The 57,468-nt window shown below is 68.0% G+C and carries 48 protein-coding genes, 2 tRNA genes and 1 pseudogene; 34 read left to right on the top strand and 17 right to left on the bottom strand.

Annotated features, from left to right (window positions below; translation table 11 throughout):
• Positions 1 to 184, top strand: a pseudogene (locus CV103_RS11305) (phosphogluconate dehydratase); the annotation flags it as partial.
• Positions 185 to 261: 77 nt separating this feature from the next.
• Positions 262 to 873: a bifunctional 4-hydroxy-2-oxoglutarate aldolase/2-dehydro-3-deoxy-phosphogluconate aldolase gene (gene eda, locus CV103_RS11310; protein ID WP_015458607.1), complete on the top strand. Its 612-nt coding sequence runs from the start codon at positions 262 to 264 to the stop codon at positions 871 to 873.
• An 8-nt stretch (positions 874 to 881) separates the two neighbouring features.
• On the opposite strand, the gene pbpC is transcribed toward eda, so the two are convergent.
• Positions 882 to 3,011, bottom strand: a complete 2,130-nt coding sequence (gene pbpC / locus CV103_RS11315) for a penicillin-binding protein 1C (RefSeq protein WP_107394997.1) — start codon at positions 3,009 to 3,011, stop codon at positions 882 to 884.
• Positions 3,012 to 3,015: 4 nt separating this feature from the next.
• Entirely contained in the window at positions 3,016 to 8,757 is a 5,742-nt protein-coding gene (locus CV103_RS11320; RefSeq protein WP_245896780.1) for an alpha-2-macroglobulin family protein, read from the bottom strand.
• A gap of 170 nt (positions 8,758 to 8,927) precedes the next feature.
• On the opposite strand from CV103_RS11320, the gene CV103_RS11325 reads away from it, so the two are divergent.
• Positions 8,928 to 10,328, top strand: coding sequence for a glycosyl transferase family protein (locus CV103_RS11325; protein ID WP_107394968.1), 1,401 nt, complete (start codon positions 8,928 to 8,930; stop codon positions 10,326 to 10,328).
• A complete protein-coding gene (locus tag CV103_RS11330; RefSeq protein WP_107394969.1) occupies positions 10,325 to 11,332 on the top strand; it encodes a hypothetical protein in 1,008 nt (335 codons plus the stop codon). Before CV103_RS11325 ends, CV103_RS11330 begins: the two co-directional genes overlap by 4 nt.
• A gap of 21 nt (positions 11,333 to 11,353) precedes the next feature.
• On the opposite strand, the gene CV103_RS22435 is transcribed toward CV103_RS11330, so the two are convergent.
• On the bottom strand, positions 11,354 to 11,524 hold the full coding sequence (locus CV103_RS22435; RefSeq protein WP_170112616.1) for a hypothetical protein: 171 nt from the start codon (positions 11,522 to 11,524) through the stop codon (positions 11,354 to 11,356).
• A gap of 274 nt (positions 11,525 to 11,798) precedes the next feature.
• On the opposite strand from CV103_RS22435, the gene CV103_RS11335 reads away from it, so the two are divergent.
• From CV103_RS11335 to CV103_RS22140, 7 genes are all read left to right on the top strand, one after another.
• Positions 11,799 to 14,336: a phage/plasmid primase, P4 family gene (locus CV103_RS11335; RefSeq protein WP_170112617.1), complete on the top strand. Its 2,538-nt coding sequence runs from the start codon at positions 11,799 to 11,801 to the stop codon at positions 14,334 to 14,336.
• 522 nt (positions 14,337 to 14,858) lie between these two features.
• Entirely contained in the window at positions 14,859 to 15,140 is a 282-nt protein-coding gene (locus CV103_RS11340) for a hypothetical protein (protein WP_146163413.1), read from the top strand.
• Entirely contained in the window at positions 15,137 to 15,367 is a 231-nt protein-coding gene (locus CV103_RS11345; protein WP_107394972.1) for a hypothetical protein, read from the top strand. The genes CV103_RS11340 and CV103_RS11345 overlap by 4 nt, the downstream gene beginning before the upstream one ends.
• A gap of 21 nt (positions 15,368 to 15,388) precedes the next feature.
• Positions 15,389 to 15,601, top strand: coding sequence for a MerR family transcriptional regulator (locus tag CV103_RS11350; protein WP_107394973.1), 213 nt, complete (start codon positions 15,389 to 15,391; stop codon positions 15,599 to 15,601).
• A 44-nt stretch (positions 15,602 to 15,645) separates the two neighbouring features.
• Entirely contained in the window at positions 15,646 to 17,544 is a 1,899-nt protein-coding gene (locus CV103_RS11355; protein ID WP_107394974.1) for a prohead protease/major capsid protein fusion protein, read from the top strand.
• A gap of 213 nt (positions 17,545 to 17,757) precedes the next feature.
• Positions 17,758 to 18,459, top strand: a complete 702-nt coding sequence (locus CV103_RS11360; RefSeq protein WP_107394975.1) for a DUF433 domain-containing protein — start codon at positions 17,758 to 17,760, stop codon at positions 18,457 to 18,459.
• The gene (locus tag CV103_RS22140; protein ID WP_146163414.1) at positions 18,456 to 18,851 is read left to right on the top strand and encodes a PIN-like domain-containing protein; all 396 of its coding nucleotides are present in this window, start codon (positions 18,456 to 18,458) and stop codon (positions 18,849 to 18,851) included. The genes CV103_RS11360 and CV103_RS22140 overlap by 4 nt, the downstream gene beginning before the upstream one ends.
• A 33-nt stretch (positions 18,852 to 18,884) precedes the next feature.
• Here CV103_RS22140 and CV103_RS11365 read toward each other — a convergent pair whose 3' ends face one another.
• Positions 18,885 to 19,106 (bottom strand): hypothetical protein, encoded by a 222-nt coding sequence (locus CV103_RS11365; protein ID WP_107394976.1) that lies wholly within the window; start codon positions 19,104 to 19,106, stop codon positions 18,885 to 18,887.
• Complete coding sequence (locus CV103_RS22145; RefSeq protein ID WP_146163415.1) at positions 19,103 to 19,399, bottom strand: hypothetical protein; 297 nt, start codon at positions 19,397 to 19,399, stop codon at positions 19,103 to 19,105. Before CV103_RS22145 ends, CV103_RS11365 begins: the two co-directional genes overlap by 4 nt.
• A 282-nt stretch (positions 19,400 to 19,681) precedes the next feature.
• Between CV103_RS22145 and CV103_RS11375 the strand changes: the two genes are divergently transcribed.
• From CV103_RS11375 to CV103_RS11400, 6 genes are all read left to right on the top strand, one after another.
• Positions 19,682 to 19,984 (top strand): hypothetical protein, encoded by a 303-nt coding sequence (locus CV103_RS11375; RefSeq protein WP_107394978.1) that lies wholly within the window; start codon positions 19,682 to 19,684, stop codon positions 19,982 to 19,984.
• A 146-nt stretch (positions 19,985 to 20,130) separates the two neighbouring features.
• Positions 20,131 to 20,577, top strand: a complete 447-nt coding sequence (locus CV103_RS11380; RefSeq protein ID WP_107394979.1) for a hypothetical protein — start codon at positions 20,131 to 20,133, stop codon at positions 20,575 to 20,577.
• A gap of 1 nt (position 20,578) precedes the next feature.
• Positions 20,579 to 20,923 (top strand): hypothetical protein, encoded by a 345-nt coding sequence (locus CV103_RS11385; protein ID WP_107394980.1) that lies wholly within the window; start codon positions 20,579 to 20,581, stop codon positions 20,921 to 20,923.
• Positions 20,924 to 21,008: 85 nt separating this feature from the next.
• Positions 21,009 to 21,536 carry a hypothetical protein gene (locus CV103_RS22150; RefSeq protein ID WP_146163416.1) on the top strand — a complete coding sequence of 176 codons (528 nt, stop codon included), beginning with the start codon at positions 21,009 to 21,011 and terminating at the stop codon, positions 21,534 to 21,536.
• Between the two features lies 1 nt (position 21,537).
• Positions 21,538 to 21,735: a hypothetical protein gene (locus tag CV103_RS11395; protein WP_107394982.1), complete on the top strand. Its 198-nt coding sequence runs from the start codon at positions 21,538 to 21,540 to the stop codon at positions 21,733 to 21,735.
• On the top strand, positions 21,732 to 22,814 hold the full coding sequence (locus CV103_RS11400; RefSeq protein WP_107394983.1) for a tyrosine-type recombinase/integrase: 1,083 nt from the start codon (positions 21,732 to 21,734) through the stop codon (positions 22,812 to 22,814). The genes CV103_RS11395 and CV103_RS11400 overlap by 4 nt, the downstream gene beginning before the upstream one ends.
• Before the next feature lie 3 nt (positions 22,815 to 22,817).
• Here CV103_RS11400 and CV103_RS11405 read toward each other — a convergent pair.
• Positions 22,818 to 22,891 (bottom strand) — tRNA-Gln (locus CV103_RS11405).
• Positions 22,892 to 23,048: 157 nt separating this feature from the next.
• Here CV103_RS11405 and CV103_RS11410 point away from each other — a divergent pair.
• Both CV103_RS11410 and CV103_RS11415 read left to right on the top strand, forming a co-directional pair.
• Complete coding sequence (locus CV103_RS11410) at positions 23,049 to 24,098, top strand: Ppx/GppA phosphatase family protein (RefSeq protein ID WP_070935162.1); 1,050 nt, start codon at positions 23,049 to 23,051, stop codon at positions 24,096 to 24,098.
• Positions 24,099 to 24,108: 10 nt separating this feature from the next.
• Complete coding sequence (locus tag CV103_RS11415; RefSeq protein ID WP_015458601.1) at positions 24,109 to 24,801, top strand: RlmE family RNA methyltransferase; 693 nt, start codon at positions 24,109 to 24,111, stop codon at positions 24,799 to 24,801.
• A 25-nt stretch (positions 24,802 to 24,826) separates the two neighbouring features.
• Here CV103_RS11415 and CV103_RS11420 read toward each other — a convergent pair whose 3' ends face one another.
• The 3 genes from CV103_RS11420 to CV103_RS11430 form a co-directional block, all read right to left on the bottom strand.
• Positions 24,827 to 25,555 (bottom strand): DsbA family protein, encoded by a 729-nt coding sequence (locus CV103_RS11420; RefSeq protein ID WP_107394999.1) that lies wholly within the window; start codon positions 25,553 to 25,555, stop codon positions 24,827 to 24,829.
• A gap of 49 nt (positions 25,556 to 25,604) precedes the next feature.
• The gene (locus CV103_RS11425) at positions 25,605 to 26,990 is read right to left on the bottom strand and encodes a M48 family metalloprotease (RefSeq protein ID WP_245896781.1); all 1,386 of its coding nucleotides are present in this window, start codon (positions 26,988 to 26,990) and stop codon (positions 25,605 to 25,607) included.
• 79 nt (positions 26,991 to 27,069) lie between these two features.
• Positions 27,070 to 29,709 carry an Rne/Rng family ribonuclease gene (locus tag CV103_RS11430; RefSeq protein ID WP_211314385.1) on the bottom strand — a complete coding sequence of 880 codons (2,640 nt, stop codon included), beginning with the start codon at positions 29,707 to 29,709 and terminating at the stop codon, positions 27,070 to 27,072.
• Between the two features lie 458 nt (positions 29,710 to 30,167).
• On the opposite strand from CV103_RS11430, the gene CV103_RS11435 reads away from it, so the two are divergent.
• The 4 genes from CV103_RS11435 to CV103_RS11450 all read left to right on the top strand — a co-directional run bounded on the left by CV103_RS11435 (position 30,168) and on the right by CV103_RS11450 (position 36,028).
• Positions 30,168 to 31,481: an N-acetylmuramoyl-L-alanine amidase gene (locus CV103_RS11435; protein ID WP_015458597.1), complete on the top strand. Its 1,314-nt coding sequence runs from the start codon at positions 30,168 to 30,170 to the stop codon at positions 31,479 to 31,481.
• A gap of 48 nt (positions 31,482 to 31,529) precedes the next feature.
• On the top strand, positions 31,530 to 34,028 hold the full coding sequence (locus CV103_RS11440; RefSeq protein WP_070935158.1) for a penicillin-binding protein 1A: 2,499 nt from the start codon (positions 31,530 to 31,532) through the stop codon (positions 34,026 to 34,028).
• A 117-nt stretch (positions 34,029 to 34,145) separates the two neighbouring features.
• Positions 34,146 to 35,273 (top strand): peptide chain release factor 2, encoded by a 1,128-nt coding sequence (gene prfB / locus CV103_RS11445; protein ID WP_107394984.1) that lies wholly within the window; start codon positions 34,146 to 34,148, stop codon positions 35,271 to 35,273.
• Positions 35,270 to 36,028 (top strand): class I SAM-dependent methyltransferase, encoded by a 759-nt coding sequence (locus CV103_RS11450; protein ID WP_107394985.1) that lies wholly within the window; start codon positions 35,270 to 35,272, stop codon positions 36,026 to 36,028. The genes prfB and CV103_RS11450 overlap by 4 nt, the downstream gene beginning before the upstream one ends.
• A gap of 337 nt (positions 36,029 to 36,365) precedes the next feature.
• Here the strand turns inward: CV103_RS11450 and CV103_RS11455 are convergent.
• Positions 36,366 to 36,442 (bottom strand) — tRNA-Pro (locus CV103_RS11455).
• 88 nt (positions 36,443 to 36,530) lie between these two features.
• Positions 36,531 to 37,838 (bottom strand): FAD-dependent oxidoreductase, encoded by a 1,308-nt coding sequence (locus tag CV103_RS11460; RefSeq protein WP_107394986.1) that lies wholly within the window; start codon positions 37,836 to 37,838, stop codon positions 36,531 to 36,533.
• A gap of 140 nt (positions 37,839 to 37,978) precedes the next feature.
• On the opposite strand from CV103_RS11460, the gene CV103_RS11465 reads away from it, so the two are divergent.
• Positions 37,979 to 39,091, top strand: a complete 1,113-nt coding sequence (locus tag CV103_RS11465; RefSeq protein ID WP_041864859.1) for a DUF47 family protein — start codon at positions 37,979 to 37,981, stop codon at positions 39,089 to 39,091.
• 18 nt (positions 39,092 to 39,109) lie between these two features.
• Positions 39,110 to 40,120, top strand: coding sequence for an inorganic phosphate transporter (locus tag CV103_RS11470; RefSeq protein WP_070935146.1), 1,011 nt, complete (start codon positions 39,110 to 39,112; stop codon positions 40,118 to 40,120).
• Between the two features lie 42 nt (positions 40,121 to 40,162).
• On the opposite strand, the gene CV103_RS11475 is transcribed toward CV103_RS11470, so the two are convergent.
• The gene (locus tag CV103_RS11475) at positions 40,163 to 40,912 is read right to left on the bottom strand and encodes a CsgG/HfaB family protein (protein ID WP_041865292.1); all 750 of its coding nucleotides are present in this window, start codon (positions 40,910 to 40,912) and stop codon (positions 40,163 to 40,165) included.
• Between the two features lie 188 nt (positions 40,913 to 41,100).
• Between CV103_RS11475 and lepA the strand changes: the two genes are divergently transcribed.
• Positions 41,101 to 42,924, top strand: coding sequence for a translation elongation factor 4 (gene lepA, locus CV103_RS11480; protein ID WP_015458573.1), 1,824 nt, complete (start codon positions 41,101 to 41,103; stop codon positions 42,922 to 42,924).
• A gap of 28 nt (positions 42,925 to 42,952) precedes the next feature.
• Here lepA and CV103_RS11485 read toward each other — a convergent pair whose 3' ends face one another.
• The 5 genes from CV103_RS11485 to hpnI are packed head-to-tail and all read right to left on the bottom strand — an operon-like array spanning position 42,953 to position 48,351.
• The gene (locus CV103_RS11485) at positions 42,953 to 43,936 is read right to left on the bottom strand and encodes a lysylphosphatidylglycerol synthase domain-containing protein (RefSeq protein WP_107394987.1); all 984 of its coding nucleotides are present in this window, start codon (positions 43,934 to 43,936) and stop codon (positions 42,953 to 42,955) included.
• Entirely contained in the window at positions 43,933 to 44,808 is an 876-nt protein-coding gene (locus CV103_RS11490; RefSeq protein WP_107394988.1) for an aminomethyltransferase, read from the bottom strand. Before CV103_RS11490 ends, CV103_RS11485 begins: the two co-directional genes overlap by 4 nt.
• Positions 44,808 to 45,782: a hopanoid biosynthesis-associated protein HpnK gene (gene hpnK, locus CV103_RS11495; protein ID WP_245896782.1), complete on the bottom strand. Its 975-nt coding sequence runs from the start codon at positions 45,780 to 45,782 to the stop codon at positions 44,808 to 44,810. The genes CV103_RS11490 and hpnK overlap by 1 nt, the downstream gene beginning before the upstream one ends.
• A 14-nt stretch (positions 45,783 to 45,796) precedes the next feature.
• A complete protein-coding gene (hpnJ, locus tag CV103_RS11500; RefSeq protein WP_015458569.1) occupies positions 45,797 to 47,224 on the bottom strand; it encodes a hopanoid biosynthesis associated radical SAM protein HpnJ in 1,428 nt (475 codons plus the stop codon).
• Positions 47,221 to 48,351, bottom strand: coding sequence for a bacteriohopanetetrol glucosamine biosynthesis glycosyltransferase HpnI (gene hpnI / locus CV103_RS11505; protein ID WP_107394989.1), 1,131 nt, complete (start codon positions 48,349 to 48,351; stop codon positions 47,221 to 47,223). Before hpnI ends, hpnJ begins: the two co-directional genes overlap by 4 nt.
• Positions 48,352 to 48,405: 54 nt before the next feature.
• On the opposite strand from hpnI, the gene hpnA reads away from it, so the two are divergent.
• From hpnA to CV103_RS11545, 8 genes are read left to right on the top strand one after another with little or no spacing between them, the layout of a single operon-like run.
• Positions 48,406 to 49,410, top strand: a complete 1,005-nt coding sequence (hpnA, locus tag CV103_RS11510) for a hopanoid-associated sugar epimerase (protein WP_015458567.1) — start codon at positions 48,406 to 48,408, stop codon at positions 49,408 to 49,410.
• Positions 49,407 to 50,543: a glycosyltransferase gene (locus tag CV103_RS11515; RefSeq protein WP_107394990.1), complete on the top strand. Its 1,137-nt coding sequence runs from the start codon at positions 49,407 to 49,409 to the stop codon at positions 50,541 to 50,543. The genes hpnA and CV103_RS11515 overlap by 4 nt, the downstream gene beginning before the upstream one ends.
• Positions 50,540 to 51,418: a squalene synthase HpnC gene (hpnC, locus tag CV103_RS11520; protein WP_107394991.1), complete on the top strand. Its 879-nt coding sequence runs from the start codon at positions 50,540 to 50,542 to the stop codon at positions 51,416 to 51,418. Before CV103_RS11515 ends, hpnC begins: the two co-directional genes overlap by 4 nt.
• Positions 51,415 to 52,248 carry a presqualene diphosphate synthase HpnD gene (hpnD, locus tag CV103_RS11525; RefSeq protein ID WP_107394992.1) on the top strand — a complete coding sequence of 278 codons (834 nt, stop codon included), beginning with the start codon at positions 51,415 to 51,417 and terminating at the stop codon, positions 52,246 to 52,248. Before hpnC ends, hpnD begins: the two co-directional genes overlap by 4 nt.
• A 7-nt stretch (positions 52,249 to 52,255) precedes the next feature.
• Positions 52,256 to 53,518 carry a hydroxysqualene dehydroxylase HpnE gene (gene hpnE, locus CV103_RS11530; RefSeq protein WP_107394993.1) on the top strand — a complete coding sequence of 421 codons (1,263 nt, stop codon included), beginning with the start codon at positions 52,256 to 52,258 and terminating at the stop codon, positions 53,516 to 53,518.
• The gene (gene shc / locus CV103_RS11535) at positions 53,505 to 55,484 is read left to right on the top strand and encodes a squalene--hopene cyclase (protein WP_211314386.1); all 1,980 of its coding nucleotides are present in this window, start codon (positions 53,505 to 53,507) and stop codon (positions 55,482 to 55,484) included. The genes hpnE and shc overlap by 14 nt, the downstream gene beginning before the upstream one ends.
• The gene (locus tag CV103_RS11540; RefSeq protein WP_107394994.1) at positions 55,481 to 56,116 is read left to right on the top strand and encodes a phosphorylase family protein; all 636 of its coding nucleotides are present in this window, start codon (positions 55,481 to 55,483) and stop codon (positions 56,114 to 56,116) included. The genes shc and CV103_RS11540 overlap by 4 nt, the downstream gene beginning before the upstream one ends.
• On the top strand, positions 56,113 to 57,453 hold the full coding sequence (locus CV103_RS11545; protein WP_107394995.1) for a metal-dependent hydrolase family protein: 1,341 nt from the start codon (positions 56,113 to 56,115) through the stop codon (positions 57,451 to 57,453). The genes CV103_RS11540 and CV103_RS11545 overlap by 4 nt, the downstream gene beginning before the upstream one ends.
• Positions 57,454 to 57,468 lie beyond the last annotated feature (15 nt).

Here is a 57,468-nt window from a genome sequence, read left to right on the forward strand (position 1 = left end):
CGTCTGCGCCGCCACCGGCACGCTGCAGGCGCTGGTCGACGAGGCCGAATGGGCATCCCGCCCCGAAGCCGCCCCGCCCCGCGCCCAGCCAGGCACCGGCCGCGAACTCTTCGCCTTCATGCGCCACTCCGCCGACGGCGCCGAACAAGGCGCCTCCGCCATGCTGGCGAGCGCCGGCCTGTGATCGGGGGCGCTGATCGCCATCTATCCTGACGGGGGCCTGCCCGGCCCGAGAGCATGCAGAAGGACCAAGGACCGAAGATGAATATCGATGACGTGATGGAGCTGGCGCCCGTGGTCCCCGTGCTGGTGGTGGAGGATGTGGCCCATGCCCGCCCGATCGCCGAGGCGCTGGTGGCCGGCGGCCTGCGCGCGCTGGAAGTGACGCTGCGCACGCCCGCCGCGCTGGATGTGATCCGCGAGATGGCGAAGGTGGAGGGCGCCGTGGTCGGCGCCGGCACCGTGCTCAACGCCGATCAGCTCGAACAGGCGGTGGATGCCGGCGCGCGCTTCATCGTCAGTCCCGGCCTCACCAAGGCGCTCGGCCGCGCGGCGATCACCAGCGGCATTCCCTTCCTGCCGGGCATCGCCACCTCCGCCGATATCATGCGCGGCCTCGATCTCGGCCTCACCCGCTTCAAATTCTTCCCGGCGGAAGCCAATGGCGGCATTCCCGCCCTGAAGGCGCTGGCCGCTCCCTTTCACACCGTCCGCTTCTGCCCCACCGGCGGGATCACGGAGAAGACCGCGCCGGACTGGCTCGCCATCCCGGCCGTGAAGTGCGTCGGCGGCAGCTGGGTGGTCGGCAAGGGCGAGCCCGATCGCGCGGCGATCGAGGCCGCCGCCCGCGCGGCCTCCGCGCTGCGCGGCTGAACCGCCTCCTACCGCACGCTGAACAGCACCCGGTCCACCGCCCTGCCGCCGGCATCGACCAGCAGCAGGCGGTGCTGGCCCGGCCCGGCGAATATCAGCGGCTGGCTGTCCGCCGGCCCCAGATCGCGCCGGTCCAGCATCAGGCGATGGCCCTCCACCGCGCCGGAGGTGGCGATGCGGATGCGCTGGCGGTCCATCGGGATGTCGGGATCGATCGCATAGACGGTGCCGGCCACCGGATCGGCGATGCGCGGCCGGCGCGCCGCCGGCGGGGTGGCGGCGACGATCGCCTGCCCCGTCCCCTTCAGGAACCATTCGCCGCGCGGCGGCTCGACATCGCCGGCGAAGCGGATGGCGCGGCGCTCCAGCCCCGGCGGCGGGGCGGGGCGGCGGCCCGGCCTGTCGCGATGCAGGGCCAGCATCACCTCCCGCCACACCGGCGCCGCGCCGCTGGTGCCGGAAACGCCGCGCATGGGATCGCCTTCCAGATTGCCCACCCACACCGCCACGGTGAAGCGATCGGAAAAGCCGATGCACCAATTGTCGCGCATAGCCTTGGACGTGCCGGTCTTCACCGCCGCCCAGAAGGGCAGGCGCAGCGCGCTATCCAGCCCGAAGGTCACGGCCCGCGCGCCGGGATCGGCCATCATGTCGGCGGCCAGAAAGGCGGCCTGCGGCGTGAACGCGGCGCGCGGGGACGCCTTCGGATCGTCCGCCCGGATGCGCAGCGGCGTATAACGCCCGCCGTTCGCCAGGGTGCGATAGGCATCTGCCTGCTCCAGCAGCGTCACCTCGGCCGATCCCAGTGCCAGGCTGAAGCCGTAATAATCGCCGTCCTCGATCAGGCCGCCATAGCCCGTCTCGGCCAGCCGCTCGCGAAACGGCTCCACCCCCGTCAGCAGCAATGTGCGCACGGCGGGGACGTTCAGCGACCCGGCCAGCGCCGTGCGGGCCGATACCATGCCCTTGAAGTTCCGGTCGTAATTCTGCGGGACATAGAGGCCCGAGGCGGTATCGAGCTGGACGGGCGAATCCTCGATCATCGATGCCGGCGTCAGCCAGCCCTTCTCCATCGCCTGCGCGTAGAGAAAGGGCTTCAGCGTCGATCCCGCTTGCCGATAGGCGTCCGCCCCGTCCACCGCCGCCGCCGTCGATAGCCCGCCGACGCCGCCGACATAGGCCAGCACGTCGCCGCTCGCATTGTCGGCCACCACCACCGCGCCGTCGCGCGCGCGGCCGGCGCCCAGCCCACGCAGCTGACGGGCGAGCGCGGCGGCGGCGACGCGCTGGATGTCGCGGTCCAGCGTCGTCGTCACCGCCATGCCCGGCTGGCGCAGCAGCTTCACCGCCAGATGGGGCGCGAGGCCGGGGTCGAGCGCCAGCCGCCGCGCCGGCCCCAGCATCGCCACCGCATCGGCCTGCAGGCGCGCGCAATCGGCCCGCCGCCCGATCGCGCAGGCGCGCCGTGCCACCTCGGCGGCGCTCGCCTGCGGGGCGGGCAGCAAGGCCGTCAGCAGCAGCGCATCGTCGGGCGAAAGCGCGGCCGGCGTCTTGCCGAACAGCGTGAGCGCGGCCGCGCCCACGCCCTGCGCCTCGCCGCGAAAGCCGGCCAGGTTCAGATAGGCTTCCAGTATCTCGTCCTTGGACCAGCGTGCCTCCAGCGCGCGCGCCGCGCGCATCTGGCGCAGCTTATCCCGCCAGCTCCGTGCGCCGGGCCGGGCGAGATCGGGCGCGAGGAAAGCGGCGAGCTGCATCGACAGCGTCGATGCGCCGCGCGGCCGCTTGCCGGAAAGCCGATCCCGCGCCGATCCCGCCAACGCCCACCAGTCCACGCCGTCATGATGGAAGAAGCGCCGGTCCTCGGCGGCGACCAGGGTTTCGCGCAGCGCCGGCGCGATCGCGTCCAGTTCGGTCCATGCCAGCCGCCGCGCCTGGAAGTCGACGCGCTCGGCATCGAGCAGCCGGCCGTCGCGGTCGCGCAGCCACGCCTCGCTCGGCCGGTAGGCCGCCCGCACTCCGGCATAGCCCGGCATGGCCGGCGGCAGGGTCCACAGCCAGAGCCCCGCCAGCCCGATCGCCAGCGCGAGGACGGCGGCGGTCAGGCCATTGATCGGGGTGAGCCAGCGAACAGGACGCATCACGTCACCTGAGTGCCACCGTCACCGGCTGGTTGGGCAGCGCCGCGTGGATATCGGGCGAATACATCGCCTCCACTCGCGTCGGCGGCAGCTGGAAGGTGCCGGCCCCGTTCAGCCGCACGGCATATTCCACGGTGAAGCGCCCGCGCGGCACCCATTCGAAATAGCCGCGCCACGCATCCAGCCCGCGCCCGACATAGGATGGCTGCACGCCTTCCCCGTCCGATGCCTGATCGGCGAGCTGCTGCGATTGCCCGCCGAGGTTGCCGACGATGGTGGCGCCCGCCGGGATGGGATCGCTCACCACCACCCAGTTGCGCTCCGCCGTGGCATCCACGCTGATGCGGATCCTGAGGACGTCGCCGCGCGTGAACCGCCCCTTCACCCGCTGCTGGATCACGCTCACCTGCCTTTCGATGCGGTATCCGGCGAACAGCGGCTGGCGAAGCGGCACGGCGGCGGTCAGCGCGACCTGCGCCCACGGCCCGCCCCCGCCGTTCTGCGCCAGCAGCAAGGGTGCGCGGGCGGCGGGCAAGGGCAGGCGGAGCAGGGGCGCATCGGTGGGCCTCGGCCAGCTCTGGCTGCGGGTCGTGCTGCCGAGCGTGGCCGTGGTGGTGCCGGCCACCGCTTCGGCGGGGTAGAGCGCGGCGAAGCGCTTTGCCGCCAGCGCCCCCCAGGCATTGGCCGGCGTCGTATCCCAATGGCCGCGCTTCTGGCGCAGCGCCACGCCCACCATCATGCGGGGGCCATCCTCCTGCCAGCCGGGCCGGCCGAGAATGGCCATGAGGGCGCGGATCGCCATCTCGTCCCCGCTCGTCATCATCCACCAGGGCGCGGCGCCGGCATCGTTGAGGTCGAAGCGCGATCCTTCATAGACGAGGCGCGATCGCAGCACGCGTTCCGCCTCCTGCCGCAGGGCGGGATCGCCGCCGGTGCGGTCGATCGCGACCAGCCAGTCGGCAAGCGCGGAGCTGGGCATGTCGGCGGGCCTGAGGCCGATCTGGCCCAGCATCGCCGGCGTCGCGGCGCCGTTGCGGGCCAAGGCGGCCAGCGCCGCCAGCCGCAGGTAGCGCCGCTCGCCGATCCCCTGGCCGGCGCTTTCGACGCGGCCGTCCACCACCGCCTTCAGTGCCTCGATCATCCGCGCCCTGGCGGCCTCGGGAAGGACGAAGCCGGCTTCGGCGGTGATGTGGAGAACGTAGGCGGTCAGCGCCTCGCTGCCTTCCATGCTTTCCACGGGGAAGTAGCGGAGCAGGCCGTTGCGATCGATATAGGCCGGGATCTCGCCCGCCAGCCGGCCCCAGGCGCCGGCATCGTCCGTCGCCACCGCCTTGGACAGGCGCTGCTCGAAACAGTCATAGGGGTAGGCGGCCATGTAGCGGCGCACGCCGTCGAGCGGCGGGGCGAGGCTGTCGGTCAGCCGGATCGAAACCTCGCCGTGCCCCGGCAGCGCGCCGGCGGGCGGCGCCAGCATGATGCTGGTCTGCGGGCCGACGCGGGCCAGCGTCGCCGCCCAGGTTTCCAGCGGGACGGCGGGTGCCACCTCCTGAGTCACCGTGATCCTGTCCACCGCCCGCCCGTCCGAGGCGCGGGCCGATACCGTCCAGCGGAGCCGATCGATGCCCGCCGGCGCCGGCAGGTTCCAGGTGACGGGCGCCGCGCCGCCGGCCGGGATCGTCACCGTGAGCGGCCGGGCGGTGCCGATGCGGGGCGCGACCTCCGCCGTCGCCGTCACGGTCATCGGCCGGTCCGATCCGTTGCGCAGCGTGAAGCTCGCGCCGTAGAAATCGCCGGATCGGACGAGCGGCGGCAGGCCCGAATAGAGCGTCAGGTCCTGCGTCGTGCGCACGGTGGCGCTGCCGGTGCCGAAGCGATCGGCGCCCGCCGTGGCGATCGCCACCAGCCGGAAGGAGGAAAGCGCGTCGGACAGCGGCACCGCCACCTTGGCGCGGCCCTGCGGGTCGAGTGGCACGCGCCCCTTCCACAGCAGCACCGGACGGAAATCCTCACGGTTGACGGCGGAAAGGTCGCCGCCGCCGCCGCCGCCCGCCGCCAGCGCCTTGCGGCCGTAATGACGCTTGCCCACCACCTGCATCTGCGCGGTGGAGGTGAGCACGGACAGCGGCCGTTCGCCCATCATCGCATCGATCAGCGCCCAGCTCGGGTTGGGGGAAAGCTGCAGCAGCGCCTCGTCCACGGCGGCAAAGGCGATCTCGGCGGATTTCGGCGCCGTGCCGGCGGCGTCCTTCACCTGCACGCTCACCTGCGCCGTATCGCGGATGCGATATTTGTCGCGATCGGCCTTCACGTCGACGGCGAGCTGGTGCGCCTCCCACCCGACATTGATCTTGGCGATGCCCAGCCGGAAGCTCGGCTTGGCCAGATCGACCAGCGCGGTGGGGGCGGCGCCTTCCCGGCTGAAGAAGGGCAGGCCCCAATCGCGGGCGAGATTGGCCAGCCACAGCCTGAACCCGCCGATGCGCCCGCGCACGGCCATCACCGATACATAGACGTCGGGCGCATAGGCGCCGTTCAGCGGCACCTCGATCACCGGGTCCTTGCCCGAAAGTTTCGTCACGAAGCTGCCGATCACGCCCTCGCGCTCGACGGTGACGAGCGCGGTCGCCTCGCGGAAGGGCATGCGAACCTGGAAACGGGCGGTCTCGCCCGATTTATAGTCCAGCCGCTCGGGCACCAGGTCCATCCGGTCGCCATTGTCGCCGCCGAACCACCAGTCGTCCTCGCCCGCCAGCCATAGCGATCGGACGGCGCGGCTGGCATTGCCGGCATCGTCCTCCGCGGTGGCGACGGCATAGATCTCGCCCGAAACGCCGGGATCGATCCGGCATTCCGCCAGCCCCAGCGAATCCGTCTTGGTGGTGCAGCCCTGCTTCAGCCGGGTGGTGCGGGCGCTGTTGTCATAGGCGTAGAAGCCGCCGATCAGCCGGCGCCGGGCCGAAATCACCTCGCGGCTGTAAAGCTCCACCTTCACCTTGCGGCCGATCACCGGCCGGCCGTCCACGTCCAGCACCACCAGCTTGAGGCGAAGATCGTCCTCCTTCATCAGCCAGCCGTCGGTCTTCAGCCCGACGCGGACGGCGGATGGATAGATGGGCAGGCGGCGGGAAGCGGTCAGCACCTCGCCATTGGCGTCCTGATAATCCATCTCGACCGCCATCACGGTCGGCTGGTCGATCGCCTGCGGTATCTCCACATTGGTGTGGGCCGTGCCCTGGCCGTCGAGCGTGACGGGCAGCATCTGCACGCCCGGCAGGGCCGCGCCGCCAATCTCGCCGCCGTCGCCGTCCAGCGGCTTCACCCCGGCTTCGATCCTGGCGCCGCCGAAGCTCCAGCCCTCCCAGCCCTTGGGCGTGCTGTCGTCGGTCAGGAAGGCGGTGCGCAGCGTGACGCCCATGTTCGATGCGCCGCCACCGGAAAGATAGCCCACGAACAGGTCGACCGGCAGCAGCCGGGGGCGCACGGCCGCCGCCTTGGGGCCGGTGATGGTCGCGCGCATCGTCGGCAGGCGATATTCGTCCACCCGGATCGACTGGTTGGTGAAGATCGTCCGGTCGCCCGACACGATCGTAAGATCGTAATCGCCCTGCGGCGCCCCGGCGGGCGCCGTCCATGCCGTTTCGCCGATGCCGTCGGCGCCGATGTCCAGCGGCAGATCGAACTGGGTGTCCGATCCGCGATGGGTGAGCCGCAGCACGCCCTGCAACCGCCCGGCGAAGGTGAAACCGGCGGCCACCGGGCGGCGCAATATATGCTTCATGTGCACGGTATCGCCCGCGCGCATCAGGCTGCGGTCGAAGATGGTGTGGAAGATGTCGGTATCGTCGGACCAGCCATAAGGCAGGTCGAAATCATAAGGCTGGATGCCCTTCGACCAGTTCGTCAGGGTGAAGCTGAAATCGCCGTCCTTGCGGGCGGATATCATCAGCGGATGGGATGCGTCGGGATCGCAGGCGCCGTAGGTCTCGGGCTCCGGCAGGCGGCGGATCGCCAGCCGGCCGCGCGCGTCGCTGCGGCCCTGCGCCAGCAGGCGGCCGGAACAGCTGTCGGTTATCCGCACGTCGGCGCCGGCGACGGCATCGCCGCTGTCGAGCGCCGTCACCCAGGCGAGCGAAGTATTGCGCCCCCACTTGAAATGAACGGCGAGGTTGGTGACGAGCGCGCCTGCGGAAACATAGCGGGTGGCATCGCGGCCCAGCAGCGCGCGGCCCAGCGCGGGGCTCGCCAGCTCGACGACGTAGAAGCCGGGCTTGGCCAGCGGGATGCCGACCACTTCGAACTGCCGGCCCTTGCCGGGCAGCGCCAGCGACATCGGGCGGGCGCCGGCCACGTTCCTCAGCACCGGGTTCGCGCCGGTGTGGTTGACCGTCACCTTCTCCTTGCCGCGTCCCTCCTCCCGGAAATCATTGTCGTCGGCCTTGTCGATCGTGCGCAGCCAGCGGGCGACGGCCCCGTCGTCGCCATCGATACGGGCGATATTGCCGCCCACCGCCAGCGTGCCGCCCTGCAATGCCGGTTCGACATTGCGCACGGTGACGGGCAGCATCCCGCCTTCCTTCGCCTCCAATATCCCGAACGGCGCCGCGAACTTCACCAGCGGCGGCACGGCATCGAAGCGGATGTCGAGCGGAAAGCGCCCGGCATTGGCAAGCGGGCGGCCGCTATCGTCGATCAGCCGTTCCGGCAGCAGCAGCCTGCCGTCCACCGATTCGGGGAAGGGCGCCTTGAAGCGGACGGCGCTGACCTGCGCGGCGCTCTTGTCCGCGATCTCGGGCCGCAGCTCGGTGCCGTCGGCAAGGCGGATGCGGATGCCTTCGGCCGCCGCGCGCGCGATGGGGGCGGTGAAGCGGACATTGGCGGGCTCGACGGGGCTGCAGCCGGCCTGCGGATTCACCCGCGAACATTCGAACCGCGCCTCGAACGCCTTGCGCACCGTGAAATCGAAGCGCTGGTCCGCGCCGGCCGTGCGCCCGCCCGGCCCGCTGATGCCGGCACCCCACAGCAGCGCCATGTCGCGCCCCGGCGGCAGCGGGCGGCGGCATTTGAGCGCGGTGATGCCGGCGAGCGCCGTCGCCCGTTCCCCGGCGTCCCTGGGCAGGACTTCCGGCAGGCCGGCTTCCGAGAGGAAATTGCGCACCTCGTAGCGATCCGGCCCCATGCCGGCGAGGATGTCGCCCACGGTCGCGGGCGGCAGCACGTCCACCGCGATCTTCTCGCCGATGCCGTCGACGGCGCAATAAGCGGCCTGCGCCACGGAGGCGCGATCCGGCACGACATTGGCGGCGACGAGGAATATCTGGTCCTCGGCCACGTCCCCGCCATAGCGCGACGGCAGGACGGCGCGGGCGACGGGACCGCCCGTATCGATCACGAAGCGCTGCTGGCCGGCAAGGGTCGCGCCCCGCAGCGTCTTCAGCCCGTCGCGCAGCGATAGGGCGCAGGAAAGCCCGCCGGGCAGCGCCCGATCGAATTCATGGACGTAGATCGACTGGTCGACCCAGCGGCCCTTGCCCGGAACCGGGCAGGCGACGGCGAAGGGCGCGGCCGCGCGCGGATCGCCCAGCGGCACCATCGGTTCGGAAAAGCGCATGGTGAAGCGTTCGATCAGGCCGCCCGCGCCGCCGGGCGTCGCCATCACCACCTGCGGAGCGACGTCGCTGGAGGCCGCGACGGGCGCGAGGACCAGCAGCAGGGCCGCCCAGCGCATTCCGAAAAGCCGCCGCATCATCCGCTCCCCTTTTCATTGTGGTTCGAAAATGCCGTCTGGCGGACAGGGAATCCAGCCGCAATCGAAGGTCAACGGCAATCGAGGCAAAGTAAAGCCCGGCATTATTATGGCATTATCGTCTTGCGCGGTCGAACTCCGCGCGACATGTTCCCGTCCCGGGGGGCAGGAGAATGCCGGGAGCGGGGGCTTTGCCATGGCTTCTCGATGCCGCATTGCGCGAAGTCGCGTTATTTGCGGCCATCGGGATCCTGATCGGTGGGATCGACGATCTCGCCATGGATATGCTGTGGCTGCTGCGCACCGCGAAGCGGCGGCTCACCGTCTATCGCCGTCATCGGCCCGCCACGGCCGCCCGCCTGCCGCCGCCCGATAGCCCCGGCCGGATCGCCATCTTCATCGGTGCCTGGGACGAAGGCGAGGTGATCGGCCCGATGCTCCGCCATGCGCTCGATCGGCTGGATCATGCCGATTTCCGCATATTCGTGGGCGTCTATCCCAATGATCCGGCGACACAGATGGCCGTCCGGGCCGTGCAGGCGAACCATGCGCGCGGCGGCCGGGTGCGGATGGTCGACGGGCGGCTGCCCGGCCCGACCACCAAGGCCGAATGCCTGAACCGCCTGTGGCTGGCGCTGCTGGAGGAGGAAAGGGCGACCGGCATCCGCTTCAAGGCGATCGTGCTGCACGATGCCGAAGACGTGGTGCACCCGGTCGAGCTTGTCGTGTTCGACCGGCTGATCGAACGCTTCGCCCTGGTGCAGCTGCCGGTAATCCCGCTGGTCGTGCCGGGCTCGCTCTGGATCAGCGGCCATTATTGCGACGAGTTCGCCGAGGCGCACGGGAAACAGCTGGTCGTGCGCGAGGCGATCGGCGCGGCGCTTCCTTCCGCAGGCGTGGGATGCGCGATCGCGCGCGATGCGATCGCCCGGATCGCGGCCACGCGCGGCGGCCTGCCCTTCGACGCCGACAGCCTGACGGAGGATTATGAGCTTGGGCTGCGCGTCGCCGAAATGGGCGGGCGCGGCGTCTTCGTGCGATTGCCGGTGGATGATGGCGGGCCGCTGGTGGCGGTGCGCGCCTATTTCCCGGCGACGATCGACGCAGCGGTGCGGCAGAAGACGCGCTGGCTCATCGGCATCGCGCTGGCGGGCTGGGACCGGCTGGGCTGGCGCGGCGGCATCGCCGAACATTGGATGCGGTTGCGCGATCGCCGGGCGGTGCTGGCCGCGCTGATCGTGAGCGCGGCCTATCTCGCCTTGCTGCTGTGGGCGGCCGCGGCGGTGGCGCATCGGGCCGGCGGCCTGCCCGCACCGGTGCTCGATCCGCCGCTGTCCACATTGTGCTGGATCAACCTCGGCCTGCTCGGCTGGCGCATGGCGATGCGCTGCTGGATGGTCTGGCGCTTTTACGGTGCGCGTGAGGCGATGCGCGCGCCGGTGCGGATGATGGTGGGCAATATCATCGGCATCATGGCCGCCTGGCGCGCGCTGCTCTTCTATCTGCGGAGCGGGCGCACCGCGCTCCGATGGGACAAGACGCGCCATCGCTTCCCGGCCGGCGGCGCCGAATGAAGCTGGCTGCGCCGCCGATCCGCTTTCTGGCCTTGGCGGTGGCGTCCTGGATCGGCGCGCGGATATGGTGGGTGCAGGGAAGCGACGCCGCCGATGCGCCTCCGCTCCTGACGGCGCGGCGGGATATCCGGCCGCAATCGCCGCCGCCGCATCGGGATATCCATCCGTCGATTTCCGCTCGTGCCGATCCGGGTCCGGAGCCGGAGACGGCGGGGGTGGCGAAGACCCGGTTGGCCGCACATGTCCCGGTATTTCCCTGGCCCGTCACCCAGGTGGCGGACGGGCCGGAGGATGCTCCGGTCCCTGCATCAGGCCCGCCACCGTTTCCACCCTCCGATCTCCCGGTCGCTCCCGTGGATGTGGCGCCGGCGGAAGGCTCGCGCTGGTCGGGTAGTCTTTATCTCTTCGCGCGCGGCGGGGGCGGCGAAGGGCTGGCGGCGGGCGGCCAGCTTGGCGGCGGGCAGGTGGGCGGCCGGATCGCCTGGCGGGCGAATCGCGATCTCGGCCTCGCCGCCCGGCTCTATGCGCCGACCGATTCGATCCGCGCGGCCGAAGGCGCGATCGGCATCGATCTCCACCCCTTGCCCGACCGGCCGATCCGCCTGTCGATCGAGCGGCGAATCGATCTTGGCGGCGAGGGCCGCAATGCCTGGTCGGCCTATGCGGCGGGGGGATTCTGGCGGGCGCTCGGGGCGGGGATGGAGGCTGACGGCTATGCCCAGGCCGGGATTGTCGGCATCCATGCGCGCGATCTGTTTGCCGACGGCGCGGTCCGCATCGCCCATCGCCGGGATATTGCGCCCGATGTCGCCCTGCGGCTGGGCGCGGGGGCATGGGGCGGTGCCCAGCCCGGCGCGAACCGCCTCGATATCGGCCCCCGTGCCGCGATCAGCCTGCCGATCGCGGGAGCGATGGTGACGGGCGCGCTGGAAGGCCGTTTCCGCGTGGCGGGCGACGCCACGCCGGGATCAGGCGTGGCCTTCACCCTCGCGACCGATTTCTGAAGCCGCCCGCGGGCTGGCCGATCAGGAAGCCTTGTCGCCCTTCTTGTTGCGATTGGCGTAGAGCAGAGCGGCGACGATCGCGGCCGATCCGATCGCGACGCCCACGCCGATGCCCGCCGCGGGCGTGATCCGGCCGGCCTTCTTGGTGCCGGACGATTGCGCCTTGCCGGTGGTCGATTCGGATTCGGACATCGGATTCTCCTCTACGCGAACGGCGCCCGAACGCGGGGCCGCCCTGGCCATCTTACCGGCAACTCTCTCAATTCCAACCTGAATGGGGGATTTCTGCCGGTGGAACGTTTCGCATCGCCCGAAGTGGATGCCCCGCGAGGGCGCGGCCGTCCCGCTCATATCAATCTGTTGCATTGGCGACCCGAAAAAATCGCGCACGCATTTCTGCGGCCCCCAGAAAGCGGGTGGCTAACCTCCGGGGGGCCATTTGAGCGCCTCGCCGCATTCTCAAGGCTTGATCGAAGCCGCCCTTGCCTATGCGGCGCGGGGCTGGCCTGTGTTCCCATGCTCGCCGCGCAACAAGGCGCCGCTGCTGCCGGCGGACAAGGATGCGGCCGGCAAGCGCATCGCGGGGTCGGGCGGCTGTCGCAAGGCGACGCTGGACCCGGAGCAGATCCGCGCTTGGTGGAGCAAGTGGCCGTCAGCGATGATCGGCGTGGCGATGGGCGGCAACGGCCTGTTCGTGCTGGATTTCGATCCGCGCATCGATGCGGAGACCGGCGAGGAATGGACCCTCGATCGCCTCAAGGCCGAGCTGGAGGAACAGATCGGCAGCGCGCTGCCGGCGTCGCTGGCGGTGCGCACGCCCAGCGGTGGGGTGCATGTCTATTTCGCCCAGCCCGCGACCGGCGAGCCGATTCGCAATCGCGGCAACCTGCCCCGGCATGTCGATGTGCGCGGCGAGGGCGGTTATGTCATCGCCCCGCCGAGCTGCATGGCGGACGGCCGCCGCTATCGCTGGCTGCGCGACGATGCGTCCGCGCCGATCGCCGACGCGCCGGCCTCGCTGATCACGATCCTGCAAAGCCGCAAGGGTGCAAGCCCGACGACTGGAAAGCCCAAGGGGAAGGGCGTGGGGGCGGCGAACGACGCCGAGCGGCGTTATGCGCTGTCGGCGCTCGATGGCGAGTGCCGCGCAATCCAGACCGCGCCCAGCGGCGCCCGACAGGATGCGCTCAATCGCGGCGCCTTCGCGATCGCCCAGCTCGTCGCGGCCGGGGCGTTGGCCGCGCCGATGGCGCGTAGCGCCATTCTCGCCGCCGCCATGGATAATCCCGGCCAGGACGATCCCCGCCAGATAGAGGCGACGATCGATAGCGGCTGGGCCGCTGGCATGGGCGTGCCCCGCGATCTTTCGGAGGTCGGCCAGCGCGCCTCCTCTCCCGCGCGCGGCGCCCGCCTGCGGGCGGCGAATGACGATCCACCCTTGCATGATGCCGCTGCGGACGCTGATGCGTTGCACCGTCGGCTGTGCATGCTGCCGATGACCGACCTCGGCAATGCCGAGCGGTTCGCGGCGCGGTTCGGCGATCGGGTGCGCTATGTCGATAAGATCGGTTGGATGGCCTATGACGGCCGCCGCTTCATCCTCGACGGCGCCGAGGCGCTGATCGGCGGCTGGGTCCATGAGACGGTGCGCGCGATCCGGCAGGAAGCGCGCGTGATGCGCGAAAGCGGCCGACGCGACCTGGGCGATGCCGGCGCGCTCGACGATCTGGTCGAGGTAAAGCGCGACGGCACGGAAGTCCTGCTATCCGACAAGCTCGCGACCTGGGCCAAGGCGTCGGAGAGCGCCAACCGGCTCGGCTGCATCGCCGGCATCGCCAAGAACCTGTCCGCCGCCGGCCTCACCGTCCAGCCCGAGCAGCTCGATCGCAATCCCTATCTGATCAACGTGCTGAACGGCACGCTAGAGCTGTATCACGAAGCGGAAGCACCCGAGCCGTGGGCCGAGCTGCGCTTGCGGCCACATGATCCGGCGGACCTGATCACGCGCCTGGCGCCGGTCGAGTATCGGCCGGGGGCGACATGCCCGGTCTATGATCGCTTCCTCGCCCGCGTGCAGCCGGCAGACGATATGCGCCGCTTCCTCCATCAATGGGGCGGGCTGTCGCTCACCGGCGACGTGTCCGAACAGAAGCTCGCTTTCTTCCATGGCAAGGGTGCCAACGGCAAATCCACCCTCGTCGATACATGGGCGACGATCGCGGGCGACTATTCCGGCACGGTGCCGATCGAGACCTTTCTCGATCAGGGTCGCAAGCGGAAGGGGTCGGACGCCTCGCCCGATCTGGCGGCCCTCGTCGGCGTGCGTATGCTCCGCACGTCGGAGCCGGAAAAGGGGTCGAAGCTCGCCGAGGCGCTGATCAAGCTGGCGACCGGCGGCGAGCCGATGCCGGTGCGCCGGCTGATGCGCGATCCGTTCGACCTGCATCCGGCCTTCAAGATGACCGTATCGGGCAACCATCGGCCATCGATCAGCGGAATCGACGACGGCATCTGGCGGCGCGTGATGCTCGTGCCGTGGGACGTGCAGATTCCCGACCGCGAGAAGGATCGCCAGCTCGTCGCCAAGATGAAGCGCGAGGCGAGCGGCATCCTCAACCGCCTGCTGGACGGCCTCATAGACTGGCGCGTGGGCGGCCTGAAAGAGCCGGAGAGCGTGCGCGGGGCCACGGCCGACTATCGCGAGGAGAGCGACCCGCTGGGCCGCTTCCTGTCCACCTGCACGCGCGAGGCACCTGGCGAGCGGGTGCAGTCGTCGCGGCTCTATGCCCTGTTCATCGCCTGGGCGCGCGCGGCCGGCGAACGCGAGTGGACGCAGACCGGGTTCAGCCGGGCGATGACCGATCGCGGCCATCGCAAGGTGGAGAGCCATGGCATGCGCTGGGTCGACCTGGAGATGACCCGCACGGCCAACGACTTCGACGATGCGGACGAACGCTCCGCGTCGCCCCGTTCACCCTGGGAGGACGATGATGACGTGCCATAGGGCTGACCCTTGCAAGGGTTCGTGCAAGAGTCCCGCAAAGGTTGGAGCAAGGGTTGCGGCGCAGATTTCTGCGGCGTTGCAAGGGTTGCAACACTTCTGCGCGATCCTGTCTCACATGTATGCGCGCGCATGTGCGGGCGCGCACATGCGTTGGATTACACGAAACCCTTGCAACCCTTGCAACCCTTGCACTTCCGAGCCGGAAGTGACGGAAATCCGTCCTTCTCTCGCTGATTATGGTGCAAGGGTAGCGCAAGGGTCGGGGTCGAAGCCGCAAGGGTTCGGCCAATATGGGCCTTCGGCCGCGATCCTCGCCGCCGTTACAGACAGTTCACAGACAGTTGGGCCAAGGTGTCTGTATCCGGCCGCCGAGCCTCGCGCGTGCGCCGATCGGCCCGGCCCGGCCCCCTTCGGGTCCTTCCCCGGCCCCAACGCTATACGGGGTGCAAAGGCCCAAGCTCTGCGAACTTCCGATATTTTTCCGGGCCTTGGTCTTTGGTTTTCTGTTGTGGTGGTTGTTTTATGATCGGCAATCTTGAAGCTCTGTCTCGCCGCCCCGGCATGCCGTCGGTGCCGACGATCCGGAAGATCATCGCCCGGCATCCGAACTTCCCCATCATCGCGCGAGGAACGCGCGGGCGTTCCTATGAAATCGACCTTGAGGAGGCCGAGGAGTTCATCCGTCAGGTGCAGGCCGGCCGCATCATGGACATCGAGCGTCGGCGGCAGGCGCTGCGGGAAATGGGCCTGACGGAATCGCTGCGGTTGGAAATGGAACGCGAAGCCAGAAGGAACGGCAAATGAGTGACAGCCCCAATGGCCTGCCGGAGTTGACCTCCGATCTCATGTCCCGTGCGGTCTGCAACACCTCGCATCCCGCCGATGCCGTGTCGGCATTGGTTCTGGCGGCCGGTGTCATTCTCAACGCCAAATTCGGGGCGGCTCGATCCATCGCCCTGCTGCGCGACGTGATCGACGAAACCGAACAGCAACTGGCGTCGCGATGCCAGCCGCCCGCATCGGCCTCCTGACCTATCCCGATCGGAGCGATTATGTCTGATCCGCTTGGTTATCATGAACCGGAGGCCGCCCGCATCCTGGGCGTCGCTCCCCGCACGCTGCGCCGGTGGCGGCAGAACGGTGCGGTGAGCTATTCGCTCACGCCAGGCGGGCGCGTGCGCTATTCCGACGAGGACCTGCGGCAATTGCGCTCGCGTATGCGCGTATCGGCCACGGTTGGCCACACAATGCCGCCTATGGCCTAACACGCCGCGCGCAATGCGACGGGGCAGCCTTTAGCCCTTGTCCCATGCCAGTGCTCAAGACGCCCGCCCGAATTGCCGCCGATGGGGATGCTCCCGTCCAACGCGCCGCGACCTTCCAACCGACCTCCTATCGGGAGGGGGATCATTCGATAGAGCTATGCTGGTCGACAGGCGCGGCGGGCCTCCGCTTCGACTGGTATGACGGCGAATATTATATTGAGGAGCTGTCGATGGAGCCGGGCGCCGTCCGCCTCGACCGCTTGAATGCCGGCGCTCCGTTGCTCGATAGTCATCGTTCGACTTCGCTCCAGGCCATCATAGGTTCCGTAGTGCCGGGATCGGTCAGGATCGAGAACGGCAAGGGCCTCTGCCGCGTCCGTCTCGCGCAAACCGACGATACGGCCGATGCCGTCGCGAAGATCGTGGACGGTCACATCCGCAATGTCAGCGTGGCCTATCAGGTCCACGAATGGCTGCGCACCGAGCGCCAGGGCGAAACCACCCACATGCTCGCCGCCGATTGGGAGCCGGTTGAGGTCTCCATGGTGGCGGTGCCGTTCGATCCTTCCGCTCAAGTCCGAAAGAGGAATCTTCCCATGCCTATCATTCGCAGCGCCGACCATGACGATGATATCGAGAATGAGGACGAGCGCGTCTCGCGGCGATCGGCCCGCGCGCGCGCCGTCACGACCAACCGTATCCGGGACCTGTGCTCGCGCAGCGATGATATTTCGCGGGCATTCGAGCGCGACCTGATTGCCCAGCATGAGGAACGGCCGTTCACCGATGGCGAGCTACAGCGCGCGATCGGCGACGAGCTGGTGCGCGTGCGTGAGCAGCCGTCCGTCAACATCCGTCGCGATCGGCAGGACGCCGAACCGCGCTTCCAGCTTCGCGATGCGTTTGCCGATGCCCTTTATGCCCGTTTGGCGGGAAGGGAACCGGGCGAGCAGGCGCGGGAATATGCTCATGTCAGCATGATCGACATGGCGCGTGCGCTGCTGGAGGCGACGGGCGAGCGTGTGCGCTGGGCGCGGCCGTCCGCGGTGCTCGACCAGCTCGCGCGATCGGGTGCGCATACGACCAGCGATTTCACCCATATCATCGCCAATGCTGGTCGGCGCTTCCTGATCGAAGCTTTCTCGCAAGTGCCCTCGCCGCTGAAGGTGCTCGCCCGCAAGCGCGATTTCCCCGACTTCAAGCGCCGCTATGGGGTGCAGGCGGAAGGCCCGTCGGTTCTTCGTCATGTGCCCGAGGGTGGCGAATATAAGCGCGTTTCGATCAACACGGCCGCAAATGGCATGCAGCTCGGCACCTATGGCGAGATTTTCGCGATCACGCGGCAGGCGCTCATCAATGATGATCTTGGCGTGTTCGCCGATATGGCGCGCTTCTGGGCGCGGGCGCAGAGCGAGACCGAAGCCGGTTTCCTCGTGGCGCTGATCAACGGCCAGGGCGTCGAGATGGAAGAGGATGGCAAGGCCCTCTACCATGCCGACCACGGCAATATCGCAGCCACGGCCTCGGCCATCACCGTCCCGTCGCTTTCCGCCGCTCGTGTCCAGCTTCGGGGCATCAAGAATCGCGATGGCGCGACGCTGGCCAACATCGTCCCGAAATATCTCCTCGTTGGGCCGGCAAAGGAAACCGAAGCCGAACAGGTGCTCGCGTCGATCACCGCCGACGCGCCGTCCGCCGTCAATCCGTTCTCGGGCAAGCTTGAGCTGGTGGTCGATCCGCGATTGGCCGGGAATAGTTGGCGACTGTTTGCCGACCCGGCCATCAATCCGGTGCTCGAATATGGCAATCTCGAAGGCCAGGACGGTCTTTTCACGGATGCGCGGGTCGGGTTCGACGTCGACGGCGTGGAGTTCAAGGCCCGCACCGATCTTGGCGCCGGGGCCGTCGATTTCCGGGGCACCCTGCTCAACCAGGGCGATTGATCGAAAGCGAAGCGCGGATAGCCGCGTGGCGGGGGCCGCGCTCCGGAGTCGCATCCGGGTTCCTCACCCCCGCCGCGCACCCTTGTCGAAAGCGAAGCGCGGATAGCCAGGCGGCGGGGACCGCGCTCCGGACGTTAGGCCGGCTCCTCATCCCCGCTGCTTTCAAAAATTCCGTTGGGAACGCGGTAAGGTATCTGCTTATACACTGCGATCATGACGCAGGCAGCCTATGGCATCGGCATATATAGCGCCCCGGAAGCGGCGCGGATGGTCGGCATGGGCGCGCAAACGCTTCGTCGTTGGCTGCTCGGCTATGATCATGGCCGTAAAGGTGAACCTCTCCGGCACGAGCAGCCGCTGTGGAACCCGCAATATGATCCTGAAGAAAGCGAGGGGGTCCTTCTAGGTTTCCGCGACCTGGTAGAAGCTCGCATTGTCAACGCCCTTAGAAGCAAGCGAATTGGTCTCCAGACCATTCGCATTTGCATGGAGCGCGCGCGTGAAATCATTGGTCAGGATCGACCGTTTTCGACATCCCAGTTTAAGACTGACGGCAAAAACATTTTTCTGGAAATCACGCGGGACCTCGATGAACCGCAACTCATCGATCTAAAGCGGAAGCAGGGTGTTTTCCGGCGCGTAGTCGAACCCAGCCTTGCTGATCTGGAATTCGGCCCTGACGGTGCAGAGCGCTGGTGGCTGCTGCACGGCAAGAGGACGATCGTAGCAGATCCGGAACGCTCATTTGGCCAACCGATTATCGCCGAGCACGGCATAACCACCGCTCGGATCGCAGAGGCGGTGAAAGCCGAGGGGTCAATCGAATCCGTTTCCAAGCTCTACGAAATCAAGCCACGCCTTATCCGTGATGCGCTGGCCTATCAAAGCCAGCTGGGGCTGCGTCAGGCGGCGTGAAGCTGCTGATAGATAACAACCTCCCTCCGCGCCTGGGCCGTGGCCTGGGAGCGTTTTTCGATGGCCAGCATCAAGTTCAACATATCAGAGACAAGTTCGACACGGGTAGTTTGCCCGACGCGGAATGGATTGATGCCTTAGGGAAGGAAGGCGGTTGGTGCGTCCTGTCGGGTGATCGGCGAATAGCGAAACAACGACCTTCGCGCGAACTTTTCCTAAAAGCAAACCTGATCGGTTTCTTTCCTTTGCCGGCCGTCATGGAGCTACCATTACATAAGCAAGCTGCTCGAATATTGACGCTATGGCCTGTTCTGGAGGCAACCGCCAACGCTATTGAGCGGGGTTGCTTCGAGCTTGGTGTTAAGGGGGATAAGCTGCGGCAAATTACCTAAGGCCATAATACTGAATTGGCGGTTGAGGCCCAGTTACTTCCGATAGACCGATGGGTCATCCGGGCGGAAAGCTTTGCCATCTTTTTCGCCTCTCCATGGATCGCCGAATGCCTTTCTTGAGGCCGGTTCATCGCCCTTAGCCAAAGCGATTTTGGCGGCCGTCCGCTCTCGACCATGTTCGGACTGTTTGAACGGCTTGTCGCTCGCGGCCGTTGTCACCCCAGCGATGGGTATCTTGCGGCGGCTGCGGCTCATCGGTCGATCTTCGTTCCCACGGCCTGATAGAAATCGGCGATCGCGCGGGATATCTCCTCGGCCGCCGCTGTCAGCTCCGCATCCGATTTTGTATAGACGTGCCCAGCGATGAAATCGTCAAACAGGCTCTGCACCATAGCAGTGCCGTGCAGCACCTCATGTCGGTGGAAATCGTCGATAGGTGCTGATCGCTTCACGCTCGGGTCCAGTCGCCCTTTCGAGCTGTCGCCTTCGGCAAACGCAATAGCGTCTCGCAGCCCAGCCGCGATTTTATCGAAAGCCGTCTTTGTCATGGAGCCACCAGTCGTTCTGCCAAGAGCTGGCGGATCGCTTCGGGTCGCGTCGGCCGGGGTTCCGGCTGGGCTTCGATCCAGGTGTCGAGCGCGGCAAGTTGGTCAGGCTGGAGACGGACGCCGACGAGTTGCCCCTTCCCAGTCGTAACCGGGCGTCCGCGCTTTTTTGTGTTAACCCCTATTGCATTGCTCATATGATTAGGGTTAACACTAATGCGGATCGAGGGGAAGCGCCAACTTCCGCCCCGATCCTAACCGCAACCGATCCGGTGGAGATCGATCATGGCTACCGAACCTCTACGGGCGGAATCCGCCTGTCACAATCGTCCGCGCGTCACGCCGGCGCTGAATGATTTCGAAATGATCTGCGGCGAGCGGCCGTTCGGCGGCGACGATGCCGTCCATCTGTTGTCCAACGCTTATTCTCTCGTGCGGGTGATCCAGATTGCTTACGAGGAAGCTCACGTTTCCGCTGTGCGCGGCGCGGCCATCGAAATAGGCGATAACCTGGTCGCCGGCGCGCTGGCCGGGATCGGCAACTTGATCGCCCTTGCTGCCCTCATGGCCGAGGAGCGGGGCCGGTGAGCGCGCGGGACACTGTCGCCAGCGCACCAGCTGCACCCTCGATCAATCGTCGACACATGCTCGGCGCCTTAAGCGCTGTTTCGTTTTTCCCTGTTCCTAGCTCCGCCGGCGCCGCCGTTGGCGCAATTGAGCAAGGAACTGATCCGATGAACATGCACACGGCACTTTCTACCTTCGATCGAGAAACGAAGGTAGCATGGCGTGCGGCGCTGGCGCGGGTGGAGAGCGCGCGCGCGATCGAACTTGAGGTGACGTCCGTGGTCGATCGGGCCGAAACGCGTTTTTTTGCTTGGCAGAAGCGCGTGAGTGGTCCGGTGCGCTTCCGTGCGCAGGATACCGTAGAGACGCTCAATGCGCGCATCGCGAAGATCCGTACGCGGACCGAGGCGGCGCGCCGTGACATGGATGAAGCGCATGCGGCGCAGGGCGAAGCCAACAGGACCTGCGACGCCGCCGTGCGGGCCGCGCTTGCGGTGCCCGCGCCGGATATGGCGATCGTGCTTCAGAAGTTCGAACTTGCGGCCGAATTCGGACTGGAGATCGAGGATATCGGGCCGCTGCTGGCCGATCTGCGGCGGATGGGAGGCCATTGAAATGAGCTTATTTCCCACCCTCGCCTCGCCGCCCCCGATTTCCTTGCCTTTGCTGTATCTGCTGGCTGATCTCGGTCGGCGAGAGATGGAGGAACTGGTTGAGCTGGCAATCGACCTGCTCAACCTGGCGGACGGCGATCTCGACATTGAAGCAAACGGCGACGAACTGGATTTCAACGGGGCGGAGGATGACTTCGGCGACGGCCTGGCGTTCGGCTCCGGGGAGCCGGGTTGCCCGATCTCCGACCCTGGCGGCGATTCGCTCGACTATGGTGAGCTGGATGCGGCCGAGGGTGCCGTGATCGCCGAGTATGGTATCGATCAGAGATGCATTCCTATGCACTGACGGGGGCTATTGTACATCCATATCGGATGCGTTAAATGTGCATCCGATATGGATGCAATTGTGCGCGGCAGCCAGCGAGGAAGTTATGAAACTCAATCTGAAACAAGTGCTTGGTCTCGCCGGCATCGCCAAGCCGGCTTACGATTCTCGACGCCGACGGGACATCTACGGGTTTCTTCACGACTCCCTCTCCAGTGATCCTCGCATCGCGGAGTACGAGAACGCCCACAATCGCTGGGGAATTGAGCATGTCGTTGCAATCCAGTGCATCGAAGAAGGCGCTAAGAGCGGCCTTTCTCTCGAAATGGCTGATAGCATCGTTGAAAATAATTTTAGTGAACTTGTCGAAGCGATCCGCAGCGGATCGATAGATCCCGACAGTTCTGCCTCCGCATCCATCGATCACATGTTTGTTGGGGCGATATTTTATGCGGCTGGGCGGGGACATTACGCTGGAACGCTTCGTTTGTTTCATGACATTATTATTCGCGATATTTCTCGCGTTGATCATCAGGGAGAGCATTTTGATGGTTCGATCACGAACGTGATCATGATCGATGCCACGACTGCTTATCGCCAAGTGAAACACAAGTTGCTCGGTGGAGCGGCATGAAATGAGCCAGCGTCGCGCCAGCTTTACGCAGGATGACGTCAAGCGCGCTGTAAGGGGAGCGCTTAAGGGCGGGGCGCAGTTGGCCAGCCTCGCTATTGCCCCGACTGGCGATATCACAATAAAATTCGCCGGCGGTGAAAGCGCAACTGGCGACGAGGATGATCTCGACGATCGCCTTGATCGGTTCGCTGCACGATGAAGAAGCGCTATCCTTGGGCGACCCCCTATCGGGACCGCCATGGGAAGCCGCGCTGGCGATTCCGGCGGAAGGGCTATGCCCCGTACTCGTTCAAAGCGCCTTACGGCACGAGGGATTTCGAGCGCGAGTATGCGGCTTGCCTGTCGGCCGAGCCAATTCAGATCGGGGTGAACCGGATCATTGCTGGCAGCGTTGCGGACGTGATTTCCCGCTATTATAGCGACAACGCGTTCCTCGATCTGAAACCGGCGACACAGACCGTCTATCGCGGCGTGCTGGAGCGCTTCCGCGCGAATTTCGGGAATGATCCCATGCGTCGCTTCGATGCCGAGCGGATCGCCAGGCTCATGAACGCCATGCGTCACAAGCCCCATGCAGCGGCGCGATTGCGCAAGCTGTTGACGCAGCTATTCATCATCGCGCGCCGAGCGAAGATTGTTCCCCAAGGTTTCGATCCGGTGAAAGACACCAAGCCGCCGAAGGCGGTCAGCGATGGCTATCACCGTTGGAGTGAGGACGAGCTGACGGCTTTCGAGGCGAAACATGCCCTCGGCACCAAGCCGCGCCTTGCCTTCGCCCTGCTGCTCTACGGTGCCCAGCGGAGCGGGGACGTCCGGTTGATGACCCATGAGACGATCGAGGGCGGCAGAATCAGGCTAGACCAGAGCAAGACTAGCAACGCGGTGGACGTGCTGGTGGTTGAGCCGTTGCAAGAGGCGATAGATGCCGGCCCCTTGGGCGAGGCGACCCTGTTGGAGAGCAATCGCGGCGAGCCGTTCACGGCCAAGGGTTTTTACAATTTGATGAAGCGGGCGTGCATTCAGGCAGGTTTGCCGCATTGCTCACCGCACGGGCTTCGCAAGTCGGCCGCGCGGCGCTGTCGTGAGGCGGGATGCACCCCCGACGAAGGCATGGCGATCACCGGCCATAAAACGCTGAAAGAGTATTTGCGCTATGCCGGCGACAGCGATCGGGGCGTGCGTGCAGATGCTGGAATGGCCAAGGTTATGGCTAACCGTGACAGAAAGTTAGCCAAGGCACGCGTACAAGCGGCTGAATTGGAGGCAGAAAATGCCTGATGCTGGATGCCCCGCGAGGATTCGAACCTCGATTGACGGAGTCAGAGTCCGTAGTCTTACCTTTAGACGACGGGGCAAAAGGCAGGCGCGCGCAATATAAGCCGTCCTGCCTCCTGTCAACGCCCCAACGTTCGATCCCTGTCGCGGGCGGCCTTGCCGCGACCTCCATGTGCCGATAGTCTCCCTCCCAAGTCCCGGCGGCATCGGATCGGCCGGAAAGATAAGAGTGATTGCATGGCGCAGCAGACCGGAATGGCGGCGCCGCGACGCGGAAGCTTTTCGCGCAACGCGGCCCCCGACGCGCCCCAGAGGCGGCTCCACCGCCGCACTTATGCGGCGCTTGATCTTGGCACCAATAATTGTCGTCTACTTGTCGCGCGGCCGGCGGAGGAAGGTTTCGTCGTCGTCGATGCCTTTTCGCGAATCGTTCGTCTGGGCGAAGGTCTGGCCGCGACGGGGCGGCTCAGCGACCGGGCGATGGACCGCGCGGTCGCCGCGCTTTCGATCTGCGCGGAAAAATTGCAGCGCCGGCAGGTGACGCTCGTGCGATCGGTGGCGACGGAGGCCTGCCGCCGGGCGAGCAATGGGCGCGAGTTCGTGGAGCGCGTCTATCGCGAGACGGGGATCGCGCTCGACATCATCTCGGCGGAGCAGGAGGCGCGGCTGGCCGTGCTGGGCTGCCATGTGCTGCTGGAGCCGGGGGAGGGGCCGGCGCTCATCTTCGACATCGGCGGCGGCTCCACCGAACTGGTGCTGATCGAGCCCGTCGGGGATACGCCGCGCATCATCGAATGGTTTTCCGCGCCCTGGGGCGTCGTCTCGCTCACCGAGACCGAGCCTCACGACTGGGCGGACCGCGAGGCGCGGCTGGCCGCCTATGGGCGCATGCGCGCGCGGGTGGCGGAGGCGTTCGCGCCCTTTGCCGAGGGGTTGGCGGGGGTGAACCATGCGTCGTCCCGCCTGCTCGGCACCAGCGGCACGGTGACGACGCTCGCGAGCCTGCATCTCGGCCTCGCAAGTTACGATCGGCGCGCGGTGGACGGGCTGATGGTGCCGGCGCAATCGATGCGCGACATCAGCACGCGCCTGTCGTCCATGTCCGTCGCCGAACGCGCGGGCCTGCCCTGCATCGGCACGGAACGCGCCGATCTGGTGGTGGCCGGCTGCGCCATCCTGGAGGCGATCATCGACATCTGGCCGGCGGAGCGGCTGGGGGTTGCCGACCGCGGGATTCGCGAAGGCATCTTGCGTTCGCTGATGGCGCGTGAGACCGGGCGCGCATGAGTATGAAGCAATGAGCCGCGGCGGATCGGGCGGCCGCCAGAGGGTGAAGACCGCACGGGGACGCAGCGCCGCCTCGACCCGCTGGCTCGAGCGCCAGCTGAACGACCCCTATGTGCGCCGCGCCAAGGCCGAGGGCTATCGTTCGCGCGCGGCCTACAAGCTGCTGGAACTGGACGAGCGCTTCCACCTGCTGAAAGGGGTGAGCCGCGTCGTCGACCTCGGCATCGCGCCCGGCGGGTGGAGCCAGGTGGTGCGCAAGGTCTCGCCCAAGGCGACGATTGTCGGCATCGATCTGCTGCCGGTCGATCCGATCGATGGCGTCACCATCCTGCAGATGGATTTCATGGACGATGCTGCGCCCGATCTGTTGAGCGAGGCGCTGGGCGGGCCGGCCGATCTCGTCCTGTCCGACATGGCGGCGAACACCGTGGGCCATCCCCAGACCGATCATCTGCGCACCATGGCGCTGGTCGAGACCGGCTGCGCCTTCGCGGCGGACGTGCTGCGGCCCGGCGGCGCCTATGTCGCCAAGGTGCTAGCGGGCGGCGCGGACAATGATCTGGTCGCCGAGCTCAAGCGCCTGTTCACCACCGTCAAGCACGCCAAGCCGCCGGCGAGCCGCAAGGATTCGTCCGAATGGTATGTGATCGCCCAGGGCTTCAAGGGGCGTAAGCCCGAACCAGACAGCGGCGCGGAAAGCTGATCCGCGCCGCCGCCGGATCGGCGTCTCAGCGCCTGGCGGCGCGGGCCTCCGCGATCGCCTTCTTCAGCGCGTCATAGCCGACGGCGCCGGGCAGCAATTGGTTGCCGACGATGAAGGCCGGCGTGCCGCTGAGCTGGAGCGTGCGGGCAAGGCCGATATTGCCGTCGATCTCCGCCTGCACCTCGGCCGCCTTGCCGTCCGCCGCCACGCGCACGGGATCGAGGCCGACCTGCTTCTGCACCTCGGCGATGGCCGCGGGCGTGGGCCGGCCGCTATTGTAGAGCTTGAGATGGAAGGGATAGAAGGCGCCCTGCCGCGCGGCGGACAGGCTGACCTTCGCCGCCGCGTCGCTGGCGTCGCCCAGGATCGGCAGTTCCCGGAAGACGACCTTGAGCTTCGGGTCCTCCTTGATCAGCCGATCGACGTCGGCAACGCTCTGGCGGCAATAGCCGCAGGAATAATCGAAGAATTCGACCAGCACGACATCGCCGTCGCGCGCGCCGGCCCAGGCGCCCGCGAAGGGCGTTTCCAGCGCCTTGCGGTTGGCTTCGATCAGCTGCGTGGTCTGGCGGCCCTGCAATTTCTCCATCGCCTCCGGGATGATCTCCGGATGGGCGAGGATATAGTCATGGACGATCGCCTCGATCGCGGCGCGATCCCTGGCCGGAACCGTTCCCGCCGAGGGGGCCGATTGCAATGCCGTGAGCGCCAGCGCGGCCGCTCCCCCGGCCAGCGCACCGATGATGCCTGCCACCCAATATCCTTTCCTGTTCTCCTGCACGGGCGTGCCGGCCCCTTTCCGTTCAGCGTCGCTTGCGATCGGCGATCGCCTGCCGGGATGTCAATGCGATATCCTCCGCGCGCACATAATCGGGCGTGCCTTGCGGGATGCCGCGCATCGCGGTTTCGGCGTTGCCGAGCGCGAGCTGCGGCTGGCCGGTCATCGCATAGCGTTCCGCCGTGGCGAGCGCCGCGCGCGCGATATCGCCTTCCTGGCTGTAGACGATGCCGAGCTGATACCAGGCGAAGGGATTCTCATTGTCCCGCGCCACCGCGTTGCGCAGCACGGTGCGGGCCTCGGCCAGGTTGGCGGGGTCTTCGGACGCGATCAGCGCATGGCCCAGCAGGGTGGCGATCAGCGGGGTGCTGCGCGTGCGCTCCACCGCCTCGCGCAAGGGGGCGATCGCGGCCTTGGGCTGCCCGGATTCGAGCAGGACCTGGCCCTTGAGCTCGAGAAAATAGGGATCGTGCGGCTGGGCGGCGATCAGCTTGTCGACCTCCGCCACCGCCTTGTCCGGATAGGCGGCGCGATGCCAGGCATAAGCGCGCGCATAGCAGGCCGGGATGCTCTGGTCGCTCTCCGGATATTTGATCAGCGTGACCTTGGGGTCCTGGACGAAGCCGGCGAGTTTCGCCTTCACCCGCTGGAAGCGTGCCTCCAGCGCCGGATCGGTCGGCTTGTTCCAGGCGGGATCGGTCTTCAGCTCCGCCTCCATCACGGCGGCGCGATCGGCCGACATCGGGTGGGTGCGGGCATAGGGATCGACATCGGCATAGCTGGAGGAGAGGCGGAATTCCTCCTTGCGCAGCTTCTGGAAGAAGGAGACCGATCCCTTCCCCGATATGCCGGCCTTCTTCATGAAGCTGGCACCGGCGGCGTCCGCGCTCGATTCCTGGGTGCGGGTGAAGGCGAGGAAGTTGCTCATCGCCGCCTGCTGGCCCGCGGAAAGGATGCCCATGCCCGCCTCGCCGCCGCCGGCCGCGATCGCGGCGACGCCCAGCAGCAGCGAAAGGATGCTGATCCCCGTCGCCGCGCGCGCGCCTTCGGAAAAGCGGACGATATGGCCGCCGGTGATGTGGCCCACCTCGTGGGCGATCACACCCTGCACCTCGTTGGCGTTGTCCGCCGCGGTGATCAGGCCGGAATGGATGTAGACGATCTGGCCGCCCGCGACGAAGGCGTTGATCTCCTTGTCCTGGATCAGGACCATCTGGACATTGTTGGGCTCGAGCCCAGCGGCGGCGACGATCGGGCGGGCGATATCGTTCAGCAGCGATTCGGTTTCGGCATCGCGCAGGATGGATTGCGCCATCGCCGGCCGTGCCAGCAGCGCCATGGAGAGCAGCAGCGCCATCAGCCAGCGGCCGATCTGCCTGCCGGGAAGGGGACGGACGGAGCGATGCATCATGCCGGATGTCTCCCCATGCGCCTGAACTCCGGATGAAAGCGGCCGGCCATCGGATGGATGGCCGGCCGCCGTCAGGCGATCAGTTGCCGAACGTGCGCTGCCACCAGCCCCGGCGCGGGGCGGCATCGGCCGCCGCGTCGGGCGCGGCTGGGGCTTCCGCGACGGCCGCCTCGGCAGGCGCATCCGCCGCCTTGGCACGGGTGCGGCGGCGCGGCTTGGCCGGGGCCTCCTCGTCATTGGCCGGGGTTTCGACAGGCGCGGCCGCCTTGGCCTTGGTGGCGCGGGGCTTGGGTGCCGCCTTCGGCTTCGCGTCGGCCACGGCCTCGGCGGTTTCCGCCTTGGGCGCGGCCTTGCGGCGGGTGCGCTTGGGCTTTTCCTCCGCGACCGGCTCCACGGCGGCTTCCTCGACGGGAGCGGCCACGGCGGCGGGTGCTTCGGCCACGACGATTTCGGCCTCGGCCTCCTTGCGGGCACGCGGACGCCGGCGAGCGCGCGGCTTGGCCGGGCCTTCCTCGGCCACCGCCTCGGCGGCGGGAGCCTCGGCCGCCACCGGCGCGGCGGTCTCCGCTTCCTCGGCCTCGGCCGATTCGGCTTCCACAGTCGCGGCGTCGGTCACCGTCTCGTCGCCGTTGCGGCGGCGGCCGCCACGACGGCCGCGACGGCCACGGCGGCGACGGCCTTCCTCGCGCTCCTCGCGCTCGGCCTCGCTCTCGGCGCTGACGGCGGGAGCTTCGCCCTGCTCGTCCTCGTCGTCGCCGGCTTCCTCGTTCTCGCCCTCGGTCTGCTCGTCGCGCGGGGCGGTCTCACCCTCCTCGCGCCGGCCGCCGCGACGGCGACGGCGACGGCGACGGCGGCCGCGTTCCTCGCTGTCGCGCCGTTCCTGCTCGCCACCGGCGGCCTCGGCCTCGGCTTCCTCGGCGGCTTCTTCCTCTTCCTCGTCCTCGATATCGAGGATGTCGTCATCCTCGGGCTCGATGGCGACGGGCTGCGGCAGGCGCGGCGTATAGGCCGGCGGCGGGCCGGAGGATTCCACCGTCATCCGCGCGCCTTCGAGCGAGCCGTCCGAAAGGATCTCGATCAGCACGCCATAGCGTTCCTCGATCTCGCCGATCTCGTCGCGCTTGCGGTTGAGGACGTAGAAGGCGGCTTCCTGGCTGGCGCGCAGCACGAGGCGCGAACCGCGCCCGCGCGCGGCCTCGTCCTCCAGCATGCGCAGCGCCGAAAGGCCGGCCGAGGATGCGGTGCGGACGAGCCCGGTGCCCTCGCAATGCGGGCACTGGCGGGTCGAGGCCTCGAGCACGCCGGTGCGCAGCCGCTGGCGGCTCATCTCGAACAGGCCGAAGCTGGAGATGCGGCCCACCTGGATGCGGGCGCGGTCGTTCTTCAGCGCCTCCTTCATCGCCTTCTCGACCTTGCGGTTGTTCGAGTTCGATTCCATGTCGATGAAATCGATCACGACCAGGCCGGCCATGTCGCGCAGGCGAAGCTGGCGCGCGATCTCGTGCGCGGCCTCGAGGTTGGTGCTGAGCGCGGTCTGCTCGATATTATGCTCGCGCGTCGAACGGCCCGAGTTGATGTCGATCGAAACCAGCGCTTCCGTGGGATTGATGACCAGATAGCCGCCGGACTTGAGCTGGACGATCGGCTGATACATCGCGGCCAGCTGGTCCTCGACCCCGAAGCGCTGGAACAGCGGCACCGGATCGTTATAGGCCACGATCTTCTTGGTATGGCTCGGCATCAGCAGCTTCATGAAGCTGCGCGCCTGGCGATAGCCTTCCTCGCCCTCGACGATCACCTCGTCTATGTCGCGATTGTAGATGTCGCGGATCGCCCGCTTGATGAGGTCGCTGTCGCCGTAGATCAGCGCCGGTGCCTCGGACTGCAGCGTATTCTCGCGAATCTCGTCCCACAGCCGGGCGAGATAGTCGAAATCGCGCTTGATCTCGGTCTTGGTGCGCTGGAGGCCCGCCGTGCGGACGATGCAGCCCATCGTCTTCGGCAGGTTGAGTTCCGCCATGATCGATTTCAGGCGCTTGCGATCGGCGGCGTTCGAAATCTTCCGGCTGATGCCGCCGCCATGGGCGGTATTGGGCATCAGCACGCAATAGCGGCCGGCAAGGCTGAGATAGGTGGTCAGCGCCGCGCCCTTGTTGCCGCGTTCCTCCTTCACCACCTGCACCAGCAGCACCTGGCGGCGGCGGATCACGTCCTGGATCTTGTAGCGGCGGCGCAGGTTCATGCGCTTGGCGCGCAGCGCCTCCACGGCATTCTCGTCGCCGCCGCCGGCGCTTGTCGGCCTGCGGCGGGGCGCATCCTCGCTTTCGCCATTGGCGTCGTCGTCATGATCGTGATCGTCATGATGATCCTCGTCATCATGATGATCCTCCTCGGACTCCTCGCGCTGGCGCAGCGCTTCTTCCTCGGCGGCGTGCTCCGCCTCCTCGCGCAGCAGGGCCTCGCGATCCTCCTTGGGGATCTGGTAGTAATCGGGGTGGATTTCCGAAAAAGCGAGGAAGCCGTGGCGGTTGCCGCCATAATCGACGAAGGCCGCCTGCAGCGACGGCTCGACGCGCGTCACCTTGGCCAGATAGATATTGCCCTTGAGCTGCTTGCGCTCGGCGGACTCGAAATCAAATTCCTCGATGCGGTTTCCCTTGACGACGGCTACGCGGGTTTCCTCCCGGTGGCGCGCGTCGATCAGCATGCGCATGGTCATTCATTATTCTCCGGGCGCGTCCGCCATCCGCCAGTCTGCGGCGCGGCGCGCGATATGTAAGGGGCGCAGGCGCCGGCATCGTCGCGATGCCGCGCCAGTTCACCCGGTTGAAAAAGAGAAACTGTGCGTCTGCCGCAATGTCATGTCCGGCACCGTGCGCCGGAAACAGGCCCCGAACCGACGCGCCGCCACCTTTCGAGGGGCGACTGAGGTTCGGGAAATCAAGACTCATGCAGCGTCAACCTAGATGGGCGGCCGCAAATGCGGCTCCTGTTCCGATCGGGCCTTGCCCTGTTGGATCAAAGGCAGCCGCGCGGATATTCCGCTGCTAGCATCTGCGCGGACGGCGGGCAACCACAACTGTCCGGCAGGGCCGTGATATCGGGACTTTGGTAAAGTAAGTGTTTGCCCCTATGCTTCAAGGCGAAACCGGAAAGCGCTACGGGACGGCTCGAAACATGATCTCGCGCATCGCGCAGGCTGGCGGCGGAATATTCGGCCGCTTGCGCCGATCGAAGGACGAAGGGGGGGACAGGCAGATCTTTTCCGCAATTCCACGCGTCCTCTGCCTGGTTCTGCTTGCCATCTTCATCGCGACCCCGATCGACGCCGCGTCGATCCGGGGCGTCGAGATATTGGGGGACAGCATCACCCTGCGCTTCGACGGGCCGGTGGAGAAGGCGTCGGTCTTCACGCTGGACGGGCCGCGCCGCATCGCCATCGACATCGCGTCCGCCCATGCCGGGTCGGGCGGGGAGGCCGGCGGCTATATCGCCGCGATCCGGCAGGCGCAGTTCGATCCGCGCACCGCGCGCGTCGTCCTGGACCTGAAAGGCCCCGCGCTGGTGAAGGGCGGCGGGTTCGCGGCGGACGGCCGGTCGCTGGTGCTGGAGATAGCGGGCGCCAGCGAACGCGCCTTCGCCCGCAGCATCGATGCGCCCCGGCGCGTCTTCCTGCCGCCCGTCGCCGTCCAGGCATCCGCGCCGCGCCGGTCCGATCGGTCGGCCGTGCGCGTGCCGCTGGATCGTTCGGCGGAAGGCGATGGGCCGCCGCTTCCCCGCGTGATCGGGGCGAAGGGCAGCAATCGCCCGCTGGTGGTGATCGATGCCGGCCATGGCGGCCATGATCCGGGCTCGCTGGGGCCGGGCGGGCGCCGGGAGAAGGATGCCGCGCTGGCCATCGCGCTCGCCATCCGCGACGAGCTGGTCGAATCCGGCCGGGTGCGCGTGGCGCTCACCCGCGAGACGGATCGTTTCCTGGTGCTGGGCGAGCGGCGGGAGATAGCGCGCCGGCTGGGGGCGGACCTGTTCCTTTCGGTCCATGCCGACAGCGCCCCCAATCCGGCGGCGCGGGGCGCCACCATCTACACCCTGTCCGAGGTCGCGTCCGACCGGGTGGCCGCCGCCGTGGCCGCGCGCGAGAATCGGGCGGACGTGCTGAACGGCGTCAATCTCGGCGGGGAGAATGAGGACGTCTCCTCGATCCTGTTCGACCTCGCCCAGCGCGAGACGATGAACATCTCGGCCGATTTCGCGGTGCTGCTCCAGCGCGAGATGGCGCCGCACATCCCCTTCAAGGACGAGTTCCACCGCTTTGCCGGCCTGATCGTGCTCAAGGCGCCGGACGTGCCCTCCGTGCTGCTGGAAACGGGCTACATCTCCAACGAGGAGGATGCGAAACTGCTCTTCTCCGAAAAATATCGTCGCGATATCGCCAAGGGGGTCCGCCGCGCCATCGAGGTCCACTTCGCACGGCGGTTGGCGAGCAACTGATCGCCTGATGGCTGGCAAAGCGGCCTCAACCTGCTAGATGGCGGGGCGATGGAAGATGCGCCGCCGGAGAATCTGCACATGAAGCTCAGGCGTGCGGGCGACGGCCTCGGGCCGGCGCTGCGCGCGTTGTGGCAGCGCCGAATCGTCCGCTGGGCGGCCTATGCGGCGGGCGGGCTGCTGGTGCTGTGGCTGGCGGTATGGCTGGTCTTCGCGCGCGACCTGCCCGATGCGGACCAGCTTCTCGCCTATGAGCCGCCGCTCCCCACCAATGTGCGCGATATCGACGGCATGCCGGTCCACAGCTTCGCGCGTGAGCGGCGGGTGGAGCTGGCCTATGACGAATATCCGCCGATGCTGGTCCACGCCTTCCTGGCGGCGGAGGACAAGACCTTCTTCTCGCACAGCGGCGTTGACCTGACCGGCCTTGCCGGCGCGGTGATCGATTATGTCTCCAAGCTCGGATCGGGCGAGCGGGCGCGCGGCGGATCGACCATCACCCAGCAGGTCGCCAAGAACCTGCTGATCGGCGACGAATATTCGCCGACCCGCAAGATCAAGGAGATGATCCTCGCCCGCCGGATCGAGCATGCGATGACCAAGCAGCAGATCCTGGAGCTTTACCTCAACCAGATCTTCCTCGGGCGGAACGCCTATGGCGTCCAGTCCGCCGCGCGCGCTTATTTCGACAAGGACGTCGATCAGCTGTCGCTGCCGGAAATGGCCTATCTGGCCATCCTGCCCAAGGCCCCGGCCAATTATAACCCCGATCGCTTTGCCGCCCGCGCGCTGGAACGGCGCGATTATGTGCTGGCGCAGATGAAGGCGAATGGCTGGATCGACGAGGCGCAGCGCGCCGCCGCCAGCGCCGCGCCGCTCGGCACCATCCACCGCGCCGCCGTGGTCCGCCGCGACATCGGCGGCTATTTCATGGAGGAAGTGCGCCGCGAGCTGATCGAGCGTTATGGCGAGGCCGCCAAGGACGGCCCCCACAGCGTCTATTCGGGCGGGCTCTGGGTGCGCACCTCGATCGATCCCAGGGTGCAGGGGGCGGCGGAAACCGCGCTACGCGACGGCCTCGTCCGCTACGATCGCGGCAAGGGCTGGAGCGGCCCGGTCAAGAAGATCGATCCGGGCGAAGGCTGGCCCGCGCGGCTGGCCGCCGCTAATGTCGGCACGGGCTATGCCGACTGGCTGGCCGCCGTGGTGCTGGCGAAGAGCGCCGGCAGCGCCGAGATCGGCCTTGCGGACGGATCGACCGGCACGCTCTACGCCGCCGCCGCCGCCATGCCGAAGCGCGGCGTCGGTGGCCGCGCCTTCGATTTCCTGGCGCCGGGCGACGTGATCGTGGTGAAGCGGGAAGGGGGCGCCTTCGGCCTGCGCAACATCCCCGCGGTTTCCGGCGGCTTCGTGGCGGAAGACCCGCATAATGGCCGCGTGCTGGCCATGCAGGGCGGGTTCGATGCGCGCGGTTCCTCCTTCAACCGCGCGACCCAGGCGCAGCGCCAGCCGGGATCAAGCTTCAAGCCCTTCGTCTACGCCGCCGCGCTGGACAATGGCATGACACCGGCCTCGATCATCGTCGATGGTCCCTTCTGCGTCTACCAGTCGGCCAGGCTCGGGCAGAAATGCTTCCGCAACTTCTCCGGCGGCAATGCCGGCCCGCAGACGATGCGCTGGGGTGTCGAGCAGTCGCGCAACCTGATGACGGTGCGCGCCGCCAGCCAGACCGGCATGGACAAGGTGGTGAAGACCGCCAAGGCGATGGGCATCGGCGATTATCCCGCCGTGCTCGCCATCTCGCTCGGCGCCGGCGACACGACGGTGCTGAAGCTCACCAACGCCTATGCGATGCTGGCCAATAACGGCCGCGAGCTGAAGCCGACGCTGATCGACTATATCCAGGACCGCAACGGCAAGACGATCTGGCGCGCCGATACCCGGCCGTGCGAGGGCTGCAACGCCAAGGACTGGAACGGCGGCCCGATGCCGCGCCCGCGCCCGCGCGGCCGCCAGGTGATGGATGCGATGACGGCCTATCAGACCGTGCATATCCTGGAAGGCGTGGTCCAGCGCGGCACCGCCACCATCCTGCGCGATCTCGGCCGGCCGCTGTTCGGCAAGACGGGCACCTCCACCGGCCCCACCAACGTATGGTTCGTGGGCGGATCGGCCGATCTCGTCGCCGGCGTCTATCTCGGCTACGATCAGCCGCGCTCGCTGGGTGGCTATGCCCAGGGCGGCACCGTCGCCGCGCCGATCTTCAAGCAGTTCGCGCAGGTGGCGATGAAGGACATGCCCGTCGTGCCCTTCCGCGCGCCGCCGGGTATCCGCATGGTGCGGATCGATCGCAAGTCCGGCCGCAAGGTCTTTGCCGGCTGGCCGGGCACCGATCCCAAGGCGGCGATCATCTGGGAAGCCTTCAAGCCCGAAAGCGAGCCGCGCCGCACCATAAGGCGCGAGGAGATCGCCAAGCAGGCGGATGCCGCGCGGCCCGCGCAGCGCAGCGGCGACAGCGATTTCTTGCAAAGAGAGGGCGGCATCTATTAACCCGCCAGCCGATGCTTCCGCCCGGCGCGGGCCGGGCCACCGCATTGTCCCGCCACGCCGCCGCGGGATTGCCCCGGCCGGCGCCGGGGCGACAGACCATGTTCAGGAGCCTTGACGATGCGCGCCGAAGCGCAAGCCTATGCCGACCAGATCAACGATGCGCTCGCGCTGCTGCGCCGGTTCCTGGATTGGGACCGCGCGCTGCGCCGCCTCGATGAGCTGAACAACCGCGTCGAGGACCCGAAGCTGTGGGACGACCCCAAGGCCGCGCAGGAGGTGATGCGCGAACGCCGCCGGTTGGACGAGGCGATCACCGCCACCCGCGCGATCGAGACGGAGCTTTCCGACACGATCGAGCTGATGGAGATGGCCGAGGCCGAAGGCGACGATGCGATGGTCGACGAAGGCGTCGCCACGCTGGCCGCACTCGCCGAACGGGCCGAGCGGGACAAGGTGCAGGCGCTGCTGGCCGGCGAGGCCGATGCCAACAATGCCTATATCGAGGTGAATGCCGGGGCCGGCGGCACCGAGAGCCAGGATTGGGCCGGGATCCTGCAGCGCATGTATGCGCGCTGGGCCGAGCGCCACGGCATGAAGGTGGAGCTGATCGACTATCATGCGGGCGAGCAGGCGGGCATCAAGTCCGCCACGCTGATGATCCGCGGCGAGAACGCCTATGGCCACGCCAAGACGGAAAGCGGCGTCCACCGCCTCGTCCGCATCAGCCCCTATGATTCGGCGGCGCGCCGCCACACCAGCTTCGCCTCCGTCTGGGTCTATCCCGAGGTGGATGACGACATCGATATCGAGGTGCTGGACAAGGACCTGAAGATCGACACCTACCGATCGTCCGGCGCCGGCGGCCAGCACGTCAACACCACCGATTCGGCGGTGCGCATCACCCACATCCCCACCGGCATCATCGTCGCCTGCCAGAACCAGCGTTCGCAGCACAAGAACCGGGCCGAGGCGATGAAGCAGCTCAAGGCGCGCCTCTACGAGCAGGAATTGCAGCGCCGCGAGGCGGAGGCGAGCGCCGGCTATGAGGCGAAGACCGATATCGGCTGGGGCCACCAGATCCGGTCCTACGTGCTCCAGCCCTATCAGCTGGTGAAGGATCTGCGCACCGGCGTCACCTCCACCTCGCCATCGGACGTGCTCGATGGCGATCTCGATCCGTTCATGGCCGCCGCCCTTTCCCAGCGCGTGACCGGCGAGAAGGTCGAGGTAGAGGACGTCGAGTGAGGCTGAGGGCGCCGGCCATATTGCTGCTGGTCGCGCTGGCGGCCTGCACGCCGGCGGCACCCGGCAGCGATGCCGAGGTGAAGAGCAGCGATTTTCCCGCCGCCCATCGCCCGGTGGCGCCGATCGTCTCCAACCGCTACTCGAACGAGGATGATCGCGATCGCCTGCGCGAGGCCGATAATGTCATGACGCGCTCCGGCGTCGTGCGCGGCATGACGGTGGCGGATATCGGCGCGGGCGAGGGCTATTACACCATCCGCCTCGCCTCCCGAGTCGGCGAAGACGGCCGCGTGCTGGCGGAAGATATCGTGCCCGAGGTGCGCGACAGGCTGGCCGAGCGCGTCAATCGCGAGGCGATCGACAATGTCAGCGTCAAGCTGGGCGAGCCCGCCGATCCCAAGCTGCCGGAGGCGAGCTTCGACCGGATCTTCCTGGTGCACATGTATCACGAGATCGGCGCGCCCTATGAGTTCCTCTGGCGGATGCGCCCCGCGCTCCGCCCCGGCGGCCGCGTCGTCGTGGTCGATTCGAATCGCCCCACCGCCGAACATGGCACGCCGCCCGCGCTGCTCGATTGCGAGATGGCGGCCGTCGGCTATGCCCGCGTCGGCCGGCTGACCATGCCGTCGGCCGGCGGCTATATGGCGATGTATGAAGCCAGGGGCGAACGGCCCCGGCCAAGCGCGATCAAGCCCTGCATCCTTTCCACCAGCGCCCCCGGCACCCCCGCGCCGAAGAACCCGCACGACCGCTGACCGGCCGGCCGCCGGCACGCGGCTCCGTTATCCGCACCGGCGGAAGCCATTCCCTTCTGGACAGAATCGCAACGAACCGGCACCGGAGACAGCGCAGGCAGTCAGTCCGCGACCAGCGACACCTTGTCCGGGATCGATCTGCCAGCCGGGAGGACGTGGGGCGCCCTCCCGCCCTTTTTCCGACAGCCGATGCCGCGCGCAGCGCACGGCGACCACACCATTCGAAAGATCATCGTAAGATTGGAAGGCCCCCGATCCATCCGGGGGCGAGCGGCCCGCTCAGTGCGTCCGGCGCCGGCCAGGGAGGCGGGCTACCGCTGACGGCGGACAGGATGAATGGTCGGGGAGAGAGGATTCGAACCTCCGGCCCCTGCCTCCCGAAGACAGTGCTCTACCAGGCTGAGCTACTCCCCGACGCGGAGTGCAATCGCTGTTTTGTGCCTCTCGGGAAGGCGCGACTGCTTGCCAAGTCGGGCGCCTATAGGGGGGATTTTTCCGGCTTTCAAGCGCCTCGTGCAGCCAGCATGTCCGCAACCACCACGAATTTTTCGCGCGGGGCTCCGTCGCGCGCGCGCGCGGTCTCCGCCGCCTCGATTTTCTGCCAGTCGGCGAAGCTCACCTTGTCCGCCCCGCGCTCGGCCAGCAGCACGTCCAGCCCCTTGCCGCCGGCCTTGTTGGCGGGGGCGGGATGATCGGCGGCGATCTCCTCGGCGATCTTGTAGCCATCGGGACGATTCGTGCCGATCGTGCCGGTCGGCCCCCGCCTGGCCCAGCCGACGGCGTAGAGGTTGCCGCCGTCCACGGGCACGCGGCCCTCGCTGTTGGCGAATCGCCCGGCGCTCTCGTCATAGGGCACGCCGGGAATGGGCGGCGTGCGATAGCCGATGCAGGATACGACCAGCCCGCACGGGATCGCATAGGTTTCGCCCGTGCCTTCCACCTGCCCGTCGCCGATCGGCCGGGTGCGCTCGACGATCAGGCGTTCGACGCGGCCGTCGCCCTCGATCGCAATCGGCTTGGCGAAGAAATCGAAGTCGATCGCGACCTCCTTGTCCTGGGCGAGCGAGACGAAGCCGCGCAGATGGCCCATCGCCTTGCGCTGGCCCGGCTCGAGCGCGGCATCGGCCTCCACGGGCGGCAGATCGGCGGGGTCGACATGCGGCACGGCGCGCTGGAGGTGGCCGAGCTCGCCCAGCTCCTTCGGCGTCATCTGCATTTCGTGCGGGCCGCGGCGGCCCACCATCGTCACCCTGCGGATGGCCGAATTGCCCAGCGCCTCGAAGGCGTGGGCGACGATATCCGACCCGACGAACTCGGCCGGCGCCTTGGCGAGGATGCGCGTCACGTCCAGCGCGACATTGCCGTTGCCGATCACCACCGCGCCCTCGCAGTCGAGTGGCGGGTTGAGCCCGGCGAAATCGGGATGGCCGTTATACCAGCCGACGAAGGCTGCCGACCCGATGACGCCGGGCAGGTCGCCGCCGGGGATGCCGAGCGGGCGATCGACGGGTGCGCCGGTGGCGAGGATCACGGCGTCATAGAGGGCGATCAGCTCCGCCACCGTCACCTCGCCGCCGACGGTGATGTTGCCGACGAACCGGACATTGGGGTTGAGCGATACCTGCTCGTAGCGCTGGGATACCGCCTTGATCGACTGGTGATCCGGCGCGACGCCGAACCGGATGAGGCCGTAGGGCACGGGCAGACGATCGATGATGTCGATGCTCACCTGGTCGCCGAACTGCTTCTGGCAGGCTTCCGCCGTATAATAGCCCGCCGGGCCCGAACCGATGATCGCGATATGCCGCATATCGTTCGCCTCTCCAGTATTTTGGACGATGGTAACGCGGTGCGGGCGCGGCACAAGGGCCGTCCGGCGGGCGGCTGGCGATTGCATTTGCCAATATTACGTTTCAATGACAGCCGCGCATTCCCGAAGGAGCCCGTCCCATCCGCCAGATCGCTGCCTTGCCCTACCGTATCGAGGCGGACGGATCGGCGCGCGTGATGCTCATCACCTCCCGCGATACGGGGCGCTGGGTGATTCCCAAGGGCAATCCGATCCGCGGGCTCGACCCGCACCGCGCCGCCGCGCACGAGGCTTATGAGGAAGCGGGCGTATCGGGCATTCCCTGCCCGTCCGCGCTCGGCACCTATCGCTATCGCAAGAGAAAGAATAATGGCGAATCGCGCAACGCCACCGTCGCGGTCTTCCCGCTGGCGGTGCTGAAGCAGGCGGAAGAATGGCCGGAGCAGGATGAGCGCGAGACGCGATGGTTCACCCTGGCCGAGGCCGCGGATGCCGTCGCCGAGCCGCAACTGAAACAACTGATCGCCGGTTTCCGGGCGCCCGTCGCGCCCGCCGGCCTGCTGGAGCGCGGCCTCGCCTGCGTCCGCAATTGGGGAGCTACGATACCGATGCTGCGCTGGTTCCAGGCCTTGATGCCGAAACAGGGGCGCTTCTTCGAACAGTTCGAGGATCATGCCGCCACGCTGGTCGCCGGCGCCGACGCGCTCGCGCGGCTGCTGGAAGGCGGCGACGACATGGCGGACCATGTCCGCGAGATCTTCGAGCGCGAGCATGAAGCGGACGAGATCATCCGCGAGGTGCTGCAGGATGTGCGCCGTATCCTCATCACCCCGTTCGACCGCAGCGCCATCACCAGCCTGATCGGGGTGATGGACGATGCGATCGACCAGATGAACAAGACCGCCAAGGCGATCACCCTCTACGAGATCACCCGGTTCGAGCCGCAGATGCGCGACATGGCCGGTATCATCGTGGAGGCTGCGCGGATCACGGTGGAGGCGATGCCGCTGCTGCGGTCCGTCGGCACCAATGGCGGGCGGCTGCATGAGCTGACCGAACGGCTGGTCAGGATCGAAGGCCATGCCGACGAGATCCACGATGCCGGCCTGCGCGCGCTCTACCGCGCCCATATCGACAGCAAGCCGCTGGAATTCATCGTCGGGCGCGAAATCTACAGCCATCTGGAAAAGATCGTCGACCGGTTCGAGGACGTGGCCAACGAGATCCAGGGTCTCGTGATCGATCACGCCTGATCGCGCCGGACAATCATCATGGAAGCCGCTGCTCTTTCGCTGCCGCTGCTGATCGGGCTGATCGGCGTCGCCTTGCTGTTCGATTTCCTGAACGGCCTGCACGATGCCGCCAACTCGATCGCGACGATCGTCTCCACCCGGGTGCTCCGCCCGCAATATGCGGTGGTCTGGGCCGCCTTCTTCAACTTTATCGCCTTCCTTTTCTTCGGCCTGCATGTCGCTGAGACGGTGGGGCGCGGCATCGTCAGCGCGGAGATCGTCGATGCCCATGTGATCTTCGGCGCGCTGATGGGGGCGATATCGTGGAACCTCATCACCTGGGGGCTGGGCATCCCTTCCAGCAGCAGCCACGCGCTGATCGGCGGCCTTCTGGGCGCCGGCACCGCCAAGGCGGGGCTGCACGCGGTGGTGTGGAGCGGCGTGTTCAAGACGGCCGCCGCCATCGTGCTGTCGCCCACCATCGGCCTGGTGCTGGCGCTGGTGCTGGTGCTCATCACCTCATGGGCGTTCGTGAAGGCCACGCCCACGCTTGCCGATCGCTGGTTCCGCAAGCTCCAGCTCGTCTCGGCATCGCTCTATTCGCTCGGCCATGGCGGCAATGACGCGCAGAAGACGATGGGGATCATCGCCGTGCTGCTTTATTCGCAGGGGATGCTGAGCGGCGGATTCCACGTGCCTTTCTGGGTGGTGATAAGCTGCCAGGCGGCGATGGGGCTGGGCACGCTGATGGGCGGATGGAAGATCGTCCACACCATGGGATCGAAGATCACCCGCCTCACCCCGGCGCAGGGCTTCTGCGCGGAAACGGGCGGCGCGCTCACCCTGTTCGGCGCGACATGGCTGGGGGTGCCGGTATCGACCACGCACACCATCACCGGTGCGATCGTCGGTGTGGGATCGGCACGGCGCATGTCGGCCGTGCGCTGGAACATCGCCAGCCGCATCGTCGTCGCCTGGGTGGTGACGCTGCCGGCGGCGGCCGCGATCGGCGCGCTCTTCTACTGGCTGGCGGGTCTTTTCGCCTGGTGACCGGAAACAGGCGGGCGACCTCGGGGCCGCCCGCCTGCCCGATCAGTTGGCCGCCTTGGGCGCCGCGGCCGATGCGTCGGCGGGCAGGCCGCCGAGCTGGGTGACCAGCTTGGTATAGGCATCGAGATAGGCGAGCACGATCACCTGGCCGATCTCGGTATTCTCATAACCGCCGCCGCCGGCGCCGAAGGCACCGCCGCTGAACAGGCCGGCGCCGGCGCCGAAGCCCAGATCCTGCTTGCGGGCATAGCCTTCGATCAGCGCCTCTTCCTCGGTGGTGCGGGCGTTGACGACCGAAAGCGTGACGTTGGCTTCCTTCTTCTTGATCGAAAGGCCGCCGGCCAGCGCGCCGAACGTGTTGCGGCCGAGGACGCCGCCCAGCAGGCCGCCCAGCGCATTGCCGCCGGCATTGTTGTTGGAACTCACGATATCCGGCTGCAGGAAATAATCGGCGGCCTTCACCTGGCCCTTGCCGATATTGGACTTGGCCTGAAGCTCGCCGGAATCGGCCAGCGCGCGCTCCATGTTGCGGCTGGCGAGCGATCGGCCGCGATTGACCAGCGTGAAGCAGCCCGATTTCTGGACGAACGTCTTGATGATCGCCTCGGGGCTGCCGAGGCTCAGTTCACGCCACCACTGATTCTCGGGCTCGACGATGGCGATGGTGCCCAGCTTGCGGGTGCAGACGGGGATCTCCGCCTGCTTGGCGGTCTGCTGCTTGCGGGCCGAGGATTGCGCCTGGGCCGCGGGCGGCAGCAGGGCCACGCTGGCCAACGCGCCAGCGAGCAACATGATCTTCTTCACAACAAATGCCTCCCAGTTATGCGACCCCCGATAACGCCTGCGCGTTAACACCAACCCCTTAACGGATTTTGTGACGCGGGTCACATGCCGGCGGATTTCACATATCTTTGGCAAGCGGCCTGCTTGATGCTATCGGCGGCGCCAATTCCATCCATCCCAGAAGATCGGCCCTTTCCGTGACCCCGCTCGACCGTATCCGCAATTTCTCGATCATCGCGCATATCGACCATGGCAAGTCGACGCTGGCCGACCGCCTGATCCAGCGCACCGGCGGGCTTTCGGACCGCGAGATGTCCGCCCAGGTCCTCGACAACATGGATATCGAGAAGGAGCGCGGCATCACCATCAAGGCGCAGACCGTGCGCCTCGATTATACCGCGAAGGACGGGCAGAGCTATGTCCTGAACCTGATGGACACGCCGGGGCACGTGGACTTCGCCTATGAGGTCTCGCGCAGCCTCGCCGCCTGCGAGGGCGCGCTGCTGGTGGTGGACGCGGCGCAGGGCGTGGAGGCGCAGACGCTGGCCAACGTCTACCAGTCGATCGAGCATGATCACGAGATCGTGCCCGTCATCAACAAGATCGACCTGCCGGCCGCCGAGCCCGAGAAGGTGCGCGAGGAGATCGAGGAGGTGATCGGCCTCGATGCATCGGGCGCGGTGCTGGCGTCGGCCAAGTCGGGCATCGGCATCGACGACATTCTCGAGGCGATCGTCGCCAAGATCCCGCCGCCCAAGGGCGATGCGACCGCGCCACTCAAGGCGATGCTGGTGGATAGCTGGTATGATCCCTATCTGGGCGTCGTCATCCTGATCCGCGTGATCGACGGCGTGATCCGCAAGGGCCAGCAGATCAAGTTCATGCAGGCCGGCACCACCCATCTGGTCGATCGCGTCGGCTGCTTCCGCCCGAAGATCGAGCAGCTCGGCGATCTCGGCCCCGGCGAGGTCGGCTTCATCACCGCCCAGATCAAGGAAGTGTCGCAGACCGCCGTCGGCGATACCATCACCGATGCGAAGAAGCCGGCGGCCGAGCCGCTGCCCGGCTTCAAGGAAGTGCAGTCGGTGGTGTTCTGCGGCCTCTTCCCGGTCGACGCCAATGATTTCGAGAAATTGCGCGAATCGATCTCCAAGCTGCGCCTCAACGACGCCTCGTTCAGCTTCGAGATGGAGACGTCCGCCGCGCTGGGCTTCGGCTTCCGCTGCGGCTTCCTCGGCCTGCTCCACCTGGAGATCATCCAGGAGCGGCTGACCCGCGAATATGATCTCGACCTCATCACCACCGCGCCGTCGGTGGTCTATCGCCTGCTGCTCACCCGTTCGGCGGGCGAGGCGGAGGCGCGGACGATCGAGCTGCACAACCCCGCCGACATGCCCGATCCCAACAAGATCGAAATGATCGAGGAGCCGTGGATCGAGGCGACGATCTACGTGCCCGACGAATATCTGGGCAGCATCCTCAAGCTCTGCCAGGATCGGCGCGGCATCCAGAAGAACCTGACTTATGTGGGCGGCCGCGCGCAGGTGACCTACGAGCTGCCGCTGAACGAAGTGGTGTTCGATTTCTACGATCGCCTGAAATCGATCACGCGCGGCTATGCCAGCTTCGACTATCACCAGATCGGCTATCGCGAGGGCGATCTCGTGAAGATGTCGATCCTCGTCAACAACGAGCCGGTCGATGCGCTCAGCATGATCGTCCACCGCGCCGCCGCCGAGGCGCGGGGCCGCCACATGTGCGAGCGGCTGAAGGACCTGATCCCCCGCCACATGTTCAAGATCCCGATCCAGGCGGCGATCGGCGGCAAGGTGATCGCGCGCGAGACGATCGCGGCGCTGCGCAAGGACGTGACCGCCAAATGCTATGGCGGCGACGCGACCCGCAAACGCAAGCTTCTGGAAAAGCAGAAGGAAGGCAAGAAGCGGATGCGCGAATATGGTTCGGTCAGCATCCCGCAGGAAGCCTTCATCGCCGCGCTGCGCATGGGTGATGAGGGATAAGGGGTGACGAGGGATAAGGCGCCCGGTTTCAGGCGCTTTTCCTGAGGCCCGATCGCACGCCGCCCATCTGCCAGATGAGGAGCGCCGGCACGCCGATCGCGATGTCCCGCGCCCGCTTGACGAGCGACAGCGCCACCGCCGCCTCCGGCCCGATGCCGAAGATCGGGCCGAGCAGGATATAACCCGCCTCCTGGATGCCGATCGCGCCCGGCACCACGAAGGCGGCGCTGCGCAGCGCGAAGATCAGGCTTTCCAGCGCTATGATGTGCCAGATCGTCTGATGCTCCCCCATCAGCCGCAGGGTGAGCCAGGCCGAGGCCGCGCTCCCCGCCCAGGCGAGCAGGTTGAAGAAGAAGGAGGCGAGGATCGCGCGCCGCACCCGGTAATAGCGCGTCAGTTCGGCCACCACCGCATCCACCGCCACCTCCGCCCTGGGCAGCATCCGCCGGGCGAGGAAGGCGAGGAAGCGCAGCGCCGGCACCTGCAGAAGGGCGAAGGCGATCGTCACCGCCACGGCCACGCCCGCGCCGATCAGCGTCAGCGTGCGCAGCGATCGCATCGCATCGGCGTCCAGCAGGATCGCCCCCAGCATCCACAGGCCGAACAGGGTGAACAGCAATTGCGCCGCCATCTCGGTGGTGAGGTCGACGATGATCGAGGCATAGACCCGCGTCGCCGGCAGGCCGCGGCCGATCAGCGTCCACGCCCCTACCACGATGCCGCCGATCTGGGAAAAGGGCAGCAGGTCGCTCGCCCCTTCGCGCGTCGTCCGCGCCCAGGTGAAGAGCGGCAGGCGGCGGAAGGATGCGTCCGGCATCGCCGTCAGCCAGGCCGCGCCCAGCAGGCCCAGCACCGCGAAGGAACAGGCGATCAGCAGCAGGAAGCCGCCGATGCCCAGCCGGCCGGCGGCGGCCATGATGTCGCCCAGCCCCGCCCGGCCGATCGCCCAGAGCGCGATGGCGAGCCCGATCGCGGTCGCCGCCAGCAGCGGCCAGCGGAACGGGACCTTCACGATCGCATGAAGCGCAGCACGAAGCGGATCGCGCCGGGCACGAAGCGCGGCCGGATCAGGCGGCGGTCATAAGGGGCCAGCCGCCGGTCGTTTTCGGCAAGGCAGATGCGGGCCAGCTCGGGAAAGCTGATTTCCACGCCCAGTTCCTTGGAACCGTTGAGCGTGAAATTATTCTCCTGCGCCTTGGTGTTGCTGCCCATGCCCTTGGCCATGTCGATCCGCTCGAGGATCAGCACGATCCACACTGCGATCACCTTCAGCTCGAACCAAGGCCGGCGCCACCAGGGCATGTTGCGCCGCCACCAGGCCACCCAGTTGACGAAGAACAGGATATGGCGCCCTTCCTCGCGCATCACCGGCTCGAACGTGTCGACCAGCTCCGGCGGAAAAAAGCCCGATCTGCGGGCGACATCGAACAGGCCGAATCCGAAGAAGCTGTCGATGCATTCGGAATATCCGGTGCGCATGAAGGCGAATTCGGGATCGCGCGGGCGGCGATATTCGGGCTCGGGCGCCAGTTCGATCCCATAGGCCTGCACCATATCGGCCAGCACCAGCTTGTGGCGGCTCTCCTCGAAGGCGTTCATCATGATCGCTTCCTTGAGGAGGGGGTCGGAAACCGCCTCGCCGAAGGTGCGCACGTTCATGCCGGCCCGGCCCTCGGTGGCGACGGCGATGTCCCAGATCGGCAGCGAGGTGATCTTGCCCTGCGTGTCCGCGTCCAGCTTCGGCCATTCGATAAGCGCGGGGCGGTAGGGATCATGGGTATCCAGCAGGGTGCGGCAGAACAGCGTCTTGTGCGTCTCGCTGCCCAACGGCGCCGGGGCGCCCCCGGCTGCGGCGGCGGGGGCAAGGGCGCTCATGCTCTCCATCAGGCCGCGACCCTTTCTTCCTCGAAATCGGTGAAGCTGCCCAGCCGTGCGCCCGACAGGCGAAGCGCGGCGCGCGTCCGCTCGTCCACCAGCGCCGCCAGCTCGGCCTCATAATCGTAACCCGGCGCATGGCCGGCAAAGCCGGCCTCGGTCGCGGGATGGAGATAGATTTCGGTGAGGCCTGGCGGCAGATGCTCGATCAGGCCCGTCAGCCGCCTGACATGCATATGGCCGGACCAGCGCAGGCCGAACACCTGATCGGGCACGATCAGCCCCGCCGACGCGAAGCGCGCCTGCAGCGTCCGCGCCCATGGCGCGGCGACGCGGTCGGCCAGCCGGCCGGGACTGGCCGGCTCCACCTCGGCCAGCGGCTCGGGCGGTTCCACCGGCGCGCGCACGGCGCGCAGGCCGAAACGCGCGCCGATTTCCACGATCAGGCCGGCGATGGTCGGGTGCAGGTGGAAATGCTTGTGGGCGTTCACATGATCCAGCTTCAGCCCGGTCGCGCCGAAGGCGATGAACTGCGCCTCGATCTCCTCGGCAAGCTGGCGCCGCACGGCGGGGCGGAAGAAGAAGTCCACGCCCGCGCGCACCATGTTGGCGCGGAATCGGCCGTCGCCATCGATCAGATCGGGCACGCGATCGGGCGGCAAGGTGGGCCGGCCGTCGACCAGCACCAGATGCAGGCCCACGCCCAGCATGGGCAGCTTGCGCGCGGTGGCGATCGCGTCGGTCGCGGCCTCGCCCGCCACCATCAGGCTGGTCGCGGTCAGCACGCCTTCGCGATGCGCGCGCTCCACGGCGCGGTTCACCGCGATCGACGCGCCGAAATCGTCGGCGGTTATCACCAGCCTCCTGGCCGCGTGCGGCGCGGGCGCGGCCTCGCCCGGCTCGGTGCCGGCCCAGCCCGGCCCATGGGCGGGGGGGCGGGACAAGGTGCCGGCCGGGGCGGCTGCATGGGCGGGAAAGCGCATCGTCCCGCCCCCCTTCAGGCCACCGCTTCCTTGCGCTGGCGCAGGAAGCGGAAGAATTCCACCCCTTCGCGCAGCCGCCGCTTCATCATGTCCTGGTCGCGGATCATCTCGCCCACGATCGCGCCGATCTTGCGCGGGCGGAAGTAGAAGCGCTTGTAGAAATCCTCGACCGACGCGAAGATCTCCGTGCTGTTCAGGTGCGGGTAGCTCAACTGGGCGATCTGGTTGCCATGGTCGGTCAGCAGATGGTCCGTCCCGTCGAACCAGCCATTCTCCGTCGCCTGCCGGTAGAGGAAGGTGCCCGGATAGGGCGCGGCCAGCGATACCTGGATGGTGTGGGGGTTGATCTCCTGCGCGTAGCGGATCGTCTCCTCGATCGTCTCCTTCGTCTCGCCGGGCAGGCCCAGGATGAAGGTGCCGTGGATGACGATGCCCAGCGCGTGGCAATCCTTGGTGAACTGCCGGGCGACATCGACGCGCAGGCCCTTCTTGATATTGTGCAGGATCTTCTGGTTGCCGCTTTCATAGCCGACCAGCAGCAGGCGCAGCCCGTTGTCCTTCATTACCTTCAGCGTATCATAGGGCACGTTGGCCTTGGCGTTGCAGGACCAGGTGACGCCCAGCTTGCCCAGCTCGCGGGCCAGCGCCTCGACGCGCGGCGCGTTATCGGTCAGCGTGTCGTCGTCGAAGAATATCTCCTTCACCTGCGGCATTTCCCGCATCACATATTTCACCTCCTCGATCACATGGCCGATCGATCGGGTGCGGTAATTATGGCCGCCCACGGTCTGCGGCCACAGGCAGAAGGTGCAGCGGCTCTTGCAGCCGCGCCCGGTGTAGAAGCTCACATAGGGATGCTTCAGATAGCCGCCGAAATATTTCTCGATCACGAGGTCGCGCTTGTAGATCGGGCTGACGAAGGGCAGCGCGTCCATATCCTCCAGCACCGGCCGGTCGTCATTATGGACGATCACCCCCTGCGCGTTGCGATAGCTGATGCCCTTGATCGATGCCCAGTTCTGGCCGTCGGCGACGTCCTTGATCGTGAAGTCGAATTCGTTGCGGGCGACGAAGTCGATCGCCTCGGACGCCGCCAGGCTTTCCTGCGCCTGCACCGCCACCTTGGCGCCGATCAGGCCGATCTTCAGGTCGGGATTCAGCGCCTTCAGCATCTCCGCCGTCTTCACGTCCTGCCGGAAGGAAGGGGTGGAGGTGTGGAGGATCACCAGGTCGCGCGCATAGGCTTCGTGCTTGATGTCGTCGAAGGAAAGGTCGTGGGCGGGGGCGTCGATCAGCTTCGATCCCTCCACCAGCGCCGCCGGCTGGGCGAGCCAGGTGGGATACCAGAAGGACCGGACCTCGCGCTTCATCTGGTAGCGCGCGCCGGCGCCGCCGTCATAACCGTCGAAGGAGGGGGCTTGCAGAAAAAGCGAGCGCATCACGTCAGATACTCCGTATCCGCCGACATCCGACCATCCTTCCCTAGCCGAAATCTTCCTCCCCGCCAATCGATTGAGCGGACGGCGAAGGCGCCGAGAAAGAGGATGAAGGAAAGGATGTCGCGCAGCGGCAACAGCGCGATCGGCGCGGTGCGGCGGCCGGCGAGGCGGTCGATGCGGAGCGCGAGGGCGAGGCGCGCGGCCAGCGCTGCGGCGACCAGCCACAAATTCAGGCCGAGAAGAGCGAGCGGCAGCGGATGGGTGACGATGCTGCCGGCATAGCCCCATGGGTCGAGCCCGCGGATGGTGGCGTTCCAGCGCAGCTCGTGGCGGGTGAGGGCGGCAAGGCTCGTCTCGGCGCAGCCATGGGTGACGATGAGGCGCGGTATCGCCACTTCGCAGCCCGCCGCGCGGGCGGCGGCACCGATGGCGTGGTCGTCCGCCAGCACGTCGGCGAAGGGGGCGAAGCCGCCGATGCGGTCCAGCGTTTCGCGGCGCATCGCGATGGTCGATCCCATGCACGGCCGGGCGCGCCCGGTGGCGAGGCCGACGATGACGGACGGCAGGAACTGCCAGCTGATGCCGGCGGCGGCGATGCGGGACCAGGCACCGGCATCGCCCCGCCCGGCATAGAGGCAGGTGGCGATCATGCCGGCAGGCGCGATCGTGGCGACGATGCGGGAGATATAATCGGGCGGCACCGCGATATCGCTGTCGCTCAGGATGATGATGTCGCCGCTGGCGTCGGACATCATGTTGATCAGATTGGATATCTTGCCGTTGCTGCCGTGGCGCGCGCGATCGGCGCGCACCCCCACCGGCCCGTCGATCGCGCGGGCCACGGCGGCCGCCGGATCGGCCGGGTCGTGCACGCCGCAGACGATCTCCACCGCGCCGCGATAATCCTGCTCCACGAAGCTGCGGAGATTTTCGGCCAGCAGCGGCTCGGCGCCGTGGAGCGGCTTCAGGATCGTGACGGGCGGGCCGTTTTCCGGCGGTATCGGCGCGGATTTCCAGCGTCCGGCAAGGATCGTCGCGGCCAATGTATAGAGGATGCCGGCGACGGCGAGGCATTGCGGCAGCAGGAGCGCGGTCATCGTCACGCGATCGACTGTAGACCGCGCCGCCATCTTTTCACATACTTCCTCGCAGGCCTGGGCCGGAACCGGGCGACCGAGGAGGCGATGCTGGCCGATCGCGGGAAGACCATTTTGGTGACGGGCGTTTCCGGCTTCGTCGGCGCGGCGGTGGCGCGGGCCTTCGCCGGCGCCGGCTATGCGGTGCGCGGCCTCGCGCGCGAAACGAGCGCGCCTGCGAATCTCAGGGACTTTCCGGGCGAGATCGTGCGCGGCGACATCCGCGACGCCGCCGCCATGCGCGCCGCGCTCCGGGGCGTGGACGGGCTGGCGCACGTCGCCGCCGACTATCGCCTGTGGGCGGCGGACCCGGAGGAGATCGTCCGCAACAATCGCGAAGGCACGCGCACCGTGATGGAGGCGGCGCTGGCGGCCGGAACGCCGCGCATCGTCTATACCAGCAGCGTCGCCACGCTGGCGCCCGACGCCGGCCGCCCGGCGGACGAGGACCGGCCGCTCGACGAAGCGGCGGCGATCGGCGCCTACAAGCGCAGCAAGGTCGCCGCCGAACGGCTGGTGGAGGCGATGGTGGCGGCGCGCGGCCTGCCCGCGGTGATCGTCAACCCCTCCACCCCGATCGGCCCGCGCGACGTGAAGCCCACGCCCACCGGCCGCATCCTGATCGAGGCCGCGCGGGGCCGGATGCCGGCCTTCGTCGACACGGGGCTGAACCTGGTCCATGTTGACGACGTGGCCGAAGGCCATGTCGCCGCATTCGAGCGGGGGCGGGCCGGGCGCCGTTACATATTGGGCGGCGAGGACGTGAGCTTGCGGACGATGCTGACGGACATTGCGGGCCTCACCGGCCGCCGGCCGCCGCGCCTCAACCTGCCGCGCGGGCCGCTCTATCCGCTGGCCTGGGGGGCGGAGCTGGTGTCGCGCCTGTCGGGCCGCGAGCCCTTCCTCACCCGCGATGCGCTGAAGATGTCGCGCCACGCCATGTTCTACAGCTCGGCCAGGGCGGCGGCGGAGCTGGGCTATCGCGCCCGGCCCTATCGCGACGCGATCGGCGATGCGATCGCCTGGTTCCGGCGCGAGGGCATGATCGCATGACGATATTGGCCGCCATCAGCCTGGGCCTGTGGATCTATCTGCTGGCGGGGCATGGCGGTTTCTGGCGCGCGGCCGAGACGGACGAGGCGGCTGCCCCCGATCCGGCGAACTGGCCGGCGGTGGCGGCGGTGGTGCCGGCGCGCGACGAGGCGGCGGTGATCGGCCGGACGATCGCCGGCCTGCTGGCGCAGGATTATCCCGGCGATTTCCGTATCCTGCTGGTGGACGACGGCAGCAGCGACGGCACCGCCCGGATCGCGCGGGAAGCGGCCGCCGCCACGGGGCGGGGGGACCGGCTGGAGATCGTGCCCGGCAGCCCGCCGCCCGCCGGCTGGACGGGCAAGCTCTGGGCGATGGAGCAGGGCATCGCCCGTGCCGGCGGCGCGCGCTGGCTGTGGCTGACCGACGCCGATATCGCCCACGCCCCCGATACGCTCCGGTCGCTGGTGGCGCGCGGCGAGGCGGAAGGGCTGGCGCTCTGTTCGCTGATGGCGCGGCTCAGCACCGCCAATGCCGCCGAACGCGCGCTGATCCCGGCCTTCGTGCTGTTCTTCCAGATGCTCTATCCCTTCGCGCGGGTGAACCGGGCGGGATCGCCGGTTGCCGCCGCTGCCGGCGGCTGCATGCTGGCGCGCGCCGATGCGCTGGCGCAGGCGGGCGGCATCCCCGCCATCGCCGCCCATATCATCGACGATTGCGCGCTGGGCCGGGCGATGAAGCGGCAGGGGCCGATCCGCCTGATGCTGACGCGCCGATCGGTGAGCATCCGCCCCTATGGCGGCTGGCGGGAGATCGGCGCCATGATCGCGCGGTCGGCCTATGCCCAGCTCCGTTATTCGCCTTGGCTGCTGGCAGGCACGCTGCTGGGCCTGGCGCTGGTCTTCCTGGTGCCGCCGCTGGCTGCAGCATTCGCCGCCGGGCCGGGCCGGGCGATGGGGATCGCCGCCTGGGCGCTGATGGCGATCGCCTTCCAGCCGATGCTGCGTTTCTACGGCCGGTCGCCCCTGTGGGGGCCGCTGCTGCCGGCGATCGCGGCTTTCTATGCCGGCGCCACCGCGCTGTCGGCCTTGGCGCATGCACGCGGGCGCGGCGGCATGTGGAAGGGACGCGCGCAGGCGCGGCTGGGCGCATGACCGCGCTGGCGGAACAGGCGCCAAGGGCGGCGGGCGCGGCGGCGCTGGCATCGGGCAAGGGCCATAAGGACGAGAATTTCCCGGTCGCCTCGCTGCTGATCCGGCCGGAGCATCGCGCGCCGATCATGGCCTTCTACCGCTTCGCGCGGGCGGCGGACGACGTGGCCGATCACCCCACGGCGCCGCCTGTCGAAAAGCTCGCCCGGCTGGAGGCGATGCGCGCGGGCCTGACCGGCGAAAGCGATGCCGATCCCGCCGCCGGGGCGCTGCGCGCGGCGCTGGCCGGGCGCGGGCTGGATGCGGGCCACGCGCTCGATCTGCTGGAGGCGTTCCGCCGCGACGTGACGGTGAACCGCTATGCCGATTGGGACGCGCTGATCGATTATTGCCGATATTCGGCGATGCCGGTCGGCCGCTTCGTGCTGGATGTGCATGGCGAGGATCGCGCGCTGTGGCCGGCGTCGGATGCGCTGTGCGCGGCGCTGCAGGTCATCAACCACCTGCAGGATTGCGGGAAGGATTATCGCGCGATCGATCGGGTCTATCTGCCCGCCGATCGGCTGGCCGCGCATGGCGCCACCGTCGATATGCTCGCTGCCCCCCGAGCGGCCCCGGCGCTGAAGGCGGCGATCGGCGAGGCGGCGGGTGAGGCGGAGGCGCTGCTCGCCCGGTCGGCCGGTTTCGCCCGCGCCATCGCCGATCGGCGGCTGGGCATGGAGGTGGCGGCGATCCAGCGGCTGGCGGAAAGCCTTGCGGCGCGGCTGCGCCGTCGCGATCCGCTGGCCGAAAAGGTCCACCATGGCAGGATGGAGGCGTTGATGATCGCTGGACGCGCGGCACTGGGCCGGATGATCGCGCGGAGCGGGCGGGCATGACCGCCACCAGCCTCGCCACGCAGGGCCGGGCGGCCGGCAGCTCCTTCTATGCCGGCATGCGCGTGCTGCCGCGCCCTGAACGCGAGGCGATGTATGCCATCTACGCCTTCTGCCGCGAGGTGGACGATATCGCCGACGACCAGCGTGGGGATCGTGCCGCCCGCGCCGCCGCGCTGGATGCGTGGCGCGGCGATATCGCCCGGCTCTATGCCGGCGGCGATCCGGGGCAGGCGCATTATCTGGCGCTGGCCGTCCGCCACTTCGATCTCGCGCGGGCGGATTTCGATGCGGTGATCGCCGGCATGGCGATGGACGTGGCGGGCGACATATGCTGCCCCGACGCGGCCGATCTCGATCTCTATTGCGATCGCGTGGCATCCGCCGTGGGGCGGCTTTCGGTGCGGGTGTTCGGCATGGAGGAAGCGCCGGGGCTGGCGCTGGCCCACCATCTCGGCCGCGCCCTGCAGCTCACCAACATCCTGCGCGACGTGGATGAGGATGCGGCGATCGGCCGGGTCTATCTGCCGGCCGAGGCGCTGGCGGCGGCCGGGCTGCCATTGGGCGATATCGCCGCGATCACCGCCGATCCCCGGATCGATCGCGCCTGCCGGGCGGTGGCGGCGGAGGCGCGCCAGCATTTCGATGCCGCGCGGCGCATATTGGCGGCCCGGCCGCGCGGCCACCTGATCGCCCCCCGGCTGATGGCGGGCGCCTATGGCGTGCTGCTGGATCGCATGGAGGCGGCGGGCTGGGCGCCGCCGCGCCGCCGGGTGCGGCACAACCGGCTGGCGATCCTGGGGATGATGATCCGCCTCAGGCTGCTGCGGTAGGGCGGCGATGGCGCGGGCTCATGTGATCGGCGCGGGGCTGGCCGGATTGGCGGCGGCGATCGCGCTCACCAAGGCGGGCCACGCCGTCACCTTGTCCGAAGCGGGGCCGCGCGCCGGCGGGCGCTGCCGCTCCTATCACGATCCCCAGCTCGGCCTCACCATCGATAACGGCAACCATCTGGTGCTGTCGGGCAATGCCGCCGTGGCCGATCATCTCGCCACGATCGGCGCCGCCGATCGGCTGGCCGGGCCGGCGGAGGCGAGCTTCGCCTTTTTCGACCTGCGCGATGGCGAACGCTGGCGGGTGGCGCCCAATGGCGGGCCGCTGCCTTGGTGGCTGTTCGTCCCCGGCCGGCGGGTGCCGGGCACGGGCGTCGCCGATTATCTGCCGCTCGCCCGCCTGCTGGGCGCCGATGCGGATGCGCGGATCGGCGATGTGATCGCCACCGATACGCCCCTGTGGGAAAGGCTGATCGCGCCGCTGATGGTGGCGGTGATGAACACCCCGCCGGCGGAGGCATCGGCCGGGCTGGCGGCCGCCGTGATCCGCGAGACGCTGGCCAAGGGCGGCCGCGCCTGCCGCCCCCGCATCGCCCATCCCACCTTGGCGGCCGCCTTCGTCGATCCGGCGATCGCGTGGCTCCGGTCGCATGGCGCCGATATCCGCATGGGCCGGCGGCTGAAGGCGCTGGGCTTCGCGGGCGATCGGGTGGAGCGGCTGGGTTTCGCCGACGGGGCGGATGCCGTCGCCGCCGACGATCCGGTGATCCTCGCGGTGCCGGCATGGGTGGCGGCCGATCTCGTGCCGGGCCTCACCGTGCCCGATCGCCACCATGCCATCGTCAATGCCCATTTCGCCTTTCCGCCGCCACCCGCCTTGCCGCCGATGCTGGGGGTGATCGGCGGCACGGCGGAATGGATCTTCGCCTTTCCCGACAGGATCTCGGTGACGATCAGCGCCGCGGACCGGTTGTGCGACGAGGATCGCGGCGCGCTCGCCGCCCGGCTGTGGGCGGAGGTGGCCCGCGCCGCCGGGATCGATGCGCCGCTGCCGCCTTGGCAGATCGTGCGCGAACGCCGCGCCACCTTCGCCGCCACGCCCGATCAGGATGCGCGGCGGCCGGGAGCGGCCACGGCCTGGGCCAATCTGATGCTGGCGGGCGACTGGACACGGACCGGCCTGCCGGCGACGATCGAAGGGGCGATCCGATCCGGGCGGACGGCCGCCCATCTGGCAGGCGAGGTGGCACGCGCGCATGTATCAGTCTGAAGCCGGCAATCCTGTTCCCGTCGATCCGCTGGCCGCCGTGGAGGCGGGGGTCGATCGCGCGGCGGCCGCCCTGATCGCCGCCCAGCGCGACGACGGCCATTGGGTGTTCGAGCTGGAGGCCGATGCCACCATCCCGGCCGAATATCTGCTGCTGCGCCATTATCTGGGCGAGCCGGAGGATCTGGCGCTGGAGGCGAAGGTCGGCCGCTATCTTCGCCGCATCCAGAACGGGGACGGCGGCTGGCCGCTGTTCCACGGCGGCGCGATGGACCTGAGCGCCACGGTGAAGGCCTATTTCGCGCTCAAGCTGATCGGCGATGACGGAGATGCGCCCCATATGGCGCGGGCGCGCGCGGCGGTGCTCGCGGCCGGCGGGGCGGAAGCCGCCAATGTCTTCACCCGCATCCAGCTTGCCCTCTATGGCGCGGGGCCGTGGGCGGCGGTGCCGGAAATGCCGGTGGAGATGATCCTGCTGCCGCGCTGGTTCCCGATCCATCTGTCGAAGATGTCCTATTGGGCGCGCACCGTGATCGTGCCGCTGCTGGTGCTGATGGCGCTCCGCCCGCGCGCGCGCAATCCGCGCGGCACCCATGTCGACGAACTGTATCGCAGCAAGGAACCGGCGCCGATCGCCAGCCGCGCGGCGGGCACCGGAAGACTGTGGACCGAAGGCTTCCTCGTGCTCGACAAGCTGCTGAAGGGCGTGCGTCCTTTCTGGCCCGCCGGCTTGCGCCGCCGCGCGATCGATCGCTGCGTCGCCTGGACGCGCGAACGGCTGAACGGGGAGGACGGGCTGGGCGCGATCTATCCCGCCATGGCCAATGCCGTGATGATGTATGATGCGCTCGGCTATCCGCCCGATCACCCCGATCGCGCCATCGCCCGCGCCTCGGTCGAAAAGCTGCTGGTGCTCGATCCCGAGGACGGGACGGACGAGATCTACTGCCAGCCCTGCGTCTCGCCCGTCTGGGATACCGCATTGGCGGCGCATGCCCTGATGGAGGCAGGCGGCGACGCGGCGGAAGCGCGGGCGGCGAAGGGACTCGCCTGGCTCAAGCCGCTGCAGGTGCTGGACGTGAAGGGCGACTGGGCGGAACAGCGGCCCGATGTGCGGCCGGGCGGCTGGGCCTTCCAGTATCGCAACGATCATTATCCCGATCTGGACGATACCGCCGTGGTGGCGATGGCGATGGACCGCGCGCGCGGTCGGATCGTGCCCGGCGACGGGCAGGATCAGGCGATCGCGCGCGGCCGCGAATGGGTGGAAGGCATGCAGAGCCGCAATGGCGGCTGGGGCGCCTTCGATGCCGATAATATGGCGGAATATCTCAACAACATCCCCTTCGCCGATCATGGCGCGCTGCTCGATCCGCCGACCGTGGATGTCACCGCGCGCTGCATATCGATGCTGGCGCAGCTCGGCGAGCCGGCGGAAAGCCCCCGCATGCGGGCGGCGCTCGCCTATCTCGCGCGCGAGCAGGAAGCCGATGGCAGCTGGTTCGGCCGCTGGGGGGTGAACTATGTCTACGGCACATGGTCCGCCCTCTGCGCGCTCAACGCGGCGGGGGTCGATCCGCGGGAACCGATCGTGCGCAGGGCGGTCGCCTGGCTGGAGGCGATCCAAAATCCCGATGGCGGCTGGGGCGAGGATTGCGACAGCTATGCGCTGGATCGCACCGGCCACCGCCCCGCGCCCTCCACGGCCTCGCAGACGGCCTGGGCGCTGATCGGGCTGATGGCGGCGGGCGAGGTGGATGGCGCCGCCGTCCAGCGCGGCATCGGCTGGCTGATGCGCCATCAGGGCACGGATGGGCTGTGGCCGCAGGAACATTTCACCGGCGGCGGTTTCCCGCGCGTCTTCTACCTGCGCTACCACGGCTATCCGCGCTATTTCCCGCTCTGGGCGATGGCGCGATACCGCAACCTCAAGCGCGGCAACGCGCGCCGCGTGATGGTGGGCATGTGACGATCCTGGTGGCGACGGGGCTGAAGCGCGAGGCCCGGATCATCGCGCGCGACGGGCTGGCGCCGATCCCCGGCGGCGGCGACGCGGCGGCGCTGGAAGCCGCGCTGGAGGCGCACGCGCGTTCCGCGCGCGCGATCTGGAGCATGGGGATAGCCGGCGGCCTCGCCCCCGACCTCGCCGTCGGCGACTGGACGATCGGCGGCGATCCGGCGACGGTGGAGGCACTCGCCCGCCGCCTGCCCGAGGCGCGGATCGGCGAAGTTCATGCCGATGGCACGCTGGTCGCCGAGGCGGCCGCCAAGCGCGCGCTCCATGCCGGAACGGGCGCGATCATCGTCGATATGGAATCGCACGTCGCCGCCCGCGTGGCGGCCCGGCACGGCCTGCCCTTCGCCTTCCTGCGGGTGATATCCGATACCGCCGATCATGATCTGCCGCACGCCGCCTGGGTGGGGATGCAGCCCGGCGGCGGCATGGCGATCGGCCCGGTGACGGCATCGCTGGCCCGCAACCCCGGCCAGCTGCCCGCCCTGATCCGCACCGCGCGCGATGTGGGCGCGGCCTTCCGGTCGCTCGAACGGCTGATGGCGCGCATGAATGAAGGCGAACGGTTCTGGGAGCAGAGGCAATGATGCACTGGAAGCATTGGCGGCCGGCGGCGGCGCTTTTCATGACGATGGCGACGGGCACGGCGGTCCACGCGCAGGATGCCCCGGAAACGCTGTTCCGCGATGTGCGGGTGTTCGACGGGCAGTCGGATCGCCTGTCCCCGCCCACCAATGTCGCGGTGAAGGGCAATGTCATCACGGCGATCGGGCCGGCGGCCAAGGCGGGCGCCGGGGCGCGGGTGATCGAGGGGCGCGGCCGGACGCTGATGCCGGGGCTGATCGACGTCCATGTGCACCTGACCTTCGGCGCGCTCGACATGGCGAAGCTCATGTCGCCGGATCTGACCCCGCAGGCAGCCGAGGCCGCCGCCGCCGATCAGGCCAGGGCCATGCTGCTGCGCGGCTTTACCGCCGTGCGCGACATGGGCGGCCCGGTTTTCGGGCTGAAGGCCGGGATCGATAGCGGCAAATATCAGGGGCCGCGCATCTGGCCGTCGGGCGCGGTGATCAGCCAGACGTCCGGCCACGGCGATTTCCGCCTGCCCACGGAACGCTCGCGCCGCTTCTTCGGCAAGCCATCGCGCGCCGAGGAGTTCGGCGCCACCTTCATCGCCGACGGGCGGGACGAGGTGCTCGCCGCCACGCGCGAGAATCTCCGCTTCGGGGCGAGCCAGATCAAGCTGATGGCGGGCGGAGGTTCATCCTCCGATTACGATCCGATCGACGTGACCCAATATCTGCCCGAGGAGCTTTCGGCCGCCGTGGCCGCCGCCGAGGATTGGGGCACCTATGTCGCCGTCCACGCCTATACGTCGCGCGCCGTGCGCCGTGCGCTGGATGCGGGGGTGAAATCCATCGAGCATGGCCAGCTGCTCGACGAAGCGACGATCAAGCTGATCGCCGATCGCGGCGCATGGCTTTCCCTCCAGAACCTGCCGCCGCCCCTGCCGAACGATCCGCCCGATCGCGTCGCCAAGAAGATGGCGGTGCGCGAAGGTTCGGACCATGCCTGGAACTGGGCGAAGAAATATCATGTGAAGCTCGCCTGGGGCACGGACTTCCTGTTCCGGCCCGAGGAGAATCGGGAACAGAACGCCTATATCCTCCGGCTGAAGCAATGGTTCACCCCGGCCGAGATCCTGCGGATGGTGACGCACGACAACGCCCAGCTCCTCGCCCTGTCGGGCGAACGCGCGCCCTATAAGGGCAAGCTGGGCGTGGTCGAGGCCGGCGCGCTGGCCGACCTCATCCTGGTGAACGGCGATCCGCTGGCAAATATCGACCTGATCGGCGACCCGGATCGCAACTTCGCGGTCGTGATGAAGGACGGGGTGATCTATCGGGCCGATGGCGTGAAATGAACCTTCGAAGGTCGC

Origin of the sequence: Edaphosphingomonas fennica (genome assembly GCF_003034225.1) — a bacterium.
Lineage (GTDB): Bacteria > Pseudomonadota > Alphaproteobacteria > Sphingomonadales > Sphingomonadaceae > Sphingomonas_E > Sphingomonas_E fennica.

Coding starts and splice junctions, on each gene's coding strand:
- CV103_RS11425 (WP_245896781.1), bottom strand. CDS start 26,990: ATGATGCATCGCTCCGTCCGTCCCCTTCCCGGCAGGCAGATCGGCCGC.
- CV103_RS11385 (WP_107394980.1), top strand. CDS start 20,579: ATGAGCTTATTTCCCACCCTCGCCTCGCCGCCCCCGATTTCCTTGCCT.
- CV103_RS11360 (WP_107394975.1), top strand. CDS start 17,758: ATGACGCAGGCAGCCTATGGCATCGGCATATATAGCGCCCCGGAAGCG.
- eda (WP_015458607.1), top strand. CDS start 262: ATGAATATCGATGACGTGATGGAGCTGGCGCCCGTGGTCCCCGTGCTG.
- CV103_RS11440 (WP_070935158.1), top strand. CDS start 31,530: ATGGAAGATGCGCCGCCGGAGAATCTGCACATGAAGCTCAGGCGTGCG.
- hpnE (WP_107394993.1), top strand. CDS start 52,256: ATGGCGCGGGCTCATGTGATCGGCGCGGGGCTGGCCGGATTGGCGGCG.
- CV103_RS22150 (WP_146163416.1), top strand. CDS start 21,009: ATGAAACTCAATCTGAAACAAGTGCTTGGTCTCGCCGGCATCGCCAAG.
- CV103_RS11375 (WP_107394978.1), top strand. CDS start 19,682: ATGGCTACCGAACCTCTACGGGCGGAATCCGCCTGTCACAATCGTCCG.
- hpnA (WP_015458567.1), top strand. CDS start 48,406: ATGCTGGCCGATCGCGGGAAGACCATTTTGGTGACGGGCGTTTCCGGC.
- CV103_RS11460 (WP_107394986.1), bottom strand. CDS start 37,838: ATGCGGCATATCGCGATCATCGGTTCGGGCCCGGCGGGCTATTATACG.
- CV103_RS11365 (WP_107394976.1), bottom strand. CDS start 19,106: ATGAGCCGCAGCCGCCGCAAGATACCCATCGCTGGGGTGACAACGGCC.
- hpnI (WP_107394989.1), bottom strand. CDS start 48,351: ATGGCGGCGCGGTCTACAGTCGATCGCGTGACGATGACCGCGCTCCTG.
- hpnD (WP_107394992.1), top strand. CDS start 51,415: ATGACCGCCACCAGCCTCGCCACGCAGGGCCGGGCGGCCGGCAGCTCC.
- CV103_RS22145 (WP_146163415.1), bottom strand. CDS start 19,399: ATGACAAAGACGGCTTTCGATAAAATCGCGGCTGGGCTGCGAGACGCT.
- CV103_RS11330 (WP_107394969.1), top strand. CDS start 10,325: ATGAAGCTGGCTGCGCCGCCGATCCGCTTTCTGGCCTTGGCGGTGGCG.
- CV103_RS11475 (WP_041865292.1), bottom strand. CDS start 40,912: ATGTTGCTCGCTGGCGCGTTGGCCAGCGTGGCCCTGCTGCCGCCCGCG.
- CV103_RS11515 (WP_107394990.1), top strand. CDS start 49,407: ATGACGATATTGGCCGCCATCAGCCTGGGCCTGTGGATCTATCTGCTG.
- CV103_RS11340 (WP_146163413.1), top strand. CDS start 14,859: ATGATCGGCAATCTTGAAGCTCTGTCTCGCCGCCCCGGCATGCCGTCG.
- CV103_RS11545 (WP_107394995.1), top strand. CDS start 56,113: ATGATGCACTGGAAGCATTGGCGGCCGGCGGCGGCGCTTTTCATGACG.
- CV103_RS11410 (WP_070935162.1), top strand. CDS start 23,049: ATGGCGCAGCAGACCGGAATGGCGGCGCCGCGACGCGGAAGCTTTTCG.
- CV103_RS11380 (WP_107394979.1), top strand. CDS start 20,131: ATGAACATGCACACGGCACTTTCTACCTTCGATCGAGAAACGAAGGTA.
- CV103_RS11430 (WP_211314385.1), bottom strand. CDS start 29,709: ATGACCATGCGCATGCTGATCGACGCGCGCCACCGGGAGGAAACCCGC.
- CV103_RS11400 (WP_107394983.1), top strand. CDS start 21,732: ATGAAGAAGCGCTATCCTTGGGCGACCCCCTATCGGGACCGCCATGGG.
- CV103_RS11350 (WP_107394973.1), top strand. CDS start 15,389: ATGTCTGATCCGCTTGGTTATCATGAACCGGAGGCCGCCCGCATCCTG.
- CV103_RS11325 (WP_107394968.1), top strand. CDS start 8,928: ATGCCGGGAGCGGGGGCTTTGCCATGGCTTCTCGATGCCGCATTGCGC.
- hpnK (WP_245896782.1), bottom strand. CDS start 45,782: ATGCGCTTTCCCGCCCATGCAGCCGCCCCGGCCGGCACCTTGTCCCGC.
- CV103_RS11490 (WP_107394988.1), bottom strand. CDS start 44,808: ATGGAGAGCATGAGCGCCCTTGCCCCCGCCGCCGCAGCCGGGGGCGCC.
- prfB (WP_107394984.1), top strand. CDS start 34,146: ATGCGCGCCGAAGCGCAAGCCTATGCCGACCAGATCAACGATGCGCTC.
- CV103_RS11415 (WP_015458601.1), top strand. CDS start 24,109: ATGAGCCGCGGCGGATCGGGCGGCCGCCAGAGGGTGAAGACCGCACGG.
- CV103_RS22435 (WP_170112616.1), bottom strand. CDS start 11,524: ATGTCCGAATCCGAATCGACCACCGGCAAGGCGCAATCGTCCGGCACC.
- shc (WP_211314386.1), top strand. CDS start 53,505: ATGTATCAGTCTGAAGCCGGCAATCCTGTTCCCGTCGATCCGCTGGCC.
- CV103_RS11470 (WP_070935146.1), top strand. CDS start 39,110: ATGGAAGCCGCTGCTCTTTCGCTGCCGCTGCTGATCGGGCTGATCGGC.
- CV103_RS11345 (WP_107394972.1), top strand. CDS start 15,137: ATGAGTGACAGCCCCAATGGCCTGCCGGAGTTGACCTCCGATCTCATG.
- CV103_RS11435 (WP_015458597.1), top strand. CDS start 30,168: ATGATCTCGCGCATCGCGCAGGCTGGCGGCGGAATATTCGGCCGCTTG.
- pbpC (WP_107394997.1), bottom strand. CDS start 3,011: ATGCGTCCTGTTCGCTGGCTCACCCCGATCAATGGCCTGACCGCCGCC.
- CV103_RS11355 (WP_107394974.1), top strand. CDS start 15,646: ATGCCAGTGCTCAAGACGCCCGCCCGAATTGCCGCCGATGGGGATGCT.
- hpnC (WP_107394991.1), top strand. CDS start 50,540: ATGACCGCGCTGGCGGAACAGGCGCCAAGGGCGGCGGGCGCGGCGGCG.
- CV103_RS11395 (WP_107394982.1), top strand. CDS start 21,538: ATGAGCCAGCGTCGCGCCAGCTTTACGCAGGATGACGTCAAGCGCGCT.
- CV103_RS11320 (WP_245896780.1), bottom strand. CDS start 8,757: ATGATGCGGCGGCTTTTCGGAATGCGCTGGGCGGCCCTGCTGCTGGTC.